The 52,170-nt window shown below is 37.5% G+C and carries 46 protein-coding genes and 1 riboswitch; of the genes, 8 read left to right on the forward strand and 38 right to left on the reverse strand.

The features are described from left to right. Positions 1 to 87: 87 nt before the first annotated feature. From HNR52_RS07830 to HNR52_RS07840, 3 genes are read right to left on the reverse strand one after another with little or no spacing between them, the layout of a single operon-like run. Positions 88 to 537 (reverse strand): PTS sugar transporter subunit IIA, encoded by a 450-nt coding sequence (locus HNR52_RS07830; protein ID WP_435620218.1) that lies wholly within the window; start codon positions 535 to 537, stop codon positions 88 to 90. Positions 538 to 542: 5 nt separating this feature from the next. Next, positions 543 to 1,475, reverse strand: coding sequence for a 1-phosphofructokinase (pfkB, locus tag HNR52_RS07835; RefSeq protein WP_435620219.1), 933 nt, complete (start codon positions 1,473 to 1,475; stop codon positions 543 to 545). Continuing rightward, the gene (locus tag HNR52_RS07840; protein WP_013788958.1) at positions 1,420 to 2,247 is read right to left on the reverse strand and encodes a DeoR/GlpR family DNA-binding transcription regulator; all 828 of its coding nucleotides are present in this window, start codon (positions 2,245 to 2,247) and stop codon (positions 1,420 to 1,422) included. Before HNR52_RS07840 ends, pfkB begins: the two co-directional genes overlap by 56 nt. 207 nt (positions 2,248 to 2,454) lie before the next feature. Between HNR52_RS07840 and HNR52_RS07845 the strand changes: the two genes are divergently transcribed. After that, positions 2,455 to 3,387, forward strand: a complete 933-nt coding sequence (locus HNR52_RS07845; protein WP_435620220.1) for a hypothetical protein — start codon at positions 2,455 to 2,457, stop codon at positions 3,385 to 3,387. Here the strand turns inward: HNR52_RS07845 and HNR52_RS07850 are convergent, their stop codons facing one another. From HNR52_RS07850 to HNR52_RS07920, 15 genes are all read right to left on the reverse strand, one after another. Continuing rightward, positions 3,388 to 4,572, reverse strand: coding sequence for an ArnT family glycosyltransferase (locus HNR52_RS07850; RefSeq protein WP_435620221.1), 1,185 nt, complete (start codon positions 4,570 to 4,572; stop codon positions 3,388 to 3,390). A gap of 9 nt (positions 4,573 to 4,581) precedes the next feature. Next, positions 4,582 to 4,920: an EamA family transporter gene (locus HNR52_RS07855; protein WP_435620222.1), complete on the reverse strand. Its 339-nt coding sequence runs from the start codon at positions 4,918 to 4,920 to the stop codon at positions 4,582 to 4,584. Continuing rightward, entirely contained in the window at positions 4,917 to 5,288 is a 372-nt protein-coding gene (locus tag HNR52_RS07860; protein WP_435620223.1) for a DUF2304 domain-containing protein, read from the reverse strand. Before HNR52_RS07860 ends, HNR52_RS07855 begins: the two co-directional genes overlap by 4 nt. A 13-nt stretch (positions 5,289 to 5,301) precedes the next feature. Further along, positions 5,302 to 6,012, reverse strand: a complete 711-nt coding sequence (locus HNR52_RS07865; RefSeq protein WP_013788963.1) for a glycosyltransferase family 2 protein — start codon at positions 6,010 to 6,012, stop codon at positions 5,302 to 5,304. Positions 6,013 to 6,106: 94 nt separating this feature from the next. After that, positions 6,107 to 6,514 (reverse strand): GtrA family protein, encoded by a 408-nt coding sequence (locus tag HNR52_RS07870; protein ID WP_435620224.1) that lies wholly within the window; start codon positions 6,512 to 6,514, stop codon positions 6,107 to 6,109. Next, positions 6,483 to 7,451 carry a glycosyltransferase family 2 protein gene (locus tag HNR52_RS07875; protein ID WP_435620225.1) on the reverse strand — a complete coding sequence of 323 codons (969 nt, stop codon included), beginning with the start codon at positions 7,449 to 7,451 and terminating at the stop codon, positions 6,483 to 6,485. The genes HNR52_RS07870 and HNR52_RS07875 overlap by 32 nt, the downstream gene beginning before the upstream one ends. 42 nt (positions 7,452 to 7,493) lie before the next feature. Next, positions 7,494 to 9,554, reverse strand: a complete 2,061-nt coding sequence (locus HNR52_RS07880) for a glycosyltransferase family 39 protein (RefSeq protein ID WP_435620226.1) — start codon at positions 9,552 to 9,554, stop codon at positions 7,494 to 7,496. Between the two features lie 302 nt (positions 9,555 to 9,856). Continuing rightward, complete coding sequence (locus HNR52_RS07885) at positions 9,857 to 11,464, reverse strand: hypothetical protein (protein WP_435620227.1); 1,608 nt, start codon at positions 11,462 to 11,464, stop codon at positions 9,857 to 9,859. A gap of 222 nt (positions 11,465 to 11,686) precedes the next feature. Continuing rightward, on the reverse strand, positions 11,687 to 12,010 hold the full coding sequence (locus HNR52_RS07890) for a nucleotidyltransferase domain-containing protein (RefSeq protein ID WP_435620228.1): 324 nt from the start codon (positions 12,008 to 12,010) through the stop codon (positions 11,687 to 11,689). 45 nt (positions 12,011 to 12,055) lie between these two features. Further along, positions 12,056 to 12,637 (reverse strand): Uma2 family endonuclease, encoded by a 582-nt coding sequence (locus HNR52_RS07895; protein ID WP_013788968.1) that lies wholly within the window; start codon positions 12,635 to 12,637, stop codon positions 12,056 to 12,058. 83 nt (positions 12,638 to 12,720) lie between these two features. Continuing rightward, positions 12,721 to 14,112 carry a sensor histidine kinase gene (locus HNR52_RS07900; RefSeq protein WP_435620229.1) on the reverse strand — a complete coding sequence of 464 codons (1,392 nt, stop codon included), beginning with the start codon at positions 14,110 to 14,112 and terminating at the stop codon, positions 12,721 to 12,723. Next, positions 14,109 to 14,792: a response regulator transcription factor gene (locus tag HNR52_RS07905; RefSeq protein ID WP_435620230.1), complete on the reverse strand. Its 684-nt coding sequence runs from the start codon at positions 14,790 to 14,792 to the stop codon at positions 14,109 to 14,111. Before HNR52_RS07905 ends, HNR52_RS07900 begins: the two co-directional genes overlap by 4 nt. 219 nt (positions 14,793 to 15,011) lie before the next feature. After that, a complete protein-coding gene (locus HNR52_RS07910; RefSeq protein WP_435620231.1) occupies positions 15,012 to 17,567 on the reverse strand; it encodes an S-layer homology domain-containing protein in 2,556 nt (851 codons plus the stop codon). A 283-nt stretch (positions 17,568 to 17,850) separates the two neighbouring features. Continuing rightward, complete coding sequence (locus HNR52_RS07915; RefSeq protein ID WP_435620232.1) at positions 17,851 to 18,951, reverse strand: DUF4127 family protein; 1,101 nt, start codon at positions 18,949 to 18,951, stop codon at positions 17,851 to 17,853. Next, complete coding sequence (locus tag HNR52_RS07920; RefSeq protein ID WP_435620233.1) at positions 18,896 to 19,390, reverse strand: DUF4127 family protein; 495 nt, start codon at positions 19,388 to 19,390, stop codon at positions 18,896 to 18,898. Before HNR52_RS07920 ends, HNR52_RS07915 begins: the two co-directional genes overlap by 56 nt. 100 nt (positions 19,391 to 19,490) lie before the next feature. On the opposite strand from HNR52_RS07920, the gene HNR52_RS07925 reads away from it, so the two are divergent. Beyond that, on the forward strand, positions 19,491 to 20,351 hold the full coding sequence (locus HNR52_RS07925) for a polysaccharide deacetylase family protein (protein WP_435620234.1): 861 nt from the start codon (positions 19,491 to 19,493) through the stop codon (positions 20,349 to 20,351). 314 nt (positions 20,352 to 20,665) lie between these two features. On the opposite strand, the gene pyrG is transcribed toward HNR52_RS07925, so the two are convergent. Beyond that, positions 20,666 to 22,264: a CTP synthase gene (pyrG, locus tag HNR52_RS07930; protein ID WP_435620235.1), complete on the reverse strand. Its 1,599-nt coding sequence runs from the start codon at positions 22,262 to 22,264 to the stop codon at positions 20,666 to 20,668. Positions 22,265 to 23,132: 868 nt separating this feature from the next. On the opposite strand from pyrG, the gene HNR52_RS07935 reads away from it, so the two are divergent. Continuing rightward, positions 23,133 to 23,951, forward strand: coding sequence for a histidinol-phosphatase (locus HNR52_RS07935; protein ID WP_435620236.1), 819 nt, complete (start codon positions 23,133 to 23,135; stop codon positions 23,949 to 23,951). 34 nt (positions 23,952 to 23,985) lie between these two features. Here the strand turns inward: HNR52_RS07935 and HNR52_RS07940 are convergent, their stop codons facing one another. After that, positions 23,986 to 24,387: a HEPN domain-containing protein gene (locus HNR52_RS07940; RefSeq protein ID WP_435620237.1), complete on the reverse strand. Its 402-nt coding sequence runs from the start codon at positions 24,385 to 24,387 to the stop codon at positions 23,986 to 23,988. Then, the gene (locus HNR52_RS07945; RefSeq protein ID WP_435620238.1) at positions 24,371 to 24,715 is read right to left on the reverse strand and encodes a nucleotidyltransferase domain-containing protein; all 345 of its coding nucleotides are present in this window, start codon (positions 24,713 to 24,715) and stop codon (positions 24,371 to 24,373) included. The genes HNR52_RS07940 and HNR52_RS07945 overlap by 17 nt, the downstream gene beginning before the upstream one ends. 143 nt (positions 24,716 to 24,858) lie before the next feature. After that, positions 24,859 to 24,942, reverse strand: a riboswitch (cyclic di-GMP riboswitch). A 143-nt stretch (positions 24,943 to 25,085) separates the two neighbouring features. Here HNR52_RS07945 and HNR52_RS07950 point away from each other — a divergent pair. Together HNR52_RS07950 and HNR52_RS07955 are read left to right on the forward strand one after the other, a co-directional pair. Further along, complete coding sequence (locus HNR52_RS07950; RefSeq protein WP_013788982.1) at positions 25,086 to 25,511, forward strand: hypothetical protein; 426 nt, start codon at positions 25,086 to 25,088, stop codon at positions 25,509 to 25,511. Then, positions 25,490 to 25,708: a type II toxin-antitoxin system HicA family toxin gene (locus HNR52_RS07955; protein WP_435620239.1), complete on the forward strand. Its 219-nt coding sequence runs from the start codon at positions 25,490 to 25,492 to the stop codon at positions 25,706 to 25,708. The genes HNR52_RS07950 and HNR52_RS07955 overlap by 22 nt, the downstream gene beginning before the upstream one ends. A 34-nt stretch (positions 25,709 to 25,742) precedes the next feature. Here the strand turns inward: HNR52_RS07955 and serA are convergent, their stop codons facing one another. The 8 genes from serA to HNR52_RS07995 form a co-directional block, all read right to left on the reverse strand. Beyond that, the gene (gene serA, locus HNR52_RS07960) at positions 25,743 to 27,344 is read right to left on the reverse strand and encodes a phosphoglycerate dehydrogenase (RefSeq protein ID WP_435620240.1); all 1,602 of its coding nucleotides are present in this window, start codon (positions 27,342 to 27,344) and stop codon (positions 25,743 to 25,745) included. A gap of 22 nt (positions 27,345 to 27,366) precedes the next feature. After that, the gene (locus tag HNR52_RS07965; RefSeq protein ID WP_435620241.1) at positions 27,367 to 28,452 is read right to left on the reverse strand and encodes a pyridoxal-phosphate-dependent aminotransferase family protein; all 1,086 of its coding nucleotides are present in this window, start codon (positions 28,450 to 28,452) and stop codon (positions 27,367 to 27,369) included. A gap of 127 nt (positions 28,453 to 28,579) precedes the next feature. Further along, entirely contained in the window at positions 28,580 to 29,698 is a 1,119-nt protein-coding gene (locus HNR52_RS07970) for a glycerate kinase (RefSeq protein WP_435620242.1), read from the reverse strand. A gap of 386 nt (positions 29,699 to 30,084) precedes the next feature. Beyond that, entirely contained in the window at positions 30,085 to 31,446 is a 1,362-nt protein-coding gene (locus HNR52_RS07975; protein WP_013788987.1) for a S41 family peptidase, read from the reverse strand. 94 nt (positions 31,447 to 31,540) lie between these two features. Further along, positions 31,541 to 32,446 carry a homoserine kinase gene (gene thrB / locus HNR52_RS07980; protein WP_435620243.1) on the reverse strand — a complete coding sequence of 302 codons (906 nt, stop codon included), beginning with the start codon at positions 32,444 to 32,446 and terminating at the stop codon, positions 31,541 to 31,543. Then, positions 32,439 to 33,494, reverse strand: coding sequence for a threonine synthase (gene thrC / locus HNR52_RS07985; RefSeq protein ID WP_435620252.1), 1,056 nt, complete (start codon positions 33,492 to 33,494; stop codon positions 32,439 to 32,441). Before thrC ends, thrB begins: the two co-directional genes overlap by 8 nt. After that, positions 33,494 to 34,753, reverse strand: coding sequence for a homoserine dehydrogenase (locus HNR52_RS07990; protein ID WP_013788991.1), 1,260 nt, complete (start codon positions 34,751 to 34,753; stop codon positions 33,494 to 33,496). The genes thrC and HNR52_RS07990 overlap by 1 nt, the downstream gene beginning before the upstream one ends. 29 nt (positions 34,754 to 34,782) lie before the next feature. After that, positions 34,783 to 35,223 carry an ACT domain-containing protein gene (locus HNR52_RS07995; protein ID WP_013788992.1) on the reverse strand — a complete coding sequence of 147 codons (441 nt, stop codon included), beginning with the start codon at positions 35,221 to 35,223 and terminating at the stop codon, positions 34,783 to 34,785. Between the two features lie 201 nt (positions 35,224 to 35,424). On the opposite strand from HNR52_RS07995, the gene HNR52_RS08000 reads away from it, so the two are divergent. Then, positions 35,425 to 36,342 carry a DUF4830 domain-containing protein gene (locus tag HNR52_RS08000; RefSeq protein WP_013788993.1) on the forward strand — a complete coding sequence of 306 codons (918 nt, stop codon included), beginning with the start codon at positions 35,425 to 35,427 and terminating at the stop codon, positions 36,340 to 36,342. Between the two features lie 7 nt (positions 36,343 to 36,349). Here HNR52_RS08000 and HNR52_RS08005 read toward each other — a convergent pair whose 3' ends face one another. Next, positions 36,350 to 37,129 (reverse strand): MBL fold metallo-hydrolase, encoded by a 780-nt coding sequence (locus tag HNR52_RS08005; protein ID WP_435620253.1) that lies wholly within the window; start codon positions 37,127 to 37,129, stop codon positions 36,350 to 36,352. 394 nt (positions 37,130 to 37,523) lie between these two features. On the opposite strand from HNR52_RS08005, the gene HNR52_RS08010 reads away from it, so the two are divergent. Beyond that, complete coding sequence (locus HNR52_RS08010) at positions 37,524 to 39,212, forward strand: 2-oxoacid:acceptor oxidoreductase subunit alpha (RefSeq protein ID WP_435620244.1); 1,689 nt, start codon at positions 37,524 to 37,526, stop codon at positions 39,210 to 39,212. A gap of 20 nt (positions 39,213 to 39,232) precedes the next feature. Continuing rightward, a complete protein-coding gene (locus tag HNR52_RS08015) occupies positions 39,233 to 40,081 on the forward strand; it encodes a 2-oxoacid:ferredoxin oxidoreductase subunit beta (protein ID WP_013788996.1) in 849 nt (282 codons plus the stop codon). 39 nt (positions 40,082 to 40,120) lie between these two features. Here the strand turns inward: HNR52_RS08015 and HNR52_RS08020 are convergent, their stop codons facing one another. From HNR52_RS08020 to HNR52_RS08055, 8 genes are all read right to left on the reverse strand, one after another. After that, positions 40,121 to 41,992: an ABC transporter ATP-binding protein gene (locus HNR52_RS08020; RefSeq protein WP_435620245.1), complete on the reverse strand. Its 1,872-nt coding sequence runs from the start codon at positions 41,990 to 41,992 to the stop codon at positions 40,121 to 40,123. Then, positions 41,992 to 44,217 (reverse strand): ABC transporter ATP-binding protein, encoded by a 2,226-nt coding sequence (locus HNR52_RS08025; protein WP_435620246.1) that lies wholly within the window; start codon positions 44,215 to 44,217, stop codon positions 41,992 to 41,994. The genes HNR52_RS08020 and HNR52_RS08025 overlap by 1 nt, the downstream gene beginning before the upstream one ends. Beyond that, positions 44,211 to 44,714, reverse strand: coding sequence for a MarR family winged helix-turn-helix transcriptional regulator (locus HNR52_RS08030; protein ID WP_435620247.1), 504 nt, complete (start codon positions 44,712 to 44,714; stop codon positions 44,211 to 44,213). The genes HNR52_RS08025 and HNR52_RS08030 overlap by 7 nt, the downstream gene beginning before the upstream one ends. A gap of 114 nt (positions 44,715 to 44,828) precedes the next feature. Continuing rightward, positions 44,829 to 46,397 (reverse strand): ClC family H(+)/Cl(-) exchange transporter, encoded by a 1,569-nt coding sequence (locus tag HNR52_RS08035; protein WP_435620248.1) that lies wholly within the window; start codon positions 46,395 to 46,397, stop codon positions 44,829 to 44,831. A gap of 168 nt (positions 46,398 to 46,565) precedes the next feature. Continuing rightward, a complete protein-coding gene (gene cas2 / locus HNR52_RS08040; RefSeq protein ID WP_013789001.1) occupies positions 46,566 to 46,829 on the reverse strand; it encodes a CRISPR-associated endonuclease Cas2 in 264 nt (87 codons plus the stop codon). Positions 46,830 to 46,841: 12 nt separating this feature from the next. Then, positions 46,842 to 47,834 (reverse strand): type I-B CRISPR-associated endonuclease Cas1b, encoded by a 993-nt coding sequence (gene cas1b / locus HNR52_RS08045; protein ID WP_435620249.1) that lies wholly within the window; start codon positions 47,832 to 47,834, stop codon positions 46,842 to 46,844. Beyond that, entirely contained in the window at positions 47,831 to 48,328 is a 498-nt protein-coding gene (gene cas4, locus HNR52_RS08050) for a CRISPR-associated protein Cas4 (RefSeq protein ID WP_435620250.1), read from the reverse strand. Before cas4 ends, cas1b begins: the two co-directional genes overlap by 4 nt. 195 nt (positions 48,329 to 48,523) lie before the next feature. After that, a complete protein-coding gene (locus HNR52_RS08055) occupies positions 48,524 to 51,970 on the reverse strand; it encodes an RCC1 domain-containing protein (RefSeq protein WP_435620251.1) in 3,447 nt (1,148 codons plus the stop codon). Positions 51,971 to 52,170 lie beyond the last annotated feature (200 nt).

Below are 52,170 nucleotides of genomic sequence, written 5' to 3' on the forward strand. Positions count from 1 at the left end.
CAGTATTTTATCGCAAAGGCTTTGTTATTTTCTGTATCTAATTTCTAATTTATGCCATAGTATGACGCTGGAAATTAGTTTCCGAAATCACTCATATTTTTTGAAAGCATTTATGACATCCTCGTAAGTCTCAACCCTATTTAGTTCATCTCTCACCTCCTCATGCATTAATGACCTTGAAAGTTTAGCTAAAATCTTAAGATGTAAATTGTCAGAATCCTCAGGAGCCGCTATCAAGAAAAACAGATAAGCTGGTTTTCCATCCATGGAGTTATAGTCTATGCCATATTTCGACTTTCCAAAAACCAATGACGCCTTTTTCACTAAACTGCTTTTTCCATGTGGTATTGCAACACCCATTCCAATGCCTGTGGAAAACTCCTCTTCTCTTTTTAGCACCACTTCCAAAAACTTGCCTTCATCGTCAATGGCTCCTTTTGCTGCCAATGGCTTTATAAGCTCTTTTAATACAGATAATTTGTCTTTTGATTTTAAATCAAATATCATCATGTCTTTATCAAGTATCTCTTCAATCATCGTTATCACCTTTCTATTACTTCAATCTCAACTTTTTCTTTAAGTTCTTCCACATCTTTTAAAGAACACGCCTTAGTGCCTTCCCTCATGATAACTGATGTAGATGCAGATGATGCCATCTTTATAGCTTCTTCTATGGGAAGGTCTTTGCTTAAGCCATAGGCAAAACCTGCCACATAGGCATCTCCAGCTCCTACTGTCCCTTTCACCTGAACTTTTATTGGGTTTACTTTGTAAGCCTTCTCTTTCGTCACAACGGTGCTTCCGCTGCCACCCATCGATACTGCCACAATTGAAATCCCACTTTCAATTATCCTCATGCCTTCTTCAATAATCTCATCAACACTTTCAAGATTTTTCCCTGTCATCCTTCTAAGCTCGTGAATATTTGGCTTTATCATATAAGGCTTTCCTTCTACGCCAAGCTTTAAAGCATCTCCATCAGCATCCAATATGACTTTTACGCCTTTTTCGCTAACTTTCTCAATTATCTGTCTGTAAAAATCTTTATCCATGTTAGGTAGTAGACTCCCTGACAAAACAATCACATCCGATAAATCAGCATGCTCATTTATGCTCAAAATCAGCTTTTCTATTTCATCTCGAGAAACATCTGGTCCAGCTTCGTTTATATCTGTATAAGTGTGTCTAATCTCATCAACTATCTTTATATTTGTCCTTATATCATTTTTTATTTGTACAAAGTTAAACTTTATCCCTAATTCACTTAGGACATTTTCGATGTACTTGCCGTTTGGTCCCATGAAGCCTAAACATTTAACGTCGCAGCCTAAATTTTTCAAGTTTTTTGCAACATTTACGCCTTTACCGCCTGCATCGATTATGGTTCTTGACACCCTGTTTACTGCTCCTAATCTAAAATCATTTACTATTAGCGTCCTGTCTATCGCCGGATTTACCGTCACCGTCGTAACCATCTAATACATCCTTTCCAAAGTTTAGTACATCCACATTGGCCTGCTCATACTTTTTCACTATCTCGTAGTCCAGCTCGTCATCGGTTATAATGGCAGTTATATCGCTTATGTCCGCAAATTTTACGAAAGACTTCTTCCCAAACTTGGTGTGGTCTACAACTGCATAAACTTCATTAGAGACATCTATCATTGCTTTTTTCGTATTCGCCTCTATGATGTCTGGTGTCATAAGCCCGTTTTCATACGATATGGCATTTGCACCGATGAAAGCCTTATCGACTTTAAAATTCCTTATCACCATCTCAGCTATAGGACCTACAAGTGCCTTTGTGTTTAACCTCTCTATACCGCCTGTAACTATAAGCTCAATATTATTGCGGTTTGAGAGCTCTATGGCGATGATAGGAGAATTTGTGACAACTGTAAGATGTATATCTTGAAGCGATTTTGCAATCATAAGCGTAGTAGTGCCAGCATCAAGGATTACAGAATCACCTTCTTCTATGAGTGAAGCCGCTATCTTGCCAATCTGCATCTTTGACGGAAGCTCATAGTCCTCTTTCTCAACAAACGATGGCTCATAGTGTGTATGCGTATTCAATATAGCACCGCCATGTGTCCTCTGTATAAACCCATCTATCTCCAACATCTTTAGATCTCTTCTTATGGTGGACTCCGATACGCCTAAAATCTCGCTAAGCTCAGACACCGTAATGCTTTTATCCTTGCTTAGTATCTCAGCTATCTTCATCCTGCGCTCTTCCCCAAACATCCAATCACATCCATTCAAAATAGATGATAATTATTGATTGATTATGCTCAATTATGATTATACATTGAAAATGTTTTTTTGTCAATCGCTTATATATAAGATTTTCACTTTTTTACTATATTATAAATGTAAAGCTTCATTAATTGTTCGCTTATAATAATATTTTCAAACAGCATCTATTTAAAAATGAAAATGGGGGAATAAAAAATGATAAATAGTTTTGAGAGAGAATACAGGATAGTACCAAAGAATTTTTTTGAAAGTCTATCTTCAATATCCGGTTCACAGTTAAAAATCATAATGTACATAGCAAAGCATACAATAAAGAATGGACGTATTGAACCAGTAAAGCTTACTATAAATGAAATTCAGAAGGGAAAATTTGAAAATGGCAAAAGGATAGACAGTGGCACAGGTCTATCTACAGGCATCATAAGTAAAAGCTTGAAAAATGCCATAAAAGACGGATTTTTGGTGTGCTACGTCGACAACGAGGACAAATTGCGGCAGAAAAAATACTACACATTAAGACAAAATACATCCATCGAAGGCATCACGTACAAATATGACGAAAACGGTAGAATAACCGAATTTTATAATTGGCAAAATATGACAACAAGTGATTCTGCTCATATACCATACATCGACAAAAATGAATACGCAGATAAAGAAAGTGAAAACCGTATTTCAGATAGCGAAATGGTAGATGATGTTAAAAACATTGAAAACATTCCATCTTCAAAAAATGAAGACAATATGATCATATCAGATATGAATGATATGATAGATATTAATTCTGATAGTATATCTATCAATCATATCAATGATATGATGCATCAAAAAAGTGAAAACACACCTAAGTACATAGACAAAAGTATGCTTAAAAATAGGTACCATCTTACAGATGACGAGATGAATTTGTGCATATCTCGCATGAAGGGTAAGGACATAAAATATCCAGCAAAATTTTTAGAAAAAGTCATACAAAACTACTTAAAAGATAAGTCAATACTAAAAGATGCCGCATCATCAAATACGGCACCAAGAAACTACTTTAATTCATACCCACAAAGAAAGTACGACGTAGATGAGCTGGAGAAAAAGCTATTGGAAGTGTCAAGAAAGAGGACTCGACAATAATCACATGCCTTTTTCAAATAGCAGCTTATCAATCACATAAGATGCGAGAATTATGAGAAGCGGCATGATTGAAAACGCATATCTATTAGTCGGTATAAACATAAGCTGAATAAGCGTCAAAAGAATAGCATATAAACCGATAAAGCGTATTTCATATTTTCTAAGAGAATAAAATGCTCCAAGCCAACCTATAGCCATCACAAAGCTGTGAAGAAGATATATATTTCGCAAGTATTGATATTTTGGGTCAAGATCGTACCACATGCTTCCGAAGATTATATTGAACTTGCCTATGGTATACCATTTAAAATAATAGATGGGGCTTTTCTCAAAGCCTTCTATGATGAACTTGATGACATCCGTGGTGGAGCGAATGTTCTGTGGAACATGCTCTATTCCATTGAAGAAAGGGAAGGCGCCTCCTAACATTGGATTCCAAGTTTGAGTTGCAAATAAAATAAGCTTGTGAAGTGTGACAATGTTCCTAATCCACCAAGGTATCATGATAACTATGAACCCGATTAAAACCTGCAAAAAGTTTCTTGCGGTGTAATTTAGATCCCTATTTTGGATGTACATTAAAATGTAAGGTATCACTATAAGCGGTGCTGCAGCAGGTCTTATTAAGATTGCCAGTCCAAATAAGATACCTGTTAAAACATTTATATACGCCTTATGTCTTTTAAGCGCAATAACCTGCAAATACAAATACACCATGAAAACAAAAGTGTACACTGTCTCTGTAAGGATTAGCGTAGATGCCCACACGAATGTAGGATAAATGGCTGATATTGAGGCAGCCATAAGCCCTACTTTGTTATTTTTGATTTCTCTACCTATGAAAAAAATAAGTAAAACCGTCAATACGCTTAATACACTTTGCACGATCCTCACAGCTTGAAGCGGACTACCATTAGAAAAGCCAAAAATCTTGTAGATTAAAGCGAGGAATAAAGGAAACCCCGGTGTCACATAAGCATTTGGAGAATTTGACATATAACCTAAGAAGCCTTTTGTCAAAAACTGTTTCACCATTATGTCGTAATTCTTGGCATCACCTGAAAGGGGCGGCTGAATTACTTTGTAGGCAAAGAGGAATCTCAAATACAAGGCAATAGCCAAAACAGCAATCAATGAAACAGCGACAAAAAACTTCTTTGAACTAAGCTTTTGTTTAATAGCCATGATTACCTCCTATCTTAATGCAATCAACGATGCACCTGCGAAGATGAGAACTACGCCAATCCATCTTGTCATTGGTATGGTCTCTTTAAATATGAGCCACGCCACAAATACTCCTAAAGCATAAGCAGTGCTCTGCAAAGGATAGACGATGCTGAATTTTCCTTTTGCAAGAATGTATAGCCACAAGACAGTAGCTAATGCGTATACTATTATCCCACTTATGACGTACGGCGACATGAGTGACATCAGTACGCCTTTAAAACTGCTGGCACTTCCAATGCCTACTTTCCACAGCACTTGTCCCGTCACCAAAAGCAGGACATTTACTGCAACAAGTACGTATATCAATTGTCTTTGCCTCCTTCTATATCTCTGCTGCTTTTTTCTACCATATTCTTTAATATGGCCACTTCCTGCGTCAGTTTCACAATGCTTTCTGTTTGTTTAGATATTATCAATGTAAGGTGAAAACAGTATGAGATGATAAACAAAAGTCCTAACAAGAATAGGACAGATGGAGCGTAGTATATGTGAAGCGCTCGGCTTAAAAGATTTAAAAATCTCAAATTTGCAGATATGACAATCATCACTACGGAGAAAAATATCCAAAATAAGCTGTACTTCTCTAACAGATTGCCTTTTTTTATCTCAACTATGATTATAATTAAGAACAGTATGCTAAAAATTAAAGAAAAACTGTAGACATTAAAAAACACAAAAAGAAACCTCCTATGCTTTTTGTTGTTCTTTGGTTTTGATGCAGTTTATAAGTATAGCCAGCGTCACCTTTACCATGTAATAAATTGAGCGCCTAAAATTGATAGAAGAACGTCCGCCTAATCTCTCATACATCTCAACAGGTATCTCCATGATTTTAAATCCGCTTTTGCTAAGCTTTGCTACAACTTCAACTTCCGGATAATCTTGAGGATAGCTTTCGCTAAAGTATTTGATGACTTTCCTGTTAGCTGCCCTAAAGCCCGATGTGGTATCATATATGGCTTTTCCCGTTAAAGCTTTTAATAAAAACGTAAAGAAGTATGAACCTGTTCTCCTTAGATATGATCCCTTGTAATTGGTCTTCGAAACATACCTGGACCCTATAACAAGATCAGCCTTATCTTCTAATATAGGCTTTATAAGTTTATCTATGAATCTTGCATCGTGCTGCCCATCTGCATCAATCTGTATTGCTATATCATATCCATACTTGTAAGCGTACTTATACCCTGTCTGCATACATCCACCGATCCCAAGGTTAAAAGGAAGATCTATGACTGTGACACCATTGTTTTTAGCGATAAAAGACGTCTTATCGCTGGAACCGTCATTGACAACGAGTATATCTACATCTTTATTTGTTAACTTTATGTTATTAATGACGCTATCGATTGTCTTTTCCTCGTTGTAAGCCGGAATGATGACAATGACATTTGGCAATTTATTCAACTCCCATCACATTAATACACATTTCATTATATCATAAATTTATCACATAACTAAATTTTGCCTTATTTTTACATCAAAATTTGCGTTAAGCCTTCTTAAACACCCAAAGCTTGCTGCCTATAAAATTTATCATCATTGAAAACAATGTGGCAATAATCTTAGCGGAAAGTACGCCTAAAACAGGTTTTAGTGGATACAGTATGGAGAGAGATACCGCTAATGACACACCATTTACAGCAATAAACTTGAATATTTCATAACCATGTGGAGTTGATTTGTCGCCAAATGTCCAGTATTTATTTATGACAAAGCTGTTTACAACACCACAGCTATAAGATATCACCTGCGCCGCCATGTAGTACATTCCAAAAAACGTAAGAACAGTGAAAACCGAAAAATCCACCAAAGTATTTACTATGCCTACAAGATTAAACTTTATAAACTGTATAATCCCTGCCTTGTTATTCCATCCTTTCTCCTGTCTTTCCATCATCAAACCCCACCTTTCTCGCTATGATGTACAATGGTCTGTCCCTTACTTCATCGTATATCCTTCCGATGTACTCACCAAATGCTCCTAAGACTGAAAAGTTTAGACCAAATAAGATCATATTTATAGCTATGACTGTATTTTCTATCGATACATCAACGCCTGCGGCTTTTAAGACAAGCTCTACAATCAAATACGCAAATCCTGTAACTAACAGAAAAACGCCCAAATTCAAAGGCAATTTAAGCGGTGCATACGAAAACGACGTAATACCATCCATGGCAAGCTTAAGCATCTTTTTAAGTGTGTATTTCGTTTCACCTGCAAGCCTTGGATCTCTTACGTATTCTACACCTGTTTGCTTAAAACCTACCCAGCTTACAAGCCCTCTTATATACCTGTTTTTTTCTTTTATAGAATTAAGCGAATTCATCACATCGCAAACTTTTCTGTCAATAAGCCTGAAATCCCCTGTATCGACTGGTATGTCTACATTTGTAAGACTTTTTAGCAATCTGTAGAATACTCTTGCTGTAAAGAGCTTAAAGAATGACTCCCCTTTTCTTTCCGCCCTTTTGCCATACACAACGTCGTATCCTTCTTTCCACTTCTCAATCATCTTCAATATCACTTCAGGTGGATCCTGCAGATCTGCATCGATGACAACAACAGCATCACCTTTCGCATTATCCATGCCAGCGGTTATAGCTGTCTGATGCCCAAAATTTCTCGAAAAGCTTATAAGCTTCACATTTCTATCATTCATGCTTATCCCACTTAGAATCTCTGCTGACTTGTCATGGCTTCCGTCATCTACAAATATAAGCTCGTAAGTCTCATCAGTTGAGTCCATGACTTTTTTAAGTCGCCTGTACGATTCTTCAATAAGAAGTTCTTCGTTGTACACAGGTATGACAACAGAATACTTTATATGAGACATATCTATCCCTTCTTTCAAAATATTTATGTTCAAGTGTCAATGTCAGTTGACATTGACACCTTTAAGATCATAAAGTTCTCCAAAGTCTCTGCCTCCAAATCCTCCAAAACCATTGCCACTTTGAGTAGAATTTGTGCTGCTCCACTGGCTTGTCGGCACCAATTTTCCATTTTCTCTTACCCAGTTCATTATCTCACTGTTAGAGCCTCTGTCCATGCCACCTGTCATCACATACCTTACTTCGCCTTTTTTCACAAGCTCTTTAAACTGACTTAGGGTTAAAATATTGTCAGATCCTGAAAAGCCGCCTAATGCCATCACAGGTTCACCTGTCTTTATGATTATGCTATCAGCGCTTTGTGATGATGATACGACTAAAAGATACTTTGCGCTGCCTTTGTTTTTCTCAAGGAAGCTTATAAGCTTAGAATCTGCACTGCTATTTATATCTCCGCCTCCGAAAACAAATCTATTTCTACCTGTCGCAAGCTCTAATCCTGCTGATGGCATGGTACCGTTCATAGGATAAAATAGCGTCGTAGCTGACCAGATAGTAGGCGCTATCAAAAGCCCTATTACACCTACTGTAAGCATCGCCTTTTTAACTTTAAATCCGCCATTCTTAGCAAAAGTCATCAATGACAAAACTACTGCCGATCCGATAGAAAGCACTGCAACAGACAACACGATGTACTTTGTAATGTTAGATGTATTGTAGTGGTAGTACAAAATGAGAAGTTCGACTAAGCCGTCAGCCACAAATGATAAAGGCAAAAGCCACGACTTTGTACCACCTTCTTTATACATCTCCCACATTGAAACGATGCCTATGCCTGTAAGTGCCGCTATAGGAGGTGCCATCATCGTCAAATAGTACGGATGGAACATGCCTGTTGTAAAGCTAAAGTATATAAACACAGGCACAAGCCATGAAATCCACAATATCAGAGAAAGCTTCCTACCATCATCAAATGGCCTTTTAAGCCTTTTTCTTAAAAGTTCTGCTAAAAATCCAAAGATCGCCATAGGGAAAAGCCATATTATCTGATCAGACAAGCTGTTGTTTGAAAAAAGCCTCAATATGCTGGCTTTTTCATCTCCGCCGAACATACCGCCCATTCCGCCTCTATTGCCATTTGGCCTTCCAAAATTGCCGCCTGCGAAATTTGGATTTGCACCATTTTGCCCATTAAACCTTGGAAAATTGCCTTGGTTAACCTGAGCATTGAAATTGCCAAAGTTTCTCCTAAATTCTCCACCATTGAAATTTCCTATGCGACCGCCGCCAAATCCACCGCCAAAACCTGTGTTTCTGCCAAGCCCAAGCCTCTCAAGCCCATTGTGACCTATAATAAGCTCTAATTCTGAATTGTCTGTGCTGCTACCTACATAAGGTCTCATGCTTTGAGGAGTCATGTCAACAATGATTGCCCACGAAAGGGATACAATAAGTAACACAACAGTAGCTAATGACAAATAGACGATCCTTTTCTTAAAACTTATCTTTGATGCTAAGATGTACGTTATATACACTGCTGGAATTATCATGTATGCCTCCAGCATCTTTACATTAAAGCCAACGCCTACTAAAAATAAGCTTAACAGCAAATACTTAAGTTTGCCTGTGTCTAAGGCTTTCATAAAAGCTAAAACTGCAAACAAAAGGGTCATAAGGAGCATATTGTCTATTGTATTGTTTCTGCTATCTGCCACAAATACAGGTGTAACCGCCAAAACCAATGCTGATATAAGCCCCGCTGTCTTGCCAAAATACCTTTTAACGAGGACGTATATTAAGGCTACTGATATGACACCTGCTATGGCCTGCGGCAGCAATATGCTTATGCCGCTAAATCCAAATATTTTAGCAAAAATAGTCTGTATCCAAAAACCCAGCGGCGGCTTGTCTATCGTGACAAATCCAGCCGGATCGTAAGATACAAAGAAGAAATTCTTAAAGCTCATGCTCATGCTTTTTACGCCTGCTGCATAATACTGGTTTGCATATCCTTCAATACTTAAATTAGTAAAATTCAATATTGCTGATAATAGTAAGATTAAATATAATCCGATATTGTCTTTGTTAAACTTCCATCTTTTCATAGTCATCCTCCAATCTATTTTTTGCTGTAAGATTATTGTAATAATTTTGTCGCTCATATAAGCTTCGTGTTCTATGTATCTTCGATTCACTTCCCTCGTTTTGCTAACGCCGTCTATGCGTTGTGACGGCTTTCGCTAACGCTCATACGCAAAACTTCGCTACGTTCATCGGATACATTAACGAACACTACGCAATATATTCGCTCATAAAATTATTACAAATTAAGTACTTGCTTGAATTCTATCGTTCATACAAGCTTATTCCATATATCTCAATATAACCTCAGAATGTCTTATAAGTTTCAAATAGTTGTGTGAATTTCGTGTGATTCTAAATCTAAATCAAAAGTACATACCCTATTTAATACAGCCACATCGTAAGATACTTTTACAAGGTAAATCGCCATCACAACATTTGCCAATGAAACCATCATAGGTATAAAACCAAAAGAATTCCTTAAACTTCCAAACAAAACATAGTACATATTTAAAAAGCTTGTTATGCTGAAACCAGCAAAAAGCCCAAATAGCCTCATGTCTTTTACATACAAAAATGCTATTATCGCCAATGTTACAGCAGGGAAAAGGTACCTCTCATGCATCCCTGTAGAAAATGTAAATACACCTGCAATCTGAATTAAAGCTGCTAAAAATGACAATTTGCTGTTTTTCCCTTTAATGTATATAAACCATGAAAATGCAGTCGTTAGAACTATGAATAAAAATCCCCATGTGCTGTAGCTAAATACAAACAATTTTGTACCAGAATTGACATAGTTTGCTCCCAGCAATCCATAGAAATTAAAGCCATTTACAGATGCGTATGGATACTCTGAAATGGTCTTTTCATACAGCTTAAATATCCACAAAGGATCTTGGCCTATGGCAAACGGCACTAATACTATAACTGCCGTAACCAATGACGCCACAAAAGCCTTTAAGAATTTTTTCAGACTTCTTTCATTTACAATCTCAAAAAACAGGACTGGCGCAAATATGATTCCCTGTGGCTTCATAAGCACTGCCGCGGTGAAAAACACTGACGAAAGTCCCAGCTTTTTCTCTGACAAAAAGTACACCGCTATTATTACAAGCATCGTGAAAAATGAGTCTACCTGTCCCCAAGCAGATGAATTTATGAATACGGCCGGATTGAAGATGTACAAAGTCGATATGAATGTACTTATGCTTTTTGCAAAATGCTTATTTGCTATTTTGTATATGATGTAAGATGATACAATATCAGCTAAAATCGATGGAAGCTTTAAAATCACATTGTAGTAATGTAATAGATTTCCGATTGATGCTATCTTGCCTATGAAATAAAGCACGTAGATGTAAAGCGGTGGATAATCACAGCTTGGAGTATTTTTATAGAAGTTTAAGATGTCCTGCGATGCAGACTGTGCCCAGCTTCTAAAAAGCCCTATATCTCCTGAAAAACCTTCAATAGTTGCAGCTATGTAAAGACGCATGAAAAATCCTATCAAAAATAGTAAAGCTATGATAAATGCATCACTTTGGAAGTCAAGCTTAAACTTTTTATTCTTCAAAGCATAATAGCTTAAAACAAACAGTAAAAACACTACCGTCGCGTATGCCATTATATACACGCCGTGCTTTGATGATGTCCCCCTAAATCCTCTAAAATCTGCTCTGCTGCGGGGCATTTGCCATTGTGATTGGCCATTTTGTCCATTCCCTTGAGAAAAGTTGCCTCTTTGCCAGACGCCTTGATTTGTGCTTCCACTTCCCCAACTTCTATTTGTGCTGCCCTGTGTGAAACTGTGCTGAAAATTCCCTCTAAACCCTTCTGTGCTTCCACTGTAATGGTAAAGAGAGTATACGCTTAGAATTACAGACAAAGCCAAGACAAATGCCAAGCTGTACTTTAGCACCTTTTTACCCATCGCCTTATCTCCTTTTCTTTTAATCTGCCTATAGAAATTATAAGACTTAAATGTTGCAAAAAAATTAAAAAAATGTGTGATTTCTGTGTGAAAAAAAAGCAACCAGCATACGCTGATTGCCTTTTTTCAATGAAATATAAATCATAATTTCAACAAGCATCAATTAACTTTTTTCTTGACGTATTCGTACATGGCTTCAATAAAATCGACAGCATTATGAAGTCATCCATAAGCTCTTATGCCTTCTTTCTGAACATTTTTGTAAAATGGAAGCATCTTCACATACTTATTATAATTCTGAACACTTTGAACATATATGGAAACGACAATATTGTACTTTAATGATAAATCAACCATAATATCCGTTATTTTATCATCATGCTTTTTAAGATCATCTTCTTTTTCATCAACTAACACCATAATATCTACATCAGAATCGTACGTAAAATCTCCACGAGCATAAGAACCGTACAAAATAATTTCATTGAGTTTCTGATAAAATAAATCTCTCATTCTTTTCTCAATATCAGCAAACATTTGTTTCATTTTTTATCATTATATATATTCTCCACAAAAATCACACCTTGCCATTTAATTTTGAAAGATATCCTTCAATTCAATTTCAAATGATTCAAAAATCCTAAACTTTATATTGTCTTCTTCTGAATACACTTCAGGTCTTTTGTATTTGCCATCTTCACCTAAATAGTAAGACAATACAGTTTTTTCATCAGGAAATACGATCCAATACTCTTTTACCCCTGCTTTCTCGTACAAATAGAATTTTTCCTTTAAGTCTCTCTTTAATGTTGAAGGAGAAACTACCTCTATAATCATATCTGGACTTCCTTTACAGCCTTTATCATCCAGCTTACTTGGATCACACACTATCACTATGTCAGGCTGAACTACATTTGTCACATCATCATCGCTAACATTTTCAGCAAACAATCTTACATCAAATGGAGCGCTGTAAACTTCACAAGCCTTTCCTTTTAGATAATTATGGATAGAGGCAAATAATTCTCCTACAACTTTCTGATGCTTCCGCGTCGGTGATGGACTCATATTATACGGAACTCCTTCTATAAGCTCCCATCTCTCATCATTAGTCCAGCTCAAATAATCTTTATATGTGTATTTTATATGTTCATCTTTATCTGCAACTGCCATATTATTTCACCTCTTTTAATAACAAAACTATCCGAATATACTTTATAATAATTATACCACTAATTGTAAATTTAAAACTATTCTTAATCATGACTATAGTTTAAAGGATATTTTATTATGAAGCTTACGCCTTTGTCTCTATTTATAGCTTTTATCTCACCTTTATAAAAGTCTATGATTTTTTTCGATATGGCAAGTCCTAAACCGAAATTTCCCGTCTTATCCTTGTACATCCTATCAAATATATGTTTCATGTGCTTTTCATCTATCTTTGGTCCGTTATTATATATGTCAAGATATGCATACTGGCCATCTTTTTTTAGTGTCACTTTTATCACTTCATTGGCATACCTTAGGGCATTGTCAAGGATGTTTTCTATGCTGACTTCTATCTTGTCCCTGTCGCCCTTTATTATCACCTCATCTAAGCTTAAGTCCCATTCAATACTGCTTTTTATGATTTCAAACCTGCTTATTATGTTGCTCACAAGATCTTTTAAATTTATATAGTCAGTTTTGGTGTCGTTCTCCAGTACATAATCAAGGGTGTTCAAATAAAGCATCTGGTTTATTTTCTTTTGAAGCCTTATGGCTTCGTCCTTTATTATGCCGGCAGTCTTTTCCAATGAATCGATGTACACACCGTCTATTATGGCATCTGCATGGCTCATTATCACCATGACAGGTGTCTTTAGATCGTGTGATATGCTTTGCAAAAACATTTTTTCCTCTTCGTCAGCCCTTTTTAGCTCTTTCTGCATGATATTCATGGAATTTGCCAGCATACCTATCTCATCTTCTCTGTCTAAATTTATAGGTTCTTTCCAGTCTTTATGAGCTATCCTCATTGTGTACTCTTCTAATTTTTTTAGGGGCTTTGAGATGTATCCTGCGATGATTATAGACGTAAAAAATCCAATGATGATGAATATTATTCCTACAGCAATGACCAGATAAAGAATAGTATTGTCAACAATATTGGGCACGTACGATACAAGATAAGCTTTGTTAGATGAATCGTAATTTACAGTGCTTATTATGAAGAAGTACTCCATATTGTCATAAACTTCTCTATAAAGCTTTTCATTCATGTTTCCGCCTTTTATAAAGCTGGACATCCAAAGCTTAACGCCAAGTGAATCAAAGGATGGAGTATGAATGTCTGGTGGAGGTTCTCTATGGTTTATATCTATGATTAAAGGTCTATTGGCTGTATCGAAATCAACAATGAAATTGTCTCCGCCTCTTAGATTTCTTAATCTGGAAAAATTGTTGTAGTTGCCACTGAAATTATTATTATTTTTAAGAAGCATCTCATGGGAAACTTTTAAATCCTGTATCTTGTTGTTTTCTTCTACTCTCCTGTATGCAAAGATATAAAGCATCGACAGGCTGCACACTATGATAAGTATGACAGCGGTAAATGTCATCCATATTCGCATTGCCAGCGAACGAAATCTAAATATCTTCTTCATGATTTACACACCAATTTATAGCCGTATCCGTATACGGTCTCTATATTCAATCTATCCACTTTCTTCCTAAGCCTTCTTATGGTGTCGTCAACAACCCTGTCTGAGCCAAAGTAGTCCTCTCCCCAGACATTATTCAATATCTGATCTCTTGACACGACAATATTTTTATTTTTCACAAGGTAGCAAAAAAGCTCATACTCCTTATTTGTAAGCTGTATCTCATCTTCGCCTAAAAAAACAGTCCTTTGCTTGTCACTCAATGTATAATCGCCTACTTGTATAATGTCATCGCTGCTATCTTCCTCTTTCCCGTATATCCTCTCCATAAGCTTATTTGTCCTAATGACAAGCTCACGCGGCAAAAAAGGCTTAGAAAGATAATCGTCACTACCAAGTTCTAAACCTACCACCCTGTCAAGCTCCTCATTTCTGGCAGACATGAAGATGACAGGTGTGAACTTGCTGTGCTCCTTTATGGCTTTTATAAGCTCATAGCCATCTACATCCGGAAGCATTATATCAAGTATCCATAGATCAGGCATATCTTTTATCCTCTCCATTGCAGTACTTCCATCAAAAAACGTAGTAACACTATAGCCTTCTCTCTCAAGGTACTTCTGCAAAAGAAGGTTTAGGCTCTTCTCATCTTCTACCAGATATATCTTTCTGGACAATCTCATCACCAGCTTTTACACTATACTTACTTCATACTTACTTCGTCTATTATTTTATCATATAAAAATAACAAATGTTTAAAGAAATTGTGTGAAATGTGTGTGAAAATAAAAAAGCATGGCAATAATCTTTAAAGGAAGATCGCCATGCTTCGGTATAAATATTTTAATTTTTTAAGCATAAAAAAGTCCTCCAAAGGAGGAGGACTTTTGGTTAGGCTTGTGTTATTTTGTACCTCTTATAACAATGAGTACAACTTTATTCGTTGCCGGATTCATATATACATCAACAAGTGAATTACCTGTACTGCTACTCAATGTTGATTTATCTGTTGATAATGTACCTTGAGATATGCTACCTAATCCAACTTGAGCAGGAGTACTCTTTGTAGCATCAATTACAACGACATTATTATCCAAAGCGTCTTCTGTTAATATACCACTGTTATTATAGTAGTATATACCATTGTTTGTATAATCAAATGCTACGACAGTATGATTTGTTGTACTATCACTAGCTGGAATATTTGTTACTCCACTTGATACAACATTACCATTTGCGTCTAAAGTTAATTGATATACTGAACCAGGTGTTACATTAGACAATGTAGTTGTAGCATTATATGTTTTTGCTACTCCATTTTCAAGAACGCTAAGACTTGTATATGTTGATGAACCATTATTAACTGTATTGACACCTGTGACATAAACTATTGGCTGCGTTGATGTATTAGCTGTTAAGTTCGTATCACCAAATACTACAACAGTAAGTTGTCTTACACCAGAATAAACAGCTAATTTAACTGGATGAACCGAATCATTTGAAATGTCAGTAAACTTAATTGGTGTAAGTGATACATTGCCATTGCTATCTACTGTTTCATTTAGTAATACTGTTGAAGAAGTAACGTAGTAAGGTAAAGCGCTACTTATATTACTATTATTTGCACTTGCAAATCTAATAACATTATTTGTAGTATCAACATAACCATAGGTGTCATTTCCTACATTATCACTTACAGGACTCATTGTATCAATTAACCCATTGGAATTTACTGTGTAAGTTACAATACTACCTGGAGCAGCATATGTTATTGAACCCGTTGTATTTCTTACATTATTATCTGCACCTTTGTATACATTAGCATATACAACATTGTATGTCTGGCTAGTTCCATCAGTCTTTACTAAAGCAACTTGTGTATTAAATTGATCATTTAAAGATTGTGAAGCTGCAACATAAGCATAATTTGTAGCAGTTGATGTTCCACTCCACTGAACTATAGTATTATTTTTGCCTACTATTGCAGTACCTGTTGAACCAGCACTTACTGATACTCCTGTACTACCAGGTATCGCTGAACCAACTGTATAATTAGTACCATTAATTGTTACAGTAACAGTTCCATCAGATGCTGTTGATACTTGTGATATTGTACCAGTCACAGACTGTCTTACAACATACAATACTGTTGCTGTTCCACCAGCTACATCCTGATTGTCAACTGGAATACTTACTTGATATACAACATCTCCAGCTTTAATATCTGTAGCTTTTGATACTGCCCCAACTACAGGATATGGATTTCCATTGCTGTCATTTATTGCGAATCTATTGTCTATATAGCTATCCGAAGATGTTACATTGTTATTTACTAATAAACTTGAAGCATTACCTGTTGCATCTGTAATAATTGCATATCCATAACCCGATACATTAGTAGGATCGATTAATGTAATCTTTGAACCATTATCAACAACTTGGCTCTTGTAAACATCTGCCATTGTTGTCAATACACCATCAACCACAACTGGAATATTACCAACAGATACTGAAGCATCATAGAATGAATATGTTGTTGCATTTACTTGTGTAACTTCACTATTTGTTGTAGCTGTAAATGTCTTAATATCTGTTGTAACAGGTGTTGCAGCTAATGGATTACCATTTGTATCTTCATTAACTGTAACTATCTGTCCAAGATAATTGTTGAAATTTACAGAACCTGTAGGAATCAATGTATAAACTAAATTGCCATTGTTATATGTCATTTGATACAAGCCATTTGTTTCAGTAACAGGTACTACTTTTACATAACCTGCTGTTACATTGCTATCAACATCATGTGTAGCATACACATAATATGTTGTTGAATTTCCAACTCTGCTTAACAATGTTTTACCTGTGTCGCTTTCTGCACCATTGACATATGTGTTAATGTCAAGATCTAATGCATTGTTTATTAACATAGCCATTTCGCCACGTGTTATTGTTGTACCTGCAGATAAAACGACACCTTTTGTTATACCTACGCTTGTAGCTTTAGATATAACACCATATGGCCATGAATAATCTTGTGTATAACCTAATGCTCTTAAGATCATTGCAAGAGCTTCTGTATATGTTACAGGATTATTTGGTCTAAATGTACCATCTGGATAACCACTTGGATCAGCAACGTTTATATCACCTGCTGCCCAGAAATTTGCTGGTACATCGCTGAACTTTGTAGGACCAGCTGATACTTTTGCAGCTTGTTGTAAACCTTCTGCTGCATTAACAAAAGCGATCATCTGTGCTCTTGTCACAACACCGTCAGGTTGGAATGTGCCATCTGGCATACCAGATACTAAACCTAACGATTGCAGACGAGCAACTGCACTCGCATACGGTGCACTACTGCTCACATCGGAGAATGTTCCTGCAAAGCCTACTGCCATTGCACTGAACACCAATGTGAACGTGAGAACCACTGCTATTAACTTTTTAAGGTTCTTCATGGAATAAATCCTCCTCCTTAATATATAGTGTATATTTTTCTTTTGAAAGGTGGTACCTTCCAAAAAGCTTTTGACTATGTAAGCTGGCTCTTTGCCAACCTGAGTTAATTATATCATCGTGTCAATCCTCAAGTCAATAAATGTTACCATTTTGTAATAAATCTGTAATAATCGATTAACAATGCTTATGCCGCCAAATAGTGCATTAATTAGATATATACGACAAACTTTTAAAATATCCTTCTTAAATTTAACATAGAATTATTAACAAATTATTAAATTTTTAGTCCAAAATTGGTGCAACTTTTATTTCGAACATCCTGTTCCATGGATATTCTACATCTGCGCCTTTTATCTTGATACCGCAATCATCATATATGGATATAAGCATATCAAGATACGGTTTCATCTTTTCTCTTAGCACTTCATCTGCTTCACTTTTGTTTGTCAAATTATCTGGATTAAATCCATTTGATTTTGCCCAATTTTGCATCGCATCTCTCACTATGCTCTGGTATATGTAGTCATCAGCATATCTTATGAATGTAAATGCATAGTAGTATTTCTGCATATCTTCGAAATCTTTTTTATCCTTTGTCGTATCAATATATGATTTTACGCTTAGCTCTGCCACTACTGTCCCTATGGAGTTACTGGGGGTATTCCACCCAGAATATGCATCAATAAGCTTTATAAGTTTATCTTTAAGTATCTCATCTACAAGATCTTTGTCACCTCCATTTGTCTTGGCTACGTCTGCTACGCCAAAATTTTGTCCACTAATTTTATATTTGCTTACTACATTTTTTATTCCTGTTTTATAATTTTTGTGCATGTGAATGTAGATGATATTTTTTGCGTCTTGCGACATCACTCCACCTATGTAACCTATCTTCTCCTCTGTTATCTCTTTTACTGTCCCTCCTTCAAAAGGCAGATAACTATTTTCATCACCGCTTTCCTCATACACTATCTTGTAAGATGGTTTTAAGCCATTTTCCTCATTCAATATTTTTGCGACAGTCATCATGCTTATTTCGTCTGCACCATGAAGCATATAGACATTTTTATAATTCTTTATGATTGTTTTTAGATCATCATAGGAGTATTTAAGCATACTTTTCATGGTGGTATCGTCAAGCCCGATTGTAAAAGTGACATTCGGCTTTAAATTTGACGCTATTTGTTCATTTATAATGACTTCTAATGCTATTACAGCCATGTAATTAAATAAATAAGAAGGTATGTTTGCTTTCAATCTCTTAAGTGTTTTTGTATCATTCTCTGATATGGCTTTCTTTATTTGATTATAATAACCTATATTAGCGCTATTCTGGACGTATATTGTGTCCTGCTGATAAAGAACTGGTGATACCTGCGGCATTATAGATATTAAAAAAAAGCCTTTTATCTCCCGACAAGCCTATTATCTCTTTTAATCTTTCAAGGCTTTCTTTGTAATTAATATCATTTACATAATTTCGCGACCCTATAAGCCCACCTGATATAAATTGATTTGTAGATATTATGATGGCGCTTACGTCAGGTCTTTCTACAGATCCTTTAAGCCAATCATAAATCATATCTTGATTGCTTTTTTTCTTGTAATCATCAAGTGAATCCATAGGAGGCATTAATAGCTCTTTTCCGCCTGCCTTTGCCAATATCTCTACATTTTGAAGAGATACAGGCCTCGTGTCAAGAGGAACAAAAACTATCTTGTCTTTTGACACATATTTCATACTGTCTTTATAAGATGTCTCAATAGAAGCTATGCTTACTGTCATCATAAGTACCATTATGAATGCAAAAAATTTCTTCATTGTCACTTATTTCTCCTTTTATCATTTATCAGCTATCATGTATGCTTTCTATATTATTTTACAATATGTTGTGATATAATGCTATTGCGAGGTGAAATAAGTGAAAAAGTTCGTGATTGTATTTTCTCTAATAATGATAATTGCCGCATTCGGTTTTTATAGATATGAGAAAGCTGAAAATTTAAAAAAGTACGTTCCTGTACTTATGTATCACAACATCTACGCTGGAAATATCCCTCCCAACAAAAGCGGCGTCCTTATCACTCCACAAAACTTTGAAAAGCAGATTTTGTACCTTAAAGGACATGGGTATGAAACTATAACCGTTGAGGACTTGTATAATTTTATGAAGTACGGCAAAATGCTTCCAAAGAAGCCTATACTTATAACATTTGACGACGGATATTTGGGGAACTATAAATATGCGTATCCATTGTTCAAAAAAATCGGTTATAAAGGTGTCATAAATGTCATAGTAAAAAATGTGCCATCTCCTACCAACAAAGTGGTGACTCCATATCCGCATTTTGACTGGATAGAAGCAAGGGAGATGTCTTCAAGCGGTGTAATGGAGATTGAAAGCCATACTTACGATTCCCACAGGTATGCAAAAAGTGGAAATCACGATATACCTATGCTATCAGGACCTATAGATATAGGCGGAAGGCTCGAAACCATGAATGAATACAGAGAAAGGATAAAGAATGATCTTTTAAAAGCAAAAATGGAAATAGAAAAAAATTTAGGGAAAGAAGTTATTGCTTTGGCATACCCATATGGCGTCGGCAGCGATACTTCTAAAGATGTGGCTGCGTCATTGGGGTATAAAGTGATATTTACGATGGAAGAAGGCGTCAATGTGTATAAAGGCGACACATACGCTGTAAAGCGTATAACTGTGAGAAATACAGATACAGGTGAAGATATAATAAAAAAGATAGAGATGTATGAAGGAAAGTGATGAAGCATCACAAACTATTGCCCTAAAAACTTACCTATAGAATTAATATAATTTTCAATGTCATAAGGCATTCTCCTTCAACCCTTTAAATTTCATTGTTATTCCATAATCGCCGTAAAATTTATTCCGTCCCATATGATCCAAAGATGTACAAAGCTAATATATTGGGATTTTGTTTTACATAATCTACAAGCAAATCAATCTGTTTTTTTATATTTGTTAAATTTCTCATAATTATCACCGTTTATTAATTTTCATTGTCATTATATCACAAAAAAGGTACAAATCAAAAAAGGACCCAAAAGCGGATCCTTTTATTTCATTAATAATGCCGCAGCTATAAAATCCCTGAATAATGGGTGTGGTCTTAATGGCCTTGATTTAAACTCTGGATGGAATTGGGACGCTACAAAGTATGGATGATCTTTTACTTCTATTATCTCTACAAGGCGGTCATCTGGCGACAAACCTGACAGTACAAGTCCTTTTGATGTGAGAAGCTCCCTATATTCATTGTTAAACTCGTATCTGTGTCTGTGGCGTTCATATACAAGCTCATCTTTGTAAGCTTCATATGCCTTTGTGCCTTCTTTCAACTTGCAAGGATATACCCCAAGCCTCATTGTGCCACCTTTTTCATCTATGTCTTTCTGTTCAGGCATAAGATCTATGACAGGGTATGGTGTCGCGCCGTTAAACTCTGTAGAATGGGCGTTTTTAAGTCCTGCTACATTTCTTGCAAATTCTATAACAGCGCACTGCATTCCCAAGCAAAGTCCTAAGTACGGTATCTTGTTTTCTCTGGCGTACTGAGCTGCCCTTATCTTCCCTTCTACGCCCCTATCGCCAAATCCGCCGGGCACAAGGATGCCTTTTGCACCTTTTAAAAGTTCATCAACCGTATCGTCATTTACATTTTCAGAGTTTACCCATCTTATCTTGACATTGGCATCATTGTATATGCCTGCGTGTCTTAACGACTCTACAACGCTTATATATGCGTCGTGCAGCTCTACATATTTGCCAACTAAAGCAATCTCCACTTCTTTTTTTAGATTTTTCTCTTTTTCAACAAATGCTCTCCATTCCTTAAGATCAGGCTCATCGGCCGGTAAGTTTAACCTATTTATGACGTATTCATCTACTTTTTGCCTGTCAAGCTCCAATGGGACTTCATAGATGGAGTCTACATCGATATTTTCAATGACAGCATCTGGTTTTACATTGCAAAACATGCCTATCTTTTCTTTTATATCATCTGTAAGAGGAAATTCTGTCCTGCATACGATCATATCTGGCTGTATACCAATAGATCTCAATTCTTTTACGCTGTGCTGTGTAGGCTTTGTCTTAAGTTCACCGGTTTTGCCGAGGTGCGGTACAAGTGTAACGTGTATGAACATGACATTGTCTTTTCCTTCTTCAACACCTATCTGCCTTATAGCCTCCAAAAACGGCAAACTTTCTATATCTCCTACAGTGCCACCTATCTCTACGATGACACAATCAACGTTTTGCTCTTTCCCTACCCGCCTTATCCTGTCTTTTATCTCATTTGTAATGTGGGGAATTACTTGAACTGTTGCACCTAAATAATCGCCTTTTCTCTCCTTTGATATGACAGACCAGTACACCTTACCTGTCGTTATATTACTGCTTTTTGTAAGGTTTATATCGATAAATCTTTCATAATGGCCAAGATCCAAATCCGTTTCTGCACCGTCTTCAGTGACAAATACTTCGCCATGCTGGTATGGACTCATTGTCCCCGGATCTATGTTTATATACGGATCGCATTTTATCACCGCCACGCTAATACCGCGGCTTTTTAATAACCTCCCTAATGACGCTGCTGTAATTCCTTTGCCTAATGATGACACAACACCGCCCGTCACAAATATATACTTCGACATCATCTCACCTCATCTTTTATTTTATCTTATATCGAACGCAAAATGCATTTAATTAAGTGAAAGGCATTAAAAAAATCTCTATTCTTAAAAATAGAGACTCTTATCCCTTTAATTTTTTGATGGTTTTTTAAATTTTCTTCGATAATGACTCATTCAAAACACCTCAAAAAAAATAAATACTTTTTTATTATATATGAGATTTTTTTGAATGTAAAGAGGGTTGAAAAATAAAATAATATGGTATAATATATATAGACAAATTTAAAGCCTGTGGTCACAATGCAAAGAAAAAGGTGAGGACGCTACCCTCACCTTTTTCTCGACTATGTACATATCACTTCGTGTACCACTTAATTATTATCTCTAATAATTTAAGCAGTATTTCCATGATTCTGTTAAAGTATTTGGCGGTTTTCTTTCCGCCTTTTGCTGCCTGCGGTCACAACGCTCACCTCCTTTCTTGGAGGCTACCATTATTATATCATACGTTTTCTTCAGTTGTTGCAATGTTTTTACTGAAAAATGTTTGAAAAATAAAATAATGTGGTATAATATATATAGACAAATTTAAAACCAGTGGTCACAATGTTATAGAAAAAGGTGAGGATGGTACCCTCACCTTTTTCTCGACTATGTACATATCACTTCGTGTACCACTTAATTATTATCTCTAATAACTTAAGCAGTATTTCTGTGACCTTGTACCAGTCTATTGGGCGGTTTCTTTTCCGCCTCTTGCCACCAGTAGTCACAATGTTCACCCCCTTTCTTGGAGGCTATCATTATTATATCATACGTTTTCTTACGTTGTTGCAATGTTTTTGTTTTGATATTATAATTAGTTTATCAATGTAAAGGGGGAAAATATATGCCATCAGATTATCACGTACACATAGAAAGAGGACCGTACACGATTGATTGGCTTAAAAAATTTGTAGATACAGCATTAGATAAAGGTCTTACAGAGATAGGTTTTTCAGAGCATGGATACAGATTTGATAAAGGATACGACGCATTTGGAAGCGACGGCTTTAGAGGGGAATGGATTAAAAAGTACAATGGTCAAGACATCGATGAATATGTATCTCTTATACATGAAGCAAAGTCTATGGGACTTCCTGTAAAATTAGGCATAGAAGCAGACTATATACCAGGCAAAGAAAAAGAGCTTATGGATTTCTTAAAGCCATATCCGTGGGATTATGTGATTGGCTCTATACACTGGATATGTGACTGGGGTATAGATCTTGACGAGTGTCTTGATATCTGGGAGTCATGCGATGTGGACTCTGTATATTTAGAGTATTTTAATATGGTTGAAAAGATGGCTGAAATGGGTATCTTTGACTTCATAGGCCATATCGATTTGGTTAAAATTTTTAAGTACAGACCAACACCAATGGTTTATGATAAAATAGAAGAAAATATTAAGAATATAGCAAAAACCGGGATAGCCGTAGAAGTTTCAACAGCAGGTTGGAGAAAACCTGTAGGTGAAATATATCCCTCGAAAGAGATAATGTCCTTGATTAAAAAGTACAATATCCCTATTCTTGTAAACTCCGATGCACATACGCCAGAAGATGTAGCAAGAGATTTTGACAAAGCATATAATTATGTGAAATCATTTGGGATTGACACTCTTAATTATTTTGACAAGAGAAAGAGAATACCGTACAAGATATAAAAATAAAGGCAGGGAGATTTTGTTTGCCCTGCTTTTATCTTATAATTTCTTTAATACGCTTCCTTATATTAGCAGCAACCTCTAATGCTTTTTTTGCATCATCCTCATTAGGCATACCATCAGGAAGGCTCCCTATAGGAGCATCTGGATACCTAGACGGTATATAATACATATCAACAGTTTTTACATCGTCTATAAATTCATCAAAAGCATCTGAAAATTTATTAATAATTCTTATTAAAGTTATTAAATGATGTACTCTAGGCGGATTTATTCCGTTATATATTAGATATGCTTTTAAGTATTTTTCTATTGATTGTTGAGAATGAAAGCAAACAACATTGTATAACTTTGCTTTTAATAATTCATTGGCTGCTTTATAATCATCCTCTGCATAATTAAGCCATTGTTTATATTCATCATAATTTTCTTTCATATAAAACTTTACCTTTCTCTATTACTTCTTTCGTGTAGAATAAGTTATTAGTCTCTATAAAACGTCTTTCTTCCTCAGGCGTATATACCAAAAAGTCAATAGGTAAATCAGATTTTATGGCTTTAGAAACATATACTAGCCTATCTATATACCTTAAATCTGTGTTCATTATAACCACTAAATCTATATCACTCCAGACATTTGACTTTCCATTGGCCATCGAACCAAATAAAATTATTTTTTCAGGATTGCACTTTTCTATAATTGCATCAACTATAATTTTTAATTCCTTTTCCAGTGAATAATCAATTAACTCCGCAGCTTGCATAATAATTCACCTCAAAATCAATCTTTAATTATATTATAGCATATATAAGCATATTTTTATGCTATATGCGCTAAAAGGATAAGCTTAAGCTTATCCTTTTGCCGTATATAAACCCCTATCCCCATAAAACAAAAAGCCGCAGTAAAAACTACGGCCGGTTGCACCACTATCTCCGCATAACCCAGGTGCCCAAATACAGGTTATGCTTCACAGAATCCTATATATTTTGTTTATATTTTTAATATTCGACATAAAACATAATTTTCCTTCTTTGATAAAAAATTTTTTATATCAGATGTATAAAATGTACATAGTGTACATAATATACATAATATGATATAATGGGAGGTGATAAGGGGGAATGAATAAGATGTTTACAGTTAATGCTACAGATGTGCGCAAAGAATGGGCAGATTTCATCAATTCAGTTGTTCGGGAAAAACCTAAAATTATAAAACGCACAAAAGATTACGTCTTTGTTTCTAATATAGACATGATTAAAGAAATGCTAACAGCTTATACATTTACAGCAAATATTCTAAATGAAGATGATGGTACTGTAACAATTTCTTTAAATGAAATCGACATTGTTGTCAATGGCAAAGACGAAAATGAAGCCTTAAATTTGCTTGTTGATGACATGATTGAATATGCAGAAGATTTTTATAACGACTTTCAATATTGGTATTCGGCTCCCAACCGCAGAGAACATCTACCTTATGTCTTAAATATACTGCTTCAAGATAATCCTGAAGGAGTTAAAAAGCTTATTAAATGCCAACATGGAAAGAATTAAAACGCTTTTTAGAAAGAGACGGTTGGGAATTGTATAAAAAAACAGATCATTACTTTTATATAAAGCGCGATAAAGATGGAAATATACGACGCACAAAGGTTTCAATGGGTAGCGGCGAAATAAAGAAGCATTTATGGCAAGAGATCCTAAAAAAGCAGTTACAAGTTACGGAAGATTATTTTAACAACAAGATATAAATAAATCTCCCATCTACATAGATGGGAGATTTATTTATATCAAATTTTTTACTGCCTTTGCCCTCAATATGCTGTTTAGTTTGTTTAATGATTCTACGGCCTCAATAGGGATTTCTCTATCTGTATTTACGATCATGAGAGCAGTCCCGTCGTTTTTATTGGGGCTTACATGCATGGAAGATATGTTTATGCCAAAGTCCCCCAATACATTTCCGATGTGTCCAATTACCCCAGGCACATCTTTATTTTTAACAAAAAGCATGTACTCTGTAGGCTCAAAGTTAACCCTGTGCCCTAAGTATTCTACGATACGTATTTCATCGCCATAAGTTGTCCCTGAAAACTTATAAGCTTCCCCTTTTGTGTCAATCACAGTTATGGTGACAAGGCTTGAATAGTGATCTATTTCTTCTATCTTGCCATCTATGACTTCTATACCCATTTCCTTTGCCCTTAGCCTTGCATTTACAATGCTTATGCCTTCTTTTAAGGCAGGCTTTAAGAGTCCTTTCAATGCGTGAAGCGTGACGACTTCTGTATTTAGACTGGATATTTCTCCTCTGTATATTATCTCTACCGTTTTTGCAGGCACATCGCTTATCTGATAGTAAAGTGAACCCATTGCTTCGCAAAGCTTCATGTATGGCTTCAATTCTCCAAATTCATCGGCCTTTACATCAGGGAGATTTACTATGTTGCCGTAAAGTTTCCCACTTAATGCCGTTATCACTTCTTTTGCGACAGATATGCCTACATTGTTTTGCGCTTCTATAGTTGAAGCACCTAAATGTGGAGTAACTACCACATTTGGAAGCTCTAAAAGTTTATTGTGAAAATCCTGCTTTTCCCTGTCATAAGACGGTTCAACTTTGAATACGTCCAATGCAGCCGCAGCAACAATTCCTTCTTTGACTGCGTCGTACAAAGCTTCTTCATTTATAAGACCACCTCTTGCGCAGTTTACGATTCTTACACCTTTTTTGACTTTTTTAAATTCCTCATGGCTTATTATGTCAATGGTCTCCTCCGTCTTTGGTGTATGGATAGTTATAAAGTCAGATTCTTGCAAAAGCTCGTCAAATGATACTTTTCTTGCGCCAAACTTTTCAAAACGACTATCTGGTATATACGGGTCATATGCAATGACTTTCATGCCAAATGCTGCAAGCCTCGTTGCAACTAATGATCCTATCCTGCCAAGTCCAATTATGCCTACTGTTTTGCCGCTTAGCTCTACGCCTTTAAACTTGTTTCTCCTGAAATCGCCATTTTTTGCGCCAATGTAAGCCTGCGGTATGTTTCTGGCAATAGATAGCATAAGCCCAATCGTATGCTCTGCAGCCGATATGATGTTGCCTTCAGGAGTATTTACGACAATTATGCCTTTTTCCGTTGCTGCCAAAAGGTCTATATTATCGACGCCATTGCCTGCCCTTCCTATTACTTTTAGGTTTTTCCCTTTTGACATAAGCTCTCTATCTACGTTTGTAACACTTCTTACGACTATTGCATCGTAATCGCCTATGATATTTAAGAGTTCTTCTCTTGATAGATCCAGTTTAAAATCCACATCCGCATGATTTTTAAGGTACTCTATGCCGCTTTCGGCAATTCTCTCCGTTACCAATATCTTCACAATAAATCCCCCTTAAACAAAATTAAGATAAATCTAAAAGTGCACTTTTTAATGCATTAAATGTCAAATTAAGCATTTCATCTGTAACATATCCCATGTGGCCAATCCTGATTATTTTACCTTTTAAATGCCCTTGTCCACCTGTCACAAGTATACCTTTTTCTGACATATAGTTTATTATATCGCCTGCTTTATATCCTTCTGGCACTTGTACTGCCGTCAAAAGATCTGACGATATGGCTTCATCTGGGAAAAGCTTAAGCCCCATGTCTTTTACGGTTTTCCTCACCTTTTCACCGATTGCATGTTGATTTTTGTATACTGTGTCCATACCTATATTAAGAAGCATGTCTGTAGCCTTCTTTACGGCCATAATTGTGGAAACCGCTGGTGTATACGGATTGTCCGGCTTTTCGCTCTGCACGCCTTTTCTCGCCTTTTTAAGGTCAAAATAATACTTAGGAAGATCAGACTCCTCTGCCATCTGCCATGCTCTCTCGCTTAAAGCCACAAAGCTTAATCCCGGAGGAGACATCAGGCACTTCTGTGAACAGGTAATAACTGCATCTAACCCCCACTCATCCATATTAAGTGGTATGCCGCCTAATGAGCTTACAGCGTCAACTACGATAAGCGTACCGTGCTTTTTGGCTACATCAGCTATTGATTTTACATCGTTTGTGACACCTGTTGACGTTTCATTCTGTGTCACAATCAAAGCCTTGTACTTATCTTTTTTCAATGCATCATTTAAAATGTCAAGATGGACTGCATTGCCCCAACCAAAATCAATGATATCAGAATCAAGTCCGTAGGCTTTTGTTATGTCGTAAAACCTCTCTCCAAAATGGCCTATGCTGGCCACCAAGACTTTATCGCCTCTTTTAAAAAGATTTGCCACGACGGCCTCCATACCGCCTGTACCTGACGATGTCAGCGTCAACACATCCATGTTTGTCTTAAATATCTTTTTAAGGTTTGAATTAAGATCTGAAAATAATTTAAAATATTCCGGCGTTCTATGGTGATACGGCTGAAGATGGCATACGTCCAACACTTCCTTTGGCACCATAGTAGGTCCCGGTGTCATGAGAATCCTATTTTTCATAAGCTTCACACCTTTTTAAATATTTATTTAATATGATAAACTATTAAAGAAAAAAATGCAATAGTAAAAAACAAATGTCTACTATAAGTAGACATTATGATATGTATTAGTTTACCTTATACAAAAATCAGACAAATAAGCGGATTATGTCCTCCATCCTGTCAGATATAAGCCTTTTGGCATCATGTACGGCTTCATCTATCGTCATAGGTCTATCCACTATGCTAAACATTGCTGTAACACCTATTTTATAAAGCTCTTTGTATCCACTACCTAAACCGCCTGAAAGGATTATGACTTTCTTGCCATATCTTTGGACGATTTTCGCTATACCTGCTGGCGCCTTGCCAAATGCAGTTTGAAAGTCTGTGTTGCCTTCGCCTGTTATTACAATATCACATGACTTTATCTTTTCCTCCATATTTGCGGCATCCATCACTATTTCTATACCAGATCTTACCTTGGCATTAAAAAACGCTATCAATGAAAAACCCAATCCTCCTGCCGCACCAGCACCCGGTACATTTTTAAAATCCTTTCCAATCGTCTTTTCAACAATTTTGGCATAGTGGTATAAGTTCTTATCAAGAATATTTACAATTTCAGGTGTTGCACCTTTCTGAGGACCGTAAATGTAGGATGCACCGTTTTTGCCACAAAGAGGATTTGTAACATCTGATGCTACCATGAAGCTGCTTTCGTATATCCTCTTATCCAAGCCATCTATGTCTATTTCCTTAAGCCTTGAAAGATTCCCCCCACCGTAAGGTATGTCTTTTCCATCTTCATCCAAGAGCTTTGCTCCTAAAGCTTGAACCATGCCTGCACCGCCGTCATTTGTGGCACTGCCGCCTAAGCCTACGATAAACCTGCGGCATCCTTCGTCAAGTGCTTTTTTTATAAGCTGCCCTACACCGTATGTAGTAGTGACTAAAGGATTTCTCATGTCATCTGGCACAAGGTTTAAACCAGATGATGCAGCTATCTCTATAACTGCTGTACCGCCATCTAATATCCCAAAAAAGCTTTTTACCGTATTGCCAAGAGGGCCTATCACTTCTGTCTCTACGATTTTCCCTCCTGATAAAGAAATCAATGCGTCTACTGTGCCTTCTCCGCCGTCAGCTATAGGCACTTTTATAATCTCAGCATCTACAACCCTTCTTATGCCTTCCGTCATGGCCTCTATGACTTCCTTTGATGACAAGCTTCCTTTGTAGGAGTCAGGCGCGACTAATATCCTCACTGTTTCACCACCTGTATTAAATAATGAAATATCTTTTCTATAATAGTAGGTAATTTTGATAAGAAGACAATTTTGATAAAAAGACAATTTTGATTCGTTTGCTCTCAGAGTTGAAAAGCGACTAAACTAAAGCTCGATCTATTTTTTCAATAACAAACTGATTTAATTCTTTTAGTTGAAAAGCGACTAAACTAAAGCTCGATCTTGAACTTCAGCAGGGTTCCGGGCACATTCGGCGTCCATGCCTCAAGTGCCCGTCTCAGCCATCCATGGCTTCGACCCTGCTTTCGTTCATCGATCTCGCCAAGTTTAGTTATCGCTTTCCAACAAGTCGCTTCACTCATTCAAAATTGTCTTTTTCAATAATATCAATGAGTTATTATTCTCTATTGTTGATTTAAAAGCTCAATTGCCTTGTCAAGCTGTGCATCGTTTCTAAGTGTCAAACCGTAGAAGTATGAAAGTGCATCGACAGTTCCTCTATCCATGACACCTGTTGCTGGGATTCCTGCGTATTTTTGAAAGCTTATAAGTGCATCGTATGTGTCATTGCCAAAGTACCCATTTGGCTCACCTTTGTAGTAGCCTAAAAGACTTAAGTACGACTGCAAAAGCTTCACATTGTAACCTGTATCGCCTTTTTTTACATCATTTATGTATATAAGCTGAGGCAAAAACACTCTGCTGTCATTGACTTCCACATCAGGTTTAAGCCCTACTCCGTTTATGGAGCGGCCAGATGGAAGCAAATACTTCGCGATTGTAAGCTTCATGCCACTGCCATCAGAAAATGGAAATACCTCTTGCACTGTCCCTTTGCCATAGGAATTTTCCCCTACAAGAATTCCCGCCTTTGTGTCTTGTATTGCACCAGATAGTATTTCCGCAGCAGATGCAGTATTTCCATTTATGAGAACTGCTATCTTGTACTTAGGGTTTTTTAAATATGAATAGTACGTTTCATTTCCGCTGTTCATGGCAACAGTTACAACAGGGCCTGCCGGCACGAAATAGCCAGCTACATCTACAGCCTCTTGAAGGTATCCGCCAGGATTATCCCTTAAATCTATGACAAGCTTCTTTATATTATTTTGGTCCATGTAATCAAGAGCCTTTGAAACATTGTCATAAGTGTTTCCATTAAACTCACTTATGCTTATGTATCCAACACCGTTTATTATTTTATATGTGACAGGATTTATGCTTATTACATCCCTTACAAGCTTGTATTCAACGGTCTTTCCGTTTGCAAGAAAGTCGATGGTGACAGTTGTGCCTTTATCACCTTTTATGAGGTTTGTGACATCTGCAATGTCCATGCCTTTTACATCTTTGCCGTCGACAGACTCTACTATGTAACCGCTTTGTATGCCTGCCTTATAGGCTGGAGAGCCCTTTATAGTAGATACGACTACTATGTCTTGACCTCTTTCTTCTACTTGCAAACCCACTCCTGTAAATGTGCCTGAAGTAGACTCCATAAATGAATCCATCTCATCTTTTGTAAAATATGTGCTGTACTTATCAAGTGAAGATAGTATGCCTTGTATGGCACCTTCCTCCATTTGATCGTACGTGACATCACCTGCATAATTTTCTTTTATAAACTGCATAAATGAGCCTAAATCATTTAAATAACTGCTTATATCGTCTTGTGTTGCCGTTGCGGCAAAAGCCGCCATAGGTGCAGATAAAACAAGTGTCAATACGATTACAAATGCCATAAAAATCGATAAATGCCTTTTCATAAGATAGCCTCCTTAAGAATAATTTACCTTAATTATACCACAAAATTTTCAACCATCTTACGTAAATATAAAATAAAGGCCTAATATTAGACCTTTATATGATTGTAGCGCCGTCATTGTCGCACTTTAATTTATAAACGCTACACTCTATGCTTCTATCTTTGTACACTTTCTTTACGGCTTCCTCCACACGGCTTAAGGCACTTTTATCAACCATAGCCATCATGGTAGGCCCTGCACCGCTTAAAAATGCAGCATATGCCCCTTTATCCAACGCCTCCTCTATTACGTAGTACATCTCTTTAATGAATTCTTTCCTGTACACTTGATGCAGCATGTCCTGCGAGGCGTATTTAAGCAAATCATATCTACCTGAGAATATGGACGCCGTAAAAAGGGATGATCTTCCTACGTTAAATACTGCGCTTCTAAATTCGATGATAGACGGCAACACGCCTCTTGCCTTTGAAGTCAAAAGCTCTCTTTTAGGGTAAAAGGCTAAAAACGCAATGTGGTCGTCCAACTCTTTTTTTACAAAATAAGTCTTTTTCCCATCAAAAGTAGCCACATTGAAGCCGCCGTTTAAAGCAGGAGATACATTGTCAGCATGGCCTTCCATCGATGAGGCTATGTCTAATATTTCATCTCTACTTACAGGATTTCCGATTAAGGCATTTGCAGCTACAAGTCCGCCTATTATAGCCGCCGCACTGCTTCCTAAGCCACTTCCCGTCGGAATGCCATTTTTAGACTTTATGTAAAGCCCATCTACAGAAATATTGGCTTTGTCAAAAATTTTCTTTGCTGCTTTATAAATCAGATTTTCTTCGTTTCGCTCTATATTTAAAATGCCTTCCCCTTTAACATCAATTTCAAGTTTATGGCCTTTTATCTCCATGTAGATTTCATTGTAAAGATTTAGCGCAATACCCAGGCAGTCAAACCCAGGGCCTAAGTTAGCTGTAGATGAAGGCACCCTCACGCAGACAGACTTAACCATATATTGCACCTTCCAATGATTTTAAGTCAGCATCCACCGTCTTTACGCTTTTCCCGCCTAAGTTTATGGCTGTATCAGGATCTTTAAGCCCGTTTCCTGTCAAGACGCACACGACAGTATCACCCTCTTTGAAAAGACCCTCTCTGTACTTCTTTATGACGCCTGCAATAGAAGCACATGAAGCAGGTTCTGCAAAAATCCCTTCCCTCTTAGCAAGGTACGAGTACGCCTCTAATATCTCATCGTCCGTCACCTTGTCTATAAGGCCACCTGATTCGTCCCTTGCAGCGACAGCTTTCTGCCAACTGGCTGGGTTGCCAATTCTTATGGCTGTTGCTATCGTCTCAGGGTGCTCAAATACCCTATTTTCCACGATAGGGGCTGCGCCTGCCGCTTGAAATCCTATCATCTTAGGCAGACTATCGATCATGCCATTGCGGTAATACTCTTTAAAGCCCATCCAATACGCCGTAATATTTCCCGCATTGCCAACAGGAAGTGCCAGATAATCAGGAGCCTTCTTAAGCGTATCGCATATTTCAAACGACGATGATTTCTGCCCTTCCAACCTGTACGGGTTTATGGAATTTACTACGGTTATAGGGTGCATTTTCGATATCTCCCTCACAAGGTTTAATGCATCATCAAAATTGCCGTTTATGGCGACGACTTCTGCACCATACGCTATTGCCTGAGCTAATTTTCCTAACGCTATCTTTCCACCTGGAATCAGAACGACGCATTTAAGTCCGGCTTTTGATGCATAAGCAGCCGCCGATGCGGATGTATTGCCTGTTGATGCACACACGACAGCCTGCGAGCCTTCCTGCTTTGCCATTGATACGGCTACCGTCATGCCTCTATCTTTAAAAGAGCCTGTCGGATTTAAACCTTCGTACTTTAAATAGATCTTTAACCCCGGAAAATCCTTCTCGATGTTTTCAGCTTCTATAAGGGGTGTGTTTCCTTCTTTTAGCGTGATTATATTATCATCGTCTATTTTAGGCATGTATCTTCTATACGACTTTATTATTCCATCCCATTCCATCATTCTTCCCCCTCCACTCTTATTACGCTGGCGACTCTGTCAACCTCTTTTAGCTTTTCTATTTCATCCAATGCCGTAAAAAGATTTTTTGTCAACGCATTGTGGGTTATAAGGACTATCTCAGCATATTCTCCCAAAACCTCTTTTTGAACGACAGACACTAAGCTTATGCCTTCCTGCCCTAAAACTCCTGTGACTTTGCTCATGACACCTGGTTTATCGAGGGCTATTATCCTTATATAGTATTTGGATACTGTATCCACAATGTCTTTCATCGCTGCATCATCGTAGCCGTTTTGAGTAGGTATATGATTTGCCACATCGATGACATCAGCTACAACTGCACTGGCTGTAGGCATCATGCCGGCGCCTTGTCCGTAGAACATAAGCCTTCCAACCGCATTGCCTTCCACGAGAATAGCATTGTAAACGCCGTTTACGCCATTTAGCGGATTTTTCTTTGATATCATGACAGGATGTACCCATGCTTCCAACTTTTCATTTTCGTCAAGTCTGCCGTACGCTATGAGCTTTATGGTAAAGCCCAATTCATCGGCGTACTTTATGTCTTCTTTTGATATGGTCCTAATTCCTTTTGTGTATATATTATCAGGCATAACGTACTTGTTAAATGAAAGTGTACACAGTATAGCCAGCTTCCTTGCAGCATCAAACCCATCCACATCATCTGTGGGATCCAGCTCAGCATACCCTTTCTGCTGTGCCTCTTTCAATACTCCTTCAAAACTTAGCCCCCTCGACTTCATCTCTGTCAGTATATAGTTGGTGGTTCCATTCAAGATCCCTTTTATCTCATATATCTTGTTGGCAGCAAGGCAGCTTTTCAATGGCCTTATGATAGGTATGCCACCACCTACTGACGCCTCATAAAGGAGATTTACGTTGTTTTCACTTGCCAGCTTTATAAGCTCTTTGCCATGTTTTGCGATGACTTCCTTATTGGCTGTAACAACATTTTTACCTCTTAATATGGCTTCTTTCATGTACTCCAGTGCTGGGTGCTCTTTCCCCATAACTTCTACTACCACATCTATCTCTGGATCATCTAAGATGTCGTAGGGATCTATGGTTATTTTGCCTTGTGCCTCTTTGATCCTTTTCTTCTCTGGATCCTTCACAAGTATCTTTTTAATCTCTATCTTCTGGCCAATCTTTTTCTCAATGGCATCCCCATTTTCTTCTATCAGGTGGACAACACCTGAACCAACAGTTCCAAGCCCCATTAAACCTATCTTCACAGCAAATTCCTTCCTCTCTAAAACAATATTTATTCACCGAGAATCTCTACTTTTCTGACACCGTGCTCTTCTTCTATTTTCTCTATAAGCTCCTCGATGCCTTTTACCATGTACTGCGTGTCTATGGATATAGAGACGCTGGCAACGCCAAGGGACGGCATGCTTTGGTTTATAGTTATTACATTGCCCTTCATCATGGCGATTGCATCCAGTATTGACGACAGTATCCCCGGCATGTGCTCTAACAAAAGCGAAAGCGTCACTATCTTTCCCTTAGAAAATTTGGAATAAGGAAAAATATAGTTTTTGTACTTGTAAAACGCACTTCTTGATAAGCCTGCCATTTTTACCGCCTCATTTATGGTCTTAGCTTGCCCTGTCTCCAAAAGCTCTTTCGCCAAGATGGTCTTTTTCAGTGCTTCAGATAGTACTTCTTCCCTTATGATGTAAAATTTGCTTTCTTCCTGCAAGGTTCCGCCCCCTTTCAATTATGTATCTATATAGTGTACATATATCCGTGTATTGTGAACATTTTATCACAGCTTCTTAAAAAAATCAAGTGCAAATTATCTTTTGGACATAAATGTGCCTTAAAAAATTTATAATTTTGTAACGAATTAGCATTTAATTTGTTATATAATATAGGTAAATGTTTTAAAGGGGAGATGAAGTTGAAGAAGTTTTTGATTTTCGCGTGTATTGCCTTGACGCTATTTTTGACTGCTTGTTCTGGCGGTCAATTTAATGTTTATAATGATGATACGAAATTTTTGCTTAAATACGGCTTTAGCCCCGAAAAAGAATCGCCTTATTTTGATGTGACAATACCAACGGATTGGAAAATCCAAAGCACATCTATGCCTGTTGGACTTTATTGGACTGAAGTGAATTTTTTGTCGAGAGACATAGGATATAATATAGAAAAGTACAAAGGCAAGACAGTAAAAGCTGTGATCTACAGGCTTAATGAAAAGCTTCCTGGACAGGGTGAAAGCAGCAAGTACACGTACCCTGTCAATGCAGTCATCTTAAGGGATGGAGAAAATATAATAGGGGCATGGCTTGAATTCAACGCATCGACGCCTCTTTCGCTTAAGAAAAATTACATTGAAACACTTACAGAAAGGCCTTGGATAGACTGGGTCGCATCCCACGGTTTCCTAAAGCAATTGTCATCTCCATCTACAGACAAGCTTACACCTGAAGAGCTAATATACGCATATTTTAACGGCATAAACAAAGGCGACAAAAGCTTAATATATTCAACTCTATCTATCAATATGCTGCACGACATGCTTTACATCAATAGGCCTGCAGGCGTCCTTTACAATACCGATTTTGAGTCAAACAGCCTCGAACTAAATACAAAATCTGCAACAGTATTAAGCATAGATGAAAACAAAGGTTACACACCTTCAAAGAATAGAAATATCTACGAAAGCAAAGAGTACAAAGTGACAGTAAATCTGACATTAAAAAATGAAGATAATACACCTACAAAAAACGGAAGAAACACGTTCTTCTTTATAATAGCAAAGTCAACAAAAGACTCACCGTGGAAGATAGAATCAATAGGAACAGGGCCATAAGGCCCTTTTATATTTCCACAATGTCGCTTTCTGCATACCTTAATGCCATATTTATTTCGTAGTCTATGCCCTCTTCCTTAAGCGCATCTACAACCGTCTTGTACGCTATTTCAGGTTTGTTGTTGTTTTGGCTTAGATGTCCTAAGTAGATTTTGCCTATCGCCTTAAGCTTTATAAACTTCTTTATGGCCTCTGCCGCATCTTTATTGGAAAGATGTCCATGTGGCGAAAGTATCCTTTTCTTTAAAGGCCATGGGTACGTGCCGTTCATCAGCATGTCCACGTCGTGATTTGACTCTAATAGCACTACGTCAGAGTCCATTATGTTCGCTGCCACCCCTCTACTTATATACCCCAAGTCTGTAGCAATTGTGGCTTTATTCTGACCGCAAAAAAACGAGAAACCTACAGGTTCTGACGCATCGTGGGACTTCTTAAATGGTCGTATCTTTACATCGCCCAATGTAAAATCTTCGCCCGTCTTGAAAAACCTCTTATTGTGAGGCTCGATATCTCCTATGAAGCTTTCCATAGAAGTCCATGTGGCCTCATTGGCATATATGGGAATATCGTACCTTCGCGACAATATACCAGCACCTTTTATGTGGTCATTGTGCTCATGCGTTATCAAAATTGCTGAGATACTGTGGGGATTTACATCTATGTTTAAAAGGCTTTTTTCTATTGTACTACCGCTTAAACCTGCGTCCACAAGTATATGTACATCTTTATAACCGATATATGCAGCGTTTCCGCTGCTTCCAGATCTCAGTGAACAGAACCTCATAAGATACCCAAAAACGGGGCTACCCCCTTCCAAATTTCATAAGTCCTCTAATATTATATAACAAGTAAAACCCTTTTTCTATGGCAACTTGAAGAAAGTCTGTTTTCAAGACTTATCAACATGCAAAATGTGAGCAACTTTTTTCACATCACTTCTACAGTCGTTTTTTGTCTAAATTTAGTGCATCTTTATCCAAACTTTTTAACACAGGACTTATCCACATATTCACATTTACATGTGGATAACTCGTGGGATAATCACAGGCGAATTATTTTAGCTGTTTTCATCTGTAAAATATATTTATTTAAAGATAATATTCCATTTTTATTGATAATAATTATCAATAGTGGTATAATTGAATTACAAGATATTGTAAATAAAGGGGGACTAATGTATGGACTACAATGTATTGATCGGCGGTGCTGCCGGTCAGGGAATAGACACCTTGTCATACATAATCGAAAAAGCCTTGAAAAGATGCGGCTTGTATGTATTTTCCACGAAAGATTACATGTCGCGGGTAAGAGGCGGTCACAATTTCATTCAGGTAAGGTTCGGCGACAAACCGATTTATTCACATGATGAGAAGTTTGATGCCATAATCGCTCTCGATGAAGACACTGTAAATTTGCACTCTAAAAGTTTGAAACCTTCAGGAAAACTCATCTTAGACAAATCCCTTTCAAATAACAGCGCATACATGTCATTTGATTTTAAAGAAGTTGCAAAAGAATGCGGCAATCCCCGTGTTTTAGGCACTGCTGCCGTAGGCGTACTGCTTAAACTTTTTGGCATTCCATTGGACGTATCTCATACCGTTTTAAACGATGAATTCAAAGGCGATGTGTTAAACGCAAATATAAAGGCTATCGACGCTGGCTACAGCATGGCAAAGCAGATTTTTAACGTGCCGCTTGGAAAAAAGGATGACAACATCTACATAAGCGGCAATGAAGCTATCGCATTGGGAGCTATCGCTGCAGGAGTCAAATTTTACTCAGGATACCCTATGACGCCATCTACCAGCGTCATGACCTACATCGCTAAGAAATCGCATGATGCAGGCATAGTAGTTGAGCAAGTAGAAGATGAGATATCTGCCATAAACATGGCATTAGGAGCCTCCTACGCCGGAGTAAGGGCCATGACAGGAAGCTCAGGTGGAGGATTTGCGCTGATGGTGGAAGGCATAAGCTTAGCAGGAATAACAGAAATCCCCATCGTCATAACGGAAGTTCAAAGGCCGGGACCTGCCACGGGCTTTCCGACAAGGACGGAGCAAGGGGATCTAAGGTTCATAATCCATTCAGGCCACGGTGAATTTCCAAAGATGGTGATATCATTGAGAAACCCTGAAGATGCATTTTATCAGACTGCAAGGGCATTTAACATAGCAGACAAGTACCAGGTACCTGTCATACTTGTAAGCGACCAGTACCTGGCAGATTCAGGTGTGACTGTAAAGCCTTTTGATTTTACTAAGATAAAGATAGAAAGGTATATATCAGGCGATGAAGCATTGGAAAATGGCGTGTATAAGCGGTACAAACTGACAGAAAGCGGCATATCACCAAGGATAATACCAGGCAAAGTAGAGGGTGCTACAGTCCTTATAGATAGCGATGAACACGATGAATTTGGCCACATTACAGAGTCACAGGATGTAAGGGTAAAGATGGTAAATAAGAGGATGAAAAAATTTAAGCTATTAAAAGAAGAAATTCAAGAGCCTCTATTTATGGGTGCTGAAAATCCTGATGTACTCATAACCTGCTGGGGTTCAACGTACGGTCCTGTAAAAGAAGCAGTAGACATGCTTTTAAAGGATGGAATGTCAGTAGGAGCATTATCTTTCGGCGATATATGGCCATTTCCTACAAAACTTTTAAAAAAGTACGGAAAATTTGCAAAGATGATAATTGATGTTGAGCAAAATGCCACAGCACAGCTTGACAGCCTCATGAGAGAAAACGCCCTTATAAAGGCTGATGAACACATACTTAAATACGATGGTCGCATGATGAGCTCCAAATACATCTACGACAAAGTGAGAGAAATGACAAAATCGTCAAGCTTGTATTAAATTGAGAAAGGGATGATTTAATGAATACCGCATTTGAAACCTATGAAACGGCGTGGTGCCCTGGATGTGGAAACTTCGGTATACTTAATGCTTTAAAGGACGCCCTTACTGAGCTTGGTCTAAAACCCCATCAAGTTGTGATAGCATCAGGAATAGGACAAGCCGCAAAGATGCCTCACTACATAAGCGTAAATGGATTTAATGGACTTCACGGAAGGGCTTTGCCTCCTGCAACAGCCATAAACATCGTAAACAAAGACCTTAAAGTGATAATAGACTCTGGAGATGGGGATACGTACGGCGAAGGCGGAAACCACTTTATACACGCAATTAGGAGAAACGCAAACATCGCCCACTTCGTCCACGACAACCAAATATACGGCTTGACAAAAGGTCAAGCATCACCTACGACAGCAAAAGGGCAAAAGACAAGTTTGCAGTTTGACGGCGTAATCTTAGATCCTGTAAAGCCAATAAAGCTGGCCCTTACAATGGGAGCTGGATTTGTAGCAAGAAGCTTTTCTGGAAATTATGAACATCTTAAGAAGATGATGAAAGAAGCCATAATGTACGACGGATATGCTCTTTTAGACATCTTCCAGCCATGTGTTACATTTAACAGGGTAAATACGTTTAAATGGTACAATGACAGGGTGTATGAGCTTCCAGATGACTACGACTACACCGATTTAGACAATGCCTTCAAAGTAGCTGATGAATGGGGCGACAGGATACCGATAGGCATAATATACAAGGTAAAAAAACCTACGTATATCGACAATATAGGCTTTTTAAAAGATGGTCCACCATTGGTAGATGCTAAATTGGACCCGATGATGGCAGAAAAATACTTAGATGACTTTCGATAAAAAGTTAGGGAACCATCCATTTGGATAGTTCCCTTTTTATTAGCTTGCAACTTCTTCGTCTTCAAATTGGCTATTGTAAAGCTTAGCGTAAAATCCGCCTTTTGCAAGAAGCTCTTTGTGAATGCCTTGCTCTACAATGTCACCGTGATCCATGACAAGTATGAGATCCGCATCTCTTATGGTAGAAAGCCTATGGGCAATGATGAAGCTTGTGCGGTTTTTCATAAGGTTATCCATAGCCTTCTGTATTAGGATTTCTGTACGTGTATCAACAGAGCTGGTAGCTTCGTCCAGTATCAATATCTTAGGATCTTTTAGTATGGCTCTGGCTATAGTTATAAGTTGTTTCTGCCCTTGTGATACGTTTGATGCTTCTTCGTTTAAAACCATGTTGTAACCATCTGGCAGCGTATGGACAAAGTGATCTACATGTGCTGCTTTTGCAGCTTTTATGACTTCCTCATCTGTGGCATTTAGGTTTCCGTACCTTATATTGTCCATTATCGTACCGTTGTAAAGCCATGTATCCTGCAGTACCATGCCAAATAATGATCTTAAATCGCTTCTGGTAAATTCTCTAATGTCATGTCCATCTATCAATATCCTTCCTGAGTTTACATCGTAAAACCTCATTAAGAGTTTTACCATCGTAGTCTTGCCAGCACCTGTTGGTCCCACTATGGCTACTTTTTGACCCGGTTTAATATCGGCTGAAAAGTCATTTATTATTATCTTATCTGGCTTGTATCCAAAGTGCACATGATCAAATTGCACGTGCCCTTCCACATTTTCGAGTTTTACAGGATGCTCTGTCTCAGGCACTTCTTCTTCCTCGTCTAAGAACTCAAACACCCTCTCGGCACATGCAGCCGTCTGCTGAAGTATATTGGATATATTGGCGATCTGCGCCAATGGCTGTGTAAATGACCTTACGTACTGTATAAATGCTTGTATGTCGCCGACTTGTATCGTACCATTTATGACAAGGTAGCTGCCTAATACGACGACACCTACATATCCTAAGTTGCTTACGGAATTCATTATAGGCATCATAAGACCTGTTAAAAACTGAGATTTCCACGCCACCTTGTAAAGCTCATTGTTGTACTCGTCAAATTTCCTTACGCTTCTTTCTTCGTAGTTAAATGCCTTCATGACAACATGACCACCGTACATTTCCTCTACATGACCATTAACATGGCCAAGGTAATCCTGCTGCTCTCTAAAGTACTTCTGAGAAAAGCGGACTATAAGGGCGATGATTCCCATAGATATAGGTATCATCAAAAATGTAACACCTGTCATCTCCACACTTATGGTAAGCATCATTATTAAGGCACCAATTACCGATGTGACAGATGTGATAATCTGTGTAATGCTCTGGTTCAACGTCTGGCTTATTGTGTCAACATCGTTTGTTATACGGGATAATATTTCACCGTGATTTGTACCATCAAAGTACTTAAGCGGCATGCGGTTTATCTTCTCCATTATGTCACGCCTAAATTTATACGTGACTTTCATGGCTACATTAGTCATTATCCAACCTTGTATATATCCCAAGCCTGAGCTTAAGATGTAAAGGCCTATAAGTAGAAGGATTATTCTGCCGATGTAGTCGAAGTCAATATTGCCTGTACCTGCTATCTTTGCCATGACACCTTCGTAAAGCTTCGTTATAGCCTTGCTGAGTATCTTAGGTCCTGCTATAGACAGTGCCGCACTTCCTGCCGCAAAAAGTATGACGAAAAATATGGAAAGTTTATACTCACCAAGATATTTCATCAATTTCTTCATTGTTCCTTTAAAGTCGTTGGCTTTCTCACCGCCTACCATAGGTCCATGGCCACCCATAGGACCATGTCTTCTCATGACAGGCCGCCTTGGAGTATTTGCGTTTCTTCCATCCATTATGCCAATTCCTCCTTTGAAAGCTGCGAATAAGCGATCTCTCTGTATGTCTCGCAGGATTTCATGAGTTCCTCGTGTGTGCCTATTCCAGCTATTTTGCCATCATCCAATACAATAATCTGATCTGCATTCATTATCGTAGATATGCGCTGTGCAACTATTATCACAGTGCTGTTTTCCGTGTATTCTTTTAAAGCCTTTCTCAAGGCCCTATCTGTCTTGAAATCAAGAGCTGAAAAGCTTTCATCAAATATATAAATCTCCGCCTTTTTGACAAGGGCTCTTGCGATAGACAGCCTTTGCTTCTGTCCACCTGAGATATTTGTGGCATCTTGCGATATTTCGCTGTCATAGCCATTTGGAAGCCTTTCTATAAACTCTGCTGCCTGAGCCACTTCTGCAGCCTTTTTAACTTCTTCATCTGTAGCATTTTCATTTCCAAATTTTATGTTTGACATGACAGTACCTTTAAAAAGGGAAATCTTCTGTGGTACATAGCCAATTTTTTCTCTCAAATCGTGCTGCTTCACATCCCTTACATCTACTCCGTCTACTAAAACTTGCCCTTCTGTGGCATCGTAAAATCTCGGTATCAAGTTTACAAGTGTAGATTTCCCAGAGCCCGTTGAACCAATGATAGCCGTCGTCTTCCCAGGCTCAGCCTTAAACGTAATATCCTTTATAGCATCTTCTTCTGCACCAGGGTATCTGTATGAAACATTTCTAAACTCAACAACACCTTTTTGCGTATCGTCAAACTTTTTGCTTTCCTTAGGATCCACAACGGTAGGCTGTGTCTCTAATACCTCCGCAATACGGGATGCTGACACAGATGCCCTCGGTATCATGATAAACATCATAGACATCATGAGGAAGGCAAATATTATCTGTATAGCGTACTGCATAAACGCCATCATGTCGCCAACCTGCATTGACGAATTGGCAATATCATGAGCACCTACCCATACGATGAGAAGCGTTATACCGTTCATTATAAGCATCATGACTGGAAACATTGTAATCATGACGCGGTTTATGAAAAGCATCGTGCTTGTAATGTCGCGATTTGCCTTGTCAAACCTGTTTTCCTCAAACTCTTGAGTATTAAAAGCCCTTATAACCATCATGCCAGCAAGATTCTCGCGAGCCACAAGATTCAACCTGTCTACTAATTTCTGCACAGACTTGAATTTAGGCAATGCGATAGAAAACACAGTCGAAACCAAACCTAAAAGCACTATGACTGCCAAAGCTATTATCCATGACATCGACGCACTTTTGCCTATGGCTCTTATTACACCGCCTATGCCTATCATAGGAGCATAGAATATCATCCTTATCATAAAGACAATAAGCATCTGTATCTGGGTTATATCGTTTGTGGTCCTTGTTATCAAAGACGCTGTGGAAAACTTGTCAAATTCCTCATTCGAAAAGCTCTCAACCCTTGTAAAAAGATTTTTTCTTATATCCCTTGAAAAACCAGCGGCAACTCTGGAACCTAAAAATCCCACCATTATAGAACATGCCGCACTCAAAAGAGTAATCAGCAGCATTATAAGCCCTGTCGACAAAATGTAGTTTGTCTGAATTTTGTCAGTATTCACTCCTAATGCCTTGTACTCAGACTTCACTGCCGATGTAGCAGCTTGTATAACCATATTGTCACCAAGGGATGTAAACTTCTTATTCATGTCATCAGTTATCTTCTGTCTCTCTGATTCAGGAATCCTTGCAAAAAGCGCAAATAGATCGGCATTTGCTGGTATCTTCATGTTGTTAAATGTGATAAATCCGCCTTTTGCGTTGGACTTCATCTTTTCAACACCTGATACAGCTAAAAACGCCTTGCCCATTGGAAGGTTTATCTTGTCTATTTCTGATTTATCTATGTTCTTTAGTACGTATATGGGCTCTTTCTTTAAATCAGGATATTTTTTTACGTACTTATCGTAATCTGAACTGTTTTTGTCAACTAACACATAATCATTTAACACATTGTTTTTATCGCTGTTATTCATAAATAATGTCAGTTTATCCATGGTGCTTTTCCTTACAGCATCTGGCACAGCATTGACAATGCCCCCTTGCTGGATTCCTTGGTTTACTATGTTTGACATGTAGTCAGGAAGGGACAGGTCGCTCATAGCCTGAACAAATATAAATAGTATGGCAACAATAGTTATAAATATATATGGCTTAAAGTATTTCCGTAATTTTAGCATCCATCAAAACCACCTTTCTTGAAATTATCGCTACTTTGACCACTGCTTGATTCAATCAATTTCTTAAGGGTATTAAGCCCCTTTACGATATCAGCATGTTCTTCATCTGTGGCTTTACTCATTATCGCCTCAAATCTCTCATAAATATTCTTGAAGCTTTCTTTAGACCTCTTTTTGAAATCCTCGTCTACTTTCACATAGACAACCCTCCTGTCATCGCTGCTCCTTATTCTCTTTACCATACCTTGTTTCTCCAACCTGTCTACTATGCCAGAGACAGTGCTGCTTGATAGCCCCATCTTTTCACTTAAATCGCTTATCTTCATCTCCCCATGTTGCATAAGGATTCCAATGATCATGCCTTGAGGTCCCGTTATCTTAAGATCTTTAAACTCACTTTCCATGTTTTTGTGAATCATATTCATTATGGATTTTAATGTCTTTAAAACATCTATTCTTTCGTTGTACTCCTTCAAAAATTCTTCACCTTCTTTCACTACACTTCTAAATCGTATATTTTGTACACGAATATTTTGTATGCTAAATAATTATATCGCCGCAAAATAAAAAAGTCAATAGGCTTTCTGAAAATCCCATTAACTTTTTTCATATCACATTTCTGTCATCTTTCTTATATTGTTTTTTATATTTACAACATCTTTTTCATTGCCAAGCAACACTATATAATCACCAGCCAGTATCTTTGTATTTCCTTTTGGTATTATCTCCTTCCCACCTCTTTTTATTCCAACCACAAGACAACTATGCGGCCATTCTATGTCTTTTAATTTTTTGCCATCTACAAAAGACCCGACAGCAACAGGCATCTCAAATAATATTTTAGCCACATCATCATTTTCATCGATATTAGCCATATTACCTTTGCTTTTTATTATCCTATCAAGCAGCGATTCATATATTGGCTCATTTCCATAAAGACCAGATACAATGTAAGCCGTTATTGATACAGTGCTTAAGGCAAGCAAATGGCTAAATGAGCCTGTCATCTCCGTAACTAAGAGGCTTCCTGTTATAGGTGCTCTTACGATAGCAGCAAAATATCCAGCCATAGCTAAAACAACAAAGTCCTTTAGGTATATGCTATTTATATTAAACGCATGAATGATAGTTATACCGTATAAATTGCCTATAAGCGCACCTATTGCAAGAAGTGGCATGAATATGCCTCCCGGCACTCCAGACCCATAACTTATTATTGTAAAAAGGAATTTTGATATAAGCAATATGACAACAAATGCAAAACCTAAGTCCGCACCACTTATCTTATCTACAAGACCTTCACCACCGCCAAGTACCATTGGCAGAAAAAGCCCTACGATGACTGATAGCAAAAGAGGCACAAAGACCTTTAATTGGGGCATTTTTACATATTTATTGTACAAATCTTGTGCTTTTAGAAGCGATTTGTTGAATATGATGCCTCCAAATCCTATTATCACTCCCAAAAGCAGCAGATAAAAATATTGAGAAAAAGGAACAATCGGCATATTAGTAATATCAAATACCGTTTTAAGTCCCAAAAAAGTATCTGTGACGTATGTCGCAGTAAGAGATGATACCATTGATGATACAAGAACGATTGGGGAAAAATTTTTATGAAGCTCCTCCAAAGAAAATATAACCCCCGCTAACGGTGCATTGAATGCCGCAGCTAAACCAGCGCCAGCGCCGCACGTTATAAGGTATTTCTCCTCAAAGCGCATCCTCTTTAATGATCTGCTGACACCTTGACCTAAAGATGCACCAAGTTGTACACATGGACCTTCCCGTCCTAAAGACAGCCCAACACCTATCATCAATATTGTCCCTACAAACTTCAATACAAAGATTCTTAGCCAATTTAATTTAAAATAGCCTATAATCGTCCCTTCCACCTGAGGTATGCCGCTGCCACTGATCATAGGCTCCAATTTAAGTATGTAGTTTGTAAATATGCCTATCGCAACTAAAAATATAAGCCATATAGGCAAAAGGTAAATCTTCGTTTCTAAAAGTTTATACATAGACAAAAGGTATATACCGGTTTTCTCTAACATAAACCTTAAAAGTGATACGACCAATCCTATCAAAACTCCAACAACTATCCCTTCTAATATAAGCCTGTCTTTGAAATTTTCCCTGTTTTTAAGCATTTCATAAATGCGGCTGCCGCCTTCCATCAGTACGCCTCCCATAAGTTTCATAAAAAAATTATACAACAAATTTATATATATGTTAAGACATAATCCAGAACAAAAGCCTTCTCTATGGCGCCAGTGGAAAGCAAAAGTTCACAAATATCCTTGATATAGCTTGAAAAATAATAAATAGCCATTCCCTTTGGCATCTCATACAAACAAGCTTTCGCCGCCTTTTTCAAGCCCTATTATTTCTCTATCTGAATACTTAGTAGTTCGCAAAATATATATAATAACCGAATCTTCATCTTTATTGATTATCCTTGAGATCTCACTCTTTAACTTTCTGAAATTTGCATCTGATATTTCACCTTCCAACACTGAATTTTGGACCCAATTAAGGTACTTCCTGCATGTCTTTAAAACTTTATTTACTCGCTTCTCATTGACATCATATACAAGTATGATAAACATAATATCACCTTTTTACCATTGAGCAACGAATGGCGTGTACTTTTGTTCTTCCATAAGATGTTTTTCCAGTTTATAAAGTTCAAGCCGTATAAGCCTACGGTATGAAACATTATTGCCTAACGATCTATGATTTATCGTAGTCTTTAGTTTATTCTCGTATTCCTCTATGAATGCCATCTTCGCTTTATCTTTAAGCAAGAGTCCTTCTGCATCTTCATCAAAATCATCTTTTTTAATGACGTTTTTGCCTATAACTGTGAATATGACTCTATCTATAATAATAGGTTTAAATATCTCTGATATATCTAAATTTAGTGTAAATCTTCTAAAATTTGTAGAGTGCAAATACCCTATCCTTGGGTCCAAATGTGTCTTGTAAATTTCGCTTAGTACTGTTGTATACATGAGAGAGTTTCCAAAGCTTATAAGAACATTTAGGGAATTTTTCGGCGGTCTTTTGCTTCTAATATCAAACTCAAAATCACCATTCCCCAATATCTCATCAAATGATTTATAGTAATACTCTCTTATATTTCCTTCAATAGCCATAAGCTCATTTATATCAGATGTTCCATCTATCATATCTCCTAATCTTTCTATGGCGTAAATGATGTCGTCCAAGCTTTTGCCTCGGTTTTGATAGTACTTTAAAACTTGTCGGATGTTTCTATATGCACCTTCTACAAATTTTTGTGCTATAAATAGACGTTTCTTCTCATCAATATAATTTTCCGCTTGTTTTAATATCATATATCCGGAATTTAAATGTTCCCTCGGATAAAAAGATCCAACGTAGTAGCCGTAGTGGTTGAAGAAGTGAAGTATTATCTCCGATTGTGATATAAACTCCAAAAACCTTTTGTTAAGGCTAACCTCACCAAAAATCATTATTTCAGAAGTATTTTCAACAGGAATAAACTTTCTTCCGTTTTCTCCTTCAAAATACAATGTGTTATCTTTTCTATGCAATTCTCCATCAGAAAAAATATAAACAGGCTTTTTCATGATAAGCAAAACTCCTTATATCCACAATTTTTGCAGTAAGGTATTTTCTTAAAAGCTGGTGCCTTGTCCATATTTATAATATCTCTTATTTCATTTATAACACTAACAACTCCCGCCTCTAACTCGCTCGTAAGAAACACATCGATCTTCTTTCTCTCCTCTGGGAAAAATAGTTGTCCTTTTGCCTCAATACCGTTTTGCTTCAATTTGTACAAATAAAAAAGAAGTTGAAGTCTGGCACTATCTAAGGCTTTTGAGCTTTTCTTTATCTCGCCTACTAACAAATTGCCATTGTCATTTCTCACAAGATCTATGACGACATTCTCAAAATTTATCTTCTTCCTGTCTCTGTCATAAGATATGTCGTCTATTAAGCGTCCCATCTCAATGTATGGATGCTCTTGATCAGGAATTATCTGATGGGCCATAAGCCATACCTGCCTTTTGCAAATGCTGTAACTTTGTATCAATGAACCTGTAACCTCAAAATCCATAATATCACCTTTGCTATCATATAACAGTAGAACTGATAATAAAAAAGCAGGGAACCCTTCCTATCATAATGGGTTCCAATACTTTTTTAGAATAATTATTTCATAAAACAAATTTTAAATCACAGCATATTTTGATTTAATTGTTCTGCAACTTTATCTGAACGGGTGTAGAGCTATACCCTGCTGTTCCATTGCCTAATTGATCATACTCATTACATTTCCAACCCAGACTGTACCGTCGTTCTTCAATGCTACTGTATATCCACCTCCTGATGATATTGTTATTACACCGCTTATTTCTTTTATCTGCACAGGTGTAAAACTCTTCGTTGTTGTTCCATAATTTCCATAATTATATCCCCAAGCCCAGACCGTACCATCGTTCTTCAATGCTACTGTATGGAGACTTCCTGCTGCTATTGCTTTTACATCGCTTATTCCCTTTACCTGTACGGGTGTAGAGTGAGGGTCCTTATCTGCTGTTCCATTGCCTAATTGACCACGATAATTATCTCCCCAAGCCCAGACTGTACCGTCGTTCTTCAATGCTACTGTATATCCACCTCCTGATGATATTGTTATTACACCGCTTATTTCTTTTATCTGCACAGGTGTAAAACTCTTCGTTGTTGTTCCATAATTTCCATAATTATATCCCCAAGCCCAGACCGTACCATCGTTCTTCAATGCTACTGTATGGAGACTTCCTGCTGCTATTGCTTTTACATCGCTTATTCCCTTTACCTGTACGGGTGTAGAGTGAGGGTCCTTATCTGCTGTTCCATTGCCTAATTGACCACGATAATTATCTCCCCAAGCCCAGACTGTACCATCGTTCTTCAATGCTACTGTATAGGTATCTCCTGTTGCTATCGCTTTTACGTCGCTTATTCCCTTTACCTGTACGGGTGTAGAGCTATCCGCTGTTGTTCCATTGCCTAATTCACCACAATCATTCGCTCCCCAAGCCCAGACTGTACCATCGTTCTTCAATGCTACTGTATACCAATATCCTGCTGCTATCGCTTTTACACCGCTTAATCCCTTTACCTGTACGGGTGTAGAGCTATCCGCTGTTGTTCCATTGCCTAATTGACCACAAAAATTCCATCCCCAAGTCCAAACTGTACCGTCATTCTTTAATGCTACTGTATGTCCATCTCCTGCTACTATTGCTACTATACCACTTAATCCCTTTACCTGCACGGGTGTAGAGTGAGGGTCCTTATCTGTTGTTCCATTGCCTAATTGACCACAATCATTCGCTCCCCAAGTCCAGACTGTACCGTCATTCTTTAATGCTACTGTATACCAATATCCTGCTGCTATCGCTTTTACACCGCTTAATCCCTTTACCTGTAAGGGTGTAGAGCTATCCACTGTTGTCCCATTACCTAATTGACCATAACGATTATCTCCCCAAGCCCAGACTGTACCATTGTTCTTCAATTCTACTATATGTTCCTGCCCTGTTGCTACCGCTACTACATTGCTTAATCCATTTACCTGCATTATCTGCACGGGTGTAGAGCCATTATATTCCCAAGTCCAGACTGTACCATCGCTCTCCAATGCTACTGTATATCCATCTCCTGCTCCTATCGCTACTATATCGCTTATTCCCTCTACCTGTACGGGCATAGATCTATCCGCTGTTGTTCCATTGCCTAATTGACCATGATCATTATTTCCCCAAGACCAGACTGTACCGTCATTCTTCAATGCTACTGTATAACGATCTCCTGCTGATATTGCTTTTACATTGCTTATTCCCTTTACCTGTACAGGTGTAGAGCCATCATATCCTCCCCAAGTCCAGACTGTACCGTCATTCTTCAATGCTACTGTATGATAATCTCCTGCTGATATCGCTACTACATCGCTTATTCCCTTTACCTGCACGGGTGTAGAGCTATTCACTGTTGTTCCATTGCCTAATTGACCACATTCATTATCTCCCCATGTCCAAACTGTACCGTCGTTCCTCAGTGCTACTGTATGGATACGTCTTGCTGATACTGCTACTACATTGCTTATTCCCTTTACCTGTATTGGTAAAGAGCTATCCTTTGTTGTTCCATTACCTAATTGGCCATAATCATTACGTCCCCAAGTCCAGACTGTACCATCATTCCTCAATGCTACTGTATGGACACCTCCTGCTGATATCGCTACTACATTGCTTACGCTTGGACTTACATTGTTATTTTTTGTATTATTATTTGTACTCCTTCCGCCACTGGTAGAACTTGAACTACCTCCATTATTACCATTATTTGTACTACCTGAAGATTTATCTTCTCCTGCTATTTTTACTGTGATACCACTTGCAATTTCAATATTGTCAGGCTTTTCCTCGATTGTTACAGCATTTGAATTTATTTCCGCTTTTTCAATCTTTCCTTTGCCTGTGACAGATGATGCGGAATTAACAATTAAATTTGTAACTTTTGCATTGTCTGCTAAGTCCACTTTGACATTTGGTGCATCTTTGCTTATAGCTAGATTCTCAACTGTTCCATTACCAATGCTTACTGAAACATTTTTTGCATTTACATTAATATCTTTGAAATTACCATTTAGTGTTATCTGTGCATTTGATGGTACTATGCTATCTATTGTAACTGATGTAAAGCCTTCACCTTTTAATTGGGCTTCTTCCAATTTTGCTCCTGATTTCAGTTCAACTTGATTTATATTTGTCGTACCCTGTGCAACTACTCTTATTTTATCATCATCTTTATTTATGATTACTTGCCCTATGCTGCTGTCTTCGATAATTATGCTATGTTCTCCACCGCCTTCTATAGTTGTTATCCCGTTTACAGTTACATTTTTTAAGTATACATTGCCATCGCCAATTGTTTTACTTAAAAGCAGATCCCCTTTTATTATTGTGTTCTTTAGTGTTACATCTGCTGCTGATACGATTACATTACCTTCAATTGTTTGTGTACCACTATCAGGACCAAAGGTACCTGCTTTATCGTATATAACATCCTGAGATTTTGTCTGACTGTTTATTGCGCGGTTTAGTATAACTACTGTTTCTGCCCTTGTTATGAAATTTTCCGGTCTAAATGTATTGTCAGGGTAACCTCCCATATATCCTTGTTTGACAACGGCACTTATGGCACCTTTTGCCCAATTAGATATTTCCCTTGCATCATTAAATTTGCTTATATCACTATTGTCTGTATCTTTTAAGTTTAATAATCTGCTAATGATTGATGCTGCTTCTTCTCTTGTTATATATTTATTAGGTCGCATTGTATTGTCTTCATAACCTGATATGAAACCCGCTGCTTTCGCCTTTTTTATGTCGCTATAATACCAATCGGATGGTTTCACATCAGAAAAATTTATTTGTACTGTATTTTTAAGATTAAAACTTCTGTTTACCAGTGCTATAAATTCTGCTCTTGTTATAGGGTTGTCCGGTTTAAATGCACCATCTTCGTACCCTGCAATTAAACCTTTTGATATCCATGAATTAATTTCTTTTTCAGCCCAATGTCCTGATATATCTTTAAATGATGTGTTTGTTGCTGCAAATGATGTAGATATTGTGCTTGTCATTAGCAACAAGACTGACAGAAATAACACAATGAATCTTTTCGTAAATTTGTTTTGTATATTCATCTTTTTACTCTCCTCCTACAATTTTACTTAATTATTTAATAATTTTGTAAAATTCAATCCATCCTTTTTTGAAAAGATAAATTCACTGTGCCTCCTTTAGATAATTGAATATTTTCGGCAACTTCTGTTGCCTGATATATCTGAATTTCAGGAGACATCTTTTAAATTTATCCCCCAAAATTTCATTCTGAAATCCTTTT

The sequence above is a fragment of the Thermoanaerobacterium thermosulfurigenes genome (assembly GCF_051201035.1).
In the GTDB taxonomy this organism is placed as follows: Bacteria; Bacillota; Thermoanaerobacteria; order Thermoanaerobacterales; family Thermoanaerobacteraceae; genus Thermoanaerobacterium; species Thermoanaerobacterium thermosulfurigenes.

Excerpts from the sequence above, each read along its gene's own strand:
- HNR52_RS07830 (WP_435620218.1), bottom strand. The coding sequence starts at position 537 with ATGATTGAAGAGATACTTGATAAAGACATGATGATATTTGATTTAAAA.
- pfkB (WP_435620219.1), bottom strand. The coding sequence starts at position 1,475 with ATGGTTACGACGGTGACGGTAAATCCGGCGATAGACAGGACGCTAATA.
- HNR52_RS07840 (WP_013788958.1), bottom strand. The coding sequence starts at position 2,247 with ATGTTTGGGGAAGAGCGCAGGATGAAGATAGCTGAGATACTAAGCAAG.
- HNR52_RS07845 (WP_435620220.1), top strand. The coding sequence starts at position 2,455 with ATGATAAATAGTTTTGAGAGAGAATACAGGATAGTACCAAAGAATTTT.
- HNR52_RS07850 (WP_435620221.1), bottom strand. The coding sequence starts at position 4,572 with ATGGCTATTAAACAAAAGCTTAGTTCAAAGAAGTTTTTTGTCGCTGTT.
- HNR52_RS07870 (WP_435620224.1), bottom strand. The coding sequence starts at position 6,514 with ATGATGGAAAGACAGGAGAAAGGATGGAATAACAAGGCAGGGATTATA.
- HNR52_RS07875 (WP_435620225.1), bottom strand. The coding sequence starts at position 7,451 with ATGTCTCATATAAAGTATTCTGTTGTCATACCTGTGTACAACGAAGAA.
- HNR52_RS07880 (WP_435620226.1), bottom strand. The coding sequence starts at position 9,554 with ATGAAAAGATGGAAGTTTAACAAAGACAATATCGGATTATATTTAATC.
- HNR52_RS07885 (WP_435620227.1), bottom strand. The coding sequence starts at position 11,464 with ATGGGTAAAAAGGTGCTAAAGTACAGCTTGGCATTTGTCTTGGCTTTG.
- HNR52_RS07890 (WP_435620228.1), bottom strand. The coding sequence starts at position 12,010 with ATGAAACAAATGTTTGCTGATATTGAGAAAAGAATGAGAGATTTATTT.
- HNR52_RS07895 (WP_013788968.1), bottom strand. The coding sequence starts at position 12,637 with ATGGCAGTTGCAGATAAAGATGAACATATAAAATACACATATAAAGAT.
- HNR52_RS07900 (WP_435620229.1), bottom strand. The coding sequence starts at position 14,112 with ATGAAGAAGATATTTAGATTTCGTTCGCTGGCAATGCGAATATGGATG.
- HNR52_RS07905 (WP_435620230.1), bottom strand. The coding sequence starts at position 14,792 with ATGAGATTGTCCAGAAAGATATATCTGGTAGAAGATGAGAAGAGCCTA.
- HNR52_RS07910 (WP_435620231.1), bottom strand. The coding sequence starts at position 17,567 with ATGAAGAACCTTAAAAAGTTAATAGCAGTGGTTCTCACGTTCACATTG.
- HNR52_RS07915 (WP_435620232.1), bottom strand. The coding sequence starts at position 18,951 with ATGCCGCAGGTATCACCAGTTCTTTATCAGCAGGACACAATATACGTC.
- HNR52_RS07920 (WP_435620233.1), bottom strand. The coding sequence starts at position 19,390 with ATGAAGAAATTTTTTGCATTCATAATGGTACTTATGATGACAGTAAGC.
- pyrG (WP_435620235.1), bottom strand. The coding sequence starts at position 22,264 with ATGTCGAAGTATATATTTGTGACGGGCGGTGTTGTGTCATCATTAGGC.
- HNR52_RS07935 (WP_435620236.1), top strand. The coding sequence starts at position 23,133 with ATGCCATCAGATTATCACGTACACATAGAAAGAGGACCGTACACGATT.
- HNR52_RS07940 (WP_435620237.1), bottom strand. The coding sequence starts at position 24,387 with ATGAAAGAAAATTATGATGAATATAAACAATGGCTTAATTATGCAGAG.
- HNR52_RS07945 (WP_435620238.1), bottom strand. The coding sequence starts at position 24,715 with ATGCAAGCTGCGGAGTTAATTGATTATTCACTGGAAAAGGAATTAAAA.
- HNR52_RS07950 (WP_013788982.1), top strand. The coding sequence starts at position 25,086 with ATGTTTACAGTTAATGCTACAGATGTGCGCAAAGAATGGGCAGATTTC.
- HNR52_RS07955 (WP_435620239.1), top strand. The coding sequence starts at position 25,490 with ATGCCAACATGGAAAGAATTAAAACGCTTTTTAGAAAGAGACGGTTGG.
- HNR52_RS07965 (WP_435620241.1), bottom strand. The coding sequence starts at position 28,452 with ATGAAAAATAGGATTCTCATGACACCGGGACCTACTATGGTGCCAAAG.
- HNR52_RS07975 (WP_013788987.1), bottom strand. The coding sequence starts at position 31,446 with ATGAAAAGGCATTTATCGATTTTTATGGCATTTGTAATCGTATTGACA.
- thrB (WP_435620243.1), bottom strand. The coding sequence starts at position 32,446 with ATGGTTAAGTCTGTCTGCGTGAGGGTGCCTTCATCTACAGCTAACTTA.
- thrC (WP_435620252.1), bottom strand. The coding sequence starts at position 33,494 with ATGGAATGGGATGGAATAATAAAGTCGTATAGAAGATACATGCCTAAA.
- HNR52_RS08005 (WP_435620253.1), bottom strand. The coding sequence starts at position 37,129 with ATGAGGTTCTGTTCACTGAGATCTGGAAGCAGCGGAAACGCTGCATAT.
- HNR52_RS08010 (WP_435620244.1), top strand. The coding sequence starts at position 37,524 with ATGGACTACAATGTATTGATCGGCGGTGCTGCCGGTCAGGGAATAGAC.
- HNR52_RS08015 (WP_013788996.1), top strand. The coding sequence starts at position 39,233 with ATGAATACCGCATTTGAAACCTATGAAACGGCGTGGTGCCCTGGATGT.
- HNR52_RS08020 (WP_435620245.1), bottom strand. The coding sequence starts at position 41,992 with ATGGATGGAAGAAACGCAAATACTCCAAGGCGGCCTGTCATGAGAAGA.
- HNR52_RS08025 (WP_435620246.1), bottom strand. The coding sequence starts at position 44,217 with ATGCTAAAATTACGGAAATACTTTAAGCCATATATATTTATAACTATT.
- HNR52_RS08035 (WP_435620248.1), bottom strand. The coding sequence starts at position 46,397 with ATGGAAGGCGGCAGCCGCATTTATGAAATGCTTAAAAACAGGGAAAAT.
- cas2 (WP_013789001.1), bottom strand. The coding sequence starts at position 46,829 with ATGTTTATCATACTTGTATATGATGTCAATGAGAAGCGAGTAAATAAA.
- cas1b (WP_435620249.1), bottom strand. The coding sequence starts at position 47,834 with ATGAAAAAGCCTGTTTATATTTTTTCTGATGGAGAATTGCATAGAAAA.
- cas4 (WP_435620250.1), bottom strand. The coding sequence starts at position 48,328 with ATGGATTTTGAGGTTACAGGTTCATTGATACAAAGTTACAGCATTTGC.
- HNR52_RS08055 (WP_435620251.1), bottom strand. The coding sequence starts at position 51,970 with ATGAATATACAAAACAAATTTACGAAAAGATTCATTGTGTTATTTCTG.